General features: G+C 44.9%; 58 protein-coding genes, 1 tRNA gene and 1 riboswitch (2 of these 60 cut by a window edge). Of the genes, 49 read left to right on the top strand and 10 right to left on the bottom strand.

From position 1 onward, the window contains the following. Both AAC978_RS04330 and AAC978_RS04325 read right to left on the bottom strand, forming a co-directional pair. Positions 1-370, bottom strand: the 5' end (the start) of a protein-coding gene (locus AAC978_RS04330) for an aminotransferase class I/II-fold pyridoxal phosphate-dependent enzyme (protein WP_341546783.1). It extends 794 nt beyond the left edge of the window; the window shows 370 of its 1,164 coding nt (coding positions 1-370); its start codon is at positions 368-370; its stop codon lies off the left edge, out of view. Beyond that, positions 367-864 carry an Lrp/AsnC family transcriptional regulator gene (locus tag AAC978_RS04325; protein WP_341546782.1) on the bottom strand — a complete coding sequence of 166 codons (498 nt, stop codon included), beginning with the start codon at positions 862-864 and terminating at the stop codon, positions 367-369. The genes AAC978_RS04330 and AAC978_RS04325 overlap by 4 nt, the downstream gene beginning before the upstream one ends. A 333-nt stretch (positions 865-1,197) precedes the next feature. Between AAC978_RS04325 and AAC978_RS04320 the strand changes: the two genes are divergently transcribed. The 13 genes from AAC978_RS04320 (at position 1,198) to AAC978_RS04260 (ending at position 13,935) form a co-directional block, all read left to right on the top strand. Then, a complete protein-coding gene (locus AAC978_RS04320) occupies positions 1,198-1,659 on the top strand; it encodes a tRNA (cytidine(34)-2'-O)-methyltransferase (protein ID WP_341546781.1) in 462 nt (153 codons plus the stop codon). A gap of 46 nt (positions 1,660-1,705) precedes the next feature. Beyond that, positions 1,706-2,752 carry a glycosyltransferase family 4 protein gene (locus AAC978_RS04315; RefSeq protein WP_341546780.1) on the top strand — a complete coding sequence of 349 codons (1,047 nt, stop codon included), beginning with the start codon at positions 1,706-1,708 and terminating at the stop codon, positions 2,750-2,752. A gap of 44 nt (positions 2,753-2,796) precedes the next feature. Then, positions 2,797-3,498, top strand: a complete 702-nt coding sequence (locus AAC978_RS04310) for a metal-dependent hydrolase (protein ID WP_341546779.1) — start codon at positions 2,797-2,799, stop codon at positions 3,496-3,498. 224 nt (positions 3,499-3,722) lie between these two features. Continuing rightward, complete coding sequence (locus AAC978_RS04305) at positions 3,723-3,932, top strand: small, acid-soluble spore protein, alpha/beta type (RefSeq protein ID WP_341546778.1); 210 nt, start codon at positions 3,723-3,725, stop codon at positions 3,930-3,932. A 136-nt stretch (positions 3,933-4,068) separates the two neighbouring features. Further along, complete coding sequence (locus AAC978_RS04300) at positions 4,069-5,382, top strand: DRTGG domain-containing protein (protein ID WP_341546777.1); 1,314 nt, start codon at positions 4,069-4,071, stop codon at positions 5,380-5,382. A 228-nt stretch (positions 5,383-5,610) separates the two neighbouring features. After that, a complete protein-coding gene (locus tag AAC978_RS04295) occupies positions 5,611-9,141 on the top strand; it encodes a DNA polymerase III subunit alpha (RefSeq protein WP_341546776.1) in 3,531 nt (1,176 codons plus the stop codon). A 40-nt stretch (positions 9,142-9,181) separates the two neighbouring features. Next, positions 9,182-9,670 carry a pantetheine-phosphate adenylyltransferase gene (coaD, locus tag AAC978_RS04290; RefSeq protein ID WP_341546775.1) on the top strand — a complete coding sequence of 163 codons (489 nt, stop codon included), beginning with the start codon at positions 9,182-9,184 and terminating at the stop codon, positions 9,668-9,670. A gap of 210 nt (positions 9,671-9,880) precedes the next feature. Next, complete coding sequence (locus AAC978_RS04285) at positions 9,881-10,081, top strand: glutamate decarboxylase (protein ID WP_341546774.1); 201 nt, start codon at positions 9,881-9,883, stop codon at positions 10,079-10,081. 2 nt (positions 10,082-10,083) lie between these two features. Next, positions 10,084-11,013, top strand: coding sequence for an acetyl-CoA carboxylase, carboxyltransferase subunit beta (accD, locus tag AAC978_RS04280; protein ID WP_341546773.1), 930 nt, complete (start codon positions 10,084-10,086; stop codon positions 11,011-11,013). Next, on the top strand, positions 10,997-12,091 hold the full coding sequence (locus tag AAC978_RS04275; protein ID WP_341546772.1) for an acetyl-CoA carboxylase carboxyltransferase subunit alpha: 1,095 nt from the start codon (positions 10,997-10,999) through the stop codon (positions 12,089-12,091). Before accD ends, AAC978_RS04275 begins: the two co-directional genes overlap by 17 nt. Before the next feature lie 131 nt (positions 12,092-12,222). Then, positions 12,223-12,309 (top strand) — tRNA-Leu (locus tag AAC978_RS04270). Positions 12,310-12,448: 139 nt separating this feature from the next. Next, the gene (locus AAC978_RS04265; protein ID WP_341546771.1) at positions 12,449-13,429 is read left to right on the top strand and encodes a DMT family transporter; all 981 of its coding nucleotides are present in this window, start codon (positions 12,449-12,451) and stop codon (positions 13,427-13,429) included. A 26-nt stretch (positions 13,430-13,455) separates the two neighbouring features. Then, positions 13,456-13,935, top strand: coding sequence for an HD domain-containing protein (locus AAC978_RS04260; protein ID WP_341546770.1), 480 nt, complete (start codon positions 13,456-13,458; stop codon positions 13,933-13,935). On the opposite strand, the gene AAC978_RS04255 is transcribed toward AAC978_RS04260, so the two are convergent. The 3 genes from AAC978_RS04255 to AAC978_RS04245 are packed head-to-tail and all read right to left on the bottom strand — an operon-like array spanning position 13,926 to position 17,090. After that, on the bottom strand, positions 13,926-15,119 hold the full coding sequence (locus AAC978_RS04255) for an ABC transporter permease (protein ID WP_341546769.1): 1,194 nt from the start codon (positions 15,117-15,119) through the stop codon (positions 13,926-13,928). The two genes, AAC978_RS04260 and AAC978_RS04255, sit on opposite strands and share 10 nt — an antisense overlap. Then, positions 15,116-15,853, bottom strand: coding sequence for an ABC transporter ATP-binding protein (locus AAC978_RS04250; RefSeq protein ID WP_341546767.1), 738 nt, complete (start codon positions 15,851-15,853; stop codon positions 15,116-15,118). Before AAC978_RS04250 ends, AAC978_RS04255 begins: the two co-directional genes overlap by 4 nt. Further along, the gene (locus AAC978_RS04245) at positions 15,837-17,090 is read right to left on the bottom strand and encodes an efflux RND transporter periplasmic adaptor subunit (RefSeq protein WP_341546766.1); all 1,254 of its coding nucleotides are present in this window, start codon (positions 17,088-17,090) and stop codon (positions 15,837-15,839) included. Before AAC978_RS04245 ends, AAC978_RS04250 begins: the two co-directional genes overlap by 17 nt. A 210-nt stretch (positions 17,091-17,300) precedes the next feature. Next, positions 17,301-17,398: riboswitch (guanidine-I (ykkC/yxkD leader) on the top strand. 58 nt (positions 17,399-17,456) lie between these two features. Here AAC978_RS04245 and AAC978_RS04240 point away from each other — a divergent pair. The 9 genes from AAC978_RS04240 to AAC978_RS04200 all read left to right on the top strand — a co-directional run bounded on the left by AAC978_RS04240 (position 17,457) and on the right by AAC978_RS04200 (position 26,938). After that, positions 17,457-17,798 (top strand): DMT family transporter, encoded by a 342-nt coding sequence (locus tag AAC978_RS04240; protein ID WP_341546765.1) that lies wholly within the window; start codon positions 17,457-17,459, stop codon positions 17,796-17,798. Continuing rightward, positions 17,798-18,112 carry a DMT family transporter gene (locus AAC978_RS04235; RefSeq protein ID WP_341546764.1) on the top strand — a complete coding sequence of 105 codons (315 nt, stop codon included), beginning with the start codon at positions 17,798-17,800 and terminating at the stop codon, positions 18,110-18,112. Before AAC978_RS04240 ends, AAC978_RS04235 begins: the two co-directional genes overlap by 1 nt. A gap of 189 nt (positions 18,113-18,301) precedes the next feature. After that, complete coding sequence (gene polA, locus AAC978_RS04230; protein WP_341546763.1) at positions 18,302-20,938, top strand: DNA polymerase I; 2,637 nt, start codon at positions 18,302-18,304, stop codon at positions 20,936-20,938. 98 nt (positions 20,939-21,036) lie between these two features. Then, positions 21,037-21,858, top strand: coding sequence for a bifunctional DNA-formamidopyrimidine glycosylase/DNA-(apurinic or apyrimidinic site) lyase (mutM, locus tag AAC978_RS04225; RefSeq protein ID WP_341546762.1), 822 nt, complete (start codon positions 21,037-21,039; stop codon positions 21,856-21,858). A 106-nt stretch (positions 21,859-21,964) separates the two neighbouring features. Then, positions 21,965-23,842, top strand: a complete 1,878-nt coding sequence (locus AAC978_RS04220; protein WP_341546761.1) for an ABC-F family ATP-binding cassette domain-containing protein — start codon at positions 21,965-21,967, stop codon at positions 23,840-23,842. 67 nt (positions 23,843-23,909) lie between these two features. Then, positions 23,910-24,566, top strand: a complete 657-nt coding sequence (gene ytaF, locus AAC978_RS04215) for a sporulation membrane protein YtaF (protein WP_341546760.1) — start codon at positions 23,910-23,912, stop codon at positions 24,564-24,566. Positions 24,567-24,585: 19 nt separating this feature from the next. Next, a complete protein-coding gene (coaE, locus tag AAC978_RS04210) occupies positions 24,586-25,188 on the top strand; it encodes a dephospho-CoA kinase (RefSeq protein ID WP_341546759.1) in 603 nt (200 codons plus the stop codon). Positions 25,189-25,272: 84 nt separating this feature from the next. Continuing rightward, complete coding sequence (locus AAC978_RS04205; protein WP_341546758.1) at positions 25,273-25,866, top strand: lytic transglycosylase domain-containing protein; 594 nt, start codon at positions 25,273-25,275, stop codon at positions 25,864-25,866. A gap of 190 nt (positions 25,867-26,056) precedes the next feature. Then, the gene (locus AAC978_RS04200; RefSeq protein ID WP_341546757.1) at positions 26,057-26,938 is read left to right on the top strand and encodes an NAD(P)/FAD-dependent oxidoreductase; all 882 of its coding nucleotides are present in this window, start codon (positions 26,057-26,059) and stop codon (positions 26,936-26,938) included. A 126-nt stretch (positions 26,939-27,064) separates the two neighbouring features. Here the strand turns inward: AAC978_RS04200 and thrB are convergent, their stop codons facing one another. Further along, positions 27,065-27,958: a homoserine kinase gene (gene thrB, locus AAC978_RS04195; protein ID WP_341546756.1), complete on the bottom strand. Its 894-nt coding sequence runs from the start codon at positions 27,956-27,958 to the stop codon at positions 27,065-27,067. An 11-nt stretch (positions 27,959-27,969) separates the two neighbouring features. Next, the gene (locus tag AAC978_RS04190; protein ID WP_341546755.1) at positions 27,970-29,268 is read right to left on the bottom strand and encodes a homoserine dehydrogenase; all 1,299 of its coding nucleotides are present in this window, start codon (positions 29,266-29,268) and stop codon (positions 27,970-27,972) included. 441 nt (positions 29,269-29,709) lie between these two features. On the opposite strand from AAC978_RS04190, the gene ilvE reads away from it, so the two are divergent. The 26 genes from ilvE (at position 29,710) to eutM (ending at position 53,668) form a co-directional block, all read left to right on the top strand. After that, positions 29,710-30,588, top strand: coding sequence for a branched-chain-amino-acid transaminase (ilvE, locus tag AAC978_RS04185; RefSeq protein WP_341546754.1), 879 nt, complete (start codon positions 29,710-29,712; stop codon positions 30,586-30,588). A gap of 197 nt (positions 30,589-30,785) precedes the next feature. Beyond that, on the top strand, positions 30,786-32,480 hold the full coding sequence (gene ilvD / locus AAC978_RS04180) for a dihydroxy-acid dehydratase (protein ID WP_341546753.1): 1,695 nt from the start codon (positions 30,786-30,788) through the stop codon (positions 32,478-32,480). 3 nt (positions 32,481-32,483) lie between these two features. Further along, a complete protein-coding gene (gene ilvB / locus AAC978_RS04175; protein ID WP_341546752.1) occupies positions 32,484-34,172 on the top strand; it encodes a biosynthetic-type acetolactate synthase large subunit in 1,689 nt (562 codons plus the stop codon). Positions 34,173-34,176: 4 nt separating this feature from the next. After that, positions 34,177-34,656, top strand: coding sequence for an acetolactate synthase small subunit (gene ilvN / locus AAC978_RS04170; protein ID WP_341546751.1), 480 nt, complete (start codon positions 34,177-34,179; stop codon positions 34,654-34,656). Positions 34,657-34,834: 178 nt separating this feature from the next. Next, positions 34,835-35,836, top strand: coding sequence for a ketol-acid reductoisomerase (ilvC, locus tag AAC978_RS04165; RefSeq protein ID WP_341546750.1), 1,002 nt, complete (start codon positions 34,835-34,837; stop codon positions 35,834-35,836). 213 nt (positions 35,837-36,049) lie between these two features. After that, positions 36,050-37,315 (top strand): 3-isopropylmalate dehydratase large subunit, encoded by a 1,266-nt coding sequence (gene leuC / locus AAC978_RS04160; RefSeq protein WP_341546749.1) that lies wholly within the window; start codon positions 36,050-36,052, stop codon positions 37,313-37,315. Further along, complete coding sequence (locus AAC978_RS04155; RefSeq protein ID WP_341546748.1) at positions 37,315-37,803, top strand: 3-isopropylmalate dehydratase small subunit; 489 nt, start codon at positions 37,315-37,317, stop codon at positions 37,801-37,803. The genes leuC and AAC978_RS04155 overlap by 1 nt, the downstream gene beginning before the upstream one ends. Further along, positions 37,796-38,854, top strand: coding sequence for a 3-isopropylmalate dehydrogenase (gene leuB, locus AAC978_RS04150; protein ID WP_341546747.1), 1,059 nt, complete (start codon positions 37,796-37,798; stop codon positions 38,852-38,854). The genes AAC978_RS04155 and leuB overlap by 8 nt, the downstream gene beginning before the upstream one ends. 317 nt (positions 38,855-39,171) lie before the next feature. Continuing rightward, entirely contained in the window at positions 39,172-39,468 is a 297-nt protein-coding gene (locus tag AAC978_RS04145) for a BMC domain-containing protein (protein WP_341546939.1), read from the top strand. Between the two features lie 28 nt (positions 39,469-39,496). After that, the gene (locus AAC978_RS04140; RefSeq protein WP_341546746.1) at positions 39,497-39,787 is read left to right on the top strand and encodes a BMC domain-containing protein; all 291 of its coding nucleotides are present in this window, start codon (positions 39,497-39,499) and stop codon (positions 39,785-39,787) included. Positions 39,788-39,837: 50 nt separating this feature from the next. Next, positions 39,838-41,334 carry an acetaldehyde dehydrogenase (acetylating) gene (locus tag AAC978_RS04135; protein ID WP_341546745.1) on the top strand — a complete coding sequence of 499 codons (1,497 nt, stop codon included), beginning with the start codon at positions 39,838-39,840 and terminating at the stop codon, positions 41,332-41,334. A gap of 97 nt (positions 41,335-41,431) precedes the next feature. After that, on the top strand, positions 41,432-43,981 hold the full coding sequence (gene cutC, locus AAC978_RS04130) for a choline trimethylamine-lyase (protein ID WP_341546744.1): 2,550 nt from the start codon (positions 41,432-41,434) through the stop codon (positions 43,979-43,981). 29 nt (positions 43,982-44,010) lie between these two features. Continuing rightward, the gene (gene cutD, locus AAC978_RS04125) at positions 44,011-44,961 is read left to right on the top strand and encodes a choline TMA-lyase-activating enzyme (RefSeq protein WP_341546743.1); all 951 of its coding nucleotides are present in this window, start codon (positions 44,011-44,013) and stop codon (positions 44,959-44,961) included. 41 nt (positions 44,962-45,002) lie between these two features. After that, entirely contained in the window at positions 45,003-45,356 is a 354-nt protein-coding gene (locus AAC978_RS04120) for a BMC domain-containing protein (protein WP_341546742.1), read from the top strand. After that, complete coding sequence (locus tag AAC978_RS04115; protein ID WP_341546741.1) at positions 45,353-45,817, top strand: EutP/PduV family microcompartment system protein; 465 nt, start codon at positions 45,353-45,355, stop codon at positions 45,815-45,817. The genes AAC978_RS04120 and AAC978_RS04115 overlap by 4 nt, the downstream gene beginning before the upstream one ends. Positions 45,818-45,856: 39 nt before the next feature. Further along, positions 45,857-46,525, top strand: coding sequence for a cobalamin adenosyltransferase (locus tag AAC978_RS04110; protein ID WP_341546740.1), 669 nt, complete (start codon positions 45,857-45,859; stop codon positions 46,523-46,525). Beyond that, positions 46,513-47,355: an ethanolamine utilization protein EutJ gene (gene eutJ / locus AAC978_RS04105; protein WP_341546739.1), complete on the top strand. Its 843-nt coding sequence runs from the start codon at positions 46,513-46,515 to the stop codon at positions 47,353-47,355. Before AAC978_RS04110 ends, eutJ begins: the two co-directional genes overlap by 13 nt. 16 nt (positions 47,356-47,371) lie before the next feature. Then, a complete protein-coding gene (locus tag AAC978_RS04100; RefSeq protein ID WP_341546738.1) occupies positions 47,372-47,683 on the top strand; it encodes a BMC domain-containing protein in 312 nt (103 codons plus the stop codon). Further along, positions 47,680-47,940, top strand: a complete 261-nt coding sequence (locus AAC978_RS04095) for a EutN/CcmL family microcompartment protein (protein ID WP_341546737.1) — start codon at positions 47,680-47,682, stop codon at positions 47,938-47,940. The genes AAC978_RS04100 and AAC978_RS04095 overlap by 4 nt, the downstream gene beginning before the upstream one ends. Positions 47,941-47,961: 21 nt before the next feature. Then, entirely contained in the window at positions 47,962-49,290 is a 1,329-nt protein-coding gene (locus AAC978_RS04090; protein ID WP_341546736.1) for a 4Fe-4S dicluster domain-containing protein, read from the top strand. A gap of 1 nt (position 49,291) precedes the next feature. Then, entirely contained in the window at positions 49,292-49,840 is a 549-nt protein-coding gene (locus AAC978_RS04085) for a BMC domain-containing protein (protein ID WP_341546735.1), read from the top strand. Between the two features lie 51 nt (positions 49,841-49,891). Further along, positions 49,892-50,563, top strand: coding sequence for a cupin domain-containing protein (locus AAC978_RS04080; protein WP_341546734.1), 672 nt, complete (start codon positions 49,892-49,894; stop codon positions 50,561-50,563). Between the two features lie 11 nt (positions 50,564-50,574). Then, the gene (locus tag AAC978_RS04075) at positions 50,575-51,156 is read left to right on the top strand and encodes a BMC domain-containing protein (RefSeq protein ID WP_341546733.1); all 582 of its coding nucleotides are present in this window, start codon (positions 50,575-50,577) and stop codon (positions 51,154-51,156) included. A gap of 71 nt (positions 51,157-51,227) precedes the next feature. Next, entirely contained in the window at positions 51,228-52,715 is a 1,488-nt protein-coding gene (locus AAC978_RS04070; protein WP_341546732.1) for an acetaldehyde dehydrogenase (acetylating), read from the top strand. A gap of 1 nt (position 52,716) precedes the next feature. Beyond that, a complete protein-coding gene (locus AAC978_RS04065) occupies positions 52,717-53,358 on the top strand; it encodes a phosphate propanoyltransferase (protein WP_341546938.1) in 642 nt (213 codons plus the stop codon). A gap of 19 nt (positions 53,359-53,377) precedes the next feature. After that, positions 53,378-53,668: an ethanolamine utilization microcompartment protein EutM gene (gene eutM / locus AAC978_RS04060; RefSeq protein WP_341546731.1), complete on the top strand. Its 291-nt coding sequence runs from the start codon at positions 53,378-53,380 to the stop codon at positions 53,666-53,668. A gap of 297 nt (positions 53,669-53,965) precedes the next feature. Here the strand turns inward: eutM and AAC978_RS04055 are convergent, their stop codons facing one another. The 3 genes from AAC978_RS04055 to AAC978_RS04045 all read right to left on the bottom strand — a co-directional run bounded on the left by AAC978_RS04055 (position 53,966) and on the right by AAC978_RS04045 (position 56,336). After that, positions 53,966-54,247, bottom strand: coding sequence for a hypothetical protein (locus AAC978_RS04055; RefSeq protein ID WP_341546730.1), 282 nt, complete (start codon positions 54,245-54,247; stop codon positions 53,966-53,968). Positions 54,248-54,258: 11 nt separating this feature from the next. After that, a complete protein-coding gene (locus tag AAC978_RS04050; RefSeq protein WP_341546729.1) occupies positions 54,259-55,254 on the bottom strand; it encodes a DMT family transporter in 996 nt (331 codons plus the stop codon). Between the two features lie 167 nt (positions 55,255-55,421). Next, complete coding sequence (locus AAC978_RS04045; protein WP_341546728.1) at positions 55,422-56,336, bottom strand: LysR family transcriptional regulator; 915 nt, start codon at positions 56,334-56,336, stop codon at positions 55,422-55,424. Positions 56,337-56,732: 396 nt separating this feature from the next. Between AAC978_RS04045 and AAC978_RS04040 the strand changes: the two genes are divergently transcribed. After that, positions 56,733-57,671, top strand: the 5' portion of a protein-coding gene (locus AAC978_RS04040) for a BCCT family transporter (protein WP_341546727.1). It continues 678 nt past the right edge of the window; the window shows 939 of its 1,617 coding nt (coding positions 1-939); its start codon is at positions 56,733-56,735; the stop codon falls past the right edge of the window.

Below are 57,671 nucleotides of genomic sequence, written 5' to 3'. Positions count from 1 at the left end.
CATAGGCTGGGTCGGGAATTAAAGCGGCATCTCCAGGACCGAGAAGGGCACGCATGGCTAAATCCACAGCCTCGCTAGCGCCTACAGTCACGAGGATTTCGTTTTTAGGATTATACTCAAGTCCCAATTTTTTTCCCATATTCCAAGAGAGAGCTTGACGTAACTCGATAAGGCCTGAATTGCTTGTATACATAGTTTGTCCTTGCTCTAAGGAGAAAATGCCGCTTTCACGCACAGTCCAAGGAGTGACAAAATCTGGTTCGCCTACGCCGAGGGAGATAACATTCTTCATGGTAGAGGCAAGATCAAAGAATCTGCGGATCCCTGAGGGTGGTAGACTTGCAGCAATTGGTGAAAGATACTGGTTCACGGAGATATCACCAGCCTCTCAGGAATATCTTCTTCTCCAAGCAGTTCTACCCCATTCTGCTTATAGCGCCTCAGAATGAAATGTGTGGTTGTATCGGTAACATGCTCAAGTGGAGCAAGTTTTTCTGCTACAAATAAAGCAACTTCTTGCATGGTTTTGCCTTCAATCAATAAGGAGAGATCATAACCACCCGACATTAGGTAGACAGCCTTGATCTCAGGAAATTTTTGAAGACGGCGGGCCACTTTGTCAAATCCATAACCGCGTTGAGGAAGGACTTTAACATCAATTAAGGCAGTAACCATCGGTTCGCCGGTTCGTTCCCAATTTATAAGTGGGCAATATTGAGCAATAATCTTCTCTTCTTCCCACTGTTTAATACGCTCTTCGATAAATTCCTTAGACAAGCCTGTTTGAATAGATAGTTCATCAGAGGACATACGAAAATCTGTAGCGATCAGTTCGAGAAGCTTTTGTTCATCATTTGTAAGCATGAGCAAACTCCTTTCTACAATTTTTACCCATCATATCACAGTATTCTGTGATATAACAAGATGGAAATAATGCGAATTGGTCTATATGAGATGGTGATAAAAGTGTAAGCCCTTATTTAGAGAATAAAACTATAATATCACGAAAGGACAACGATGTTAATGTCCTACTAGACAGCTTTCAGTCGACTGAAGAATAATGGGATCAACAGAGCGGATTTAGTGACGATGCGTTGATTTCTTTGCACTTTTTGGTGAGACAATCTTGGGCATTTTTAAGATTTAGGGTATAATAGAATGATGATTTAATCGCATCGTGAAAGGAAATGTAGATTCATGCTTAATATTGTTCTTGTCGAGCCTGAAATTCCGCCCAATACTGGAAATGTAGCAAGACTTTGTGCTGCCACAGGAGCAACCTTGCATTTAGTTAAGCCTTTGGGCTTTGAGATATCCGATAAGCATTTAAAACGAGCCGGCTTAGATTATTGGCACTTGTTAGATATTCGCTTGTATGAAAACTATGCAGAATTTGAGGAAAAGAATCCGGATGGTCCTCGTTACTTAGCGACGACGAAGGCTGAACGCTTGCATACTGAGGTCCAATACGAGCAAGGCGGTTACTTCCTTTTTGGTAAAGAAACAAAAGGATTAGCTCCAGAGATTCTGGAGCGCTATCCTGAAGGAACAATTCGTTTGCCCATGCGTGAGGAGGCAAGGTCCTTAAATCTTTCCAATTCCGTGGCGGTTGTGGTTTATGAAGCATTACGTCAGTGGGGTAACCCAGGACTTGTTTAAATAAGATGGATGGGAATACCCCTACTGATATGCTGGAGGAAAAGAAATGACTTTTATTTTGACATTTGCTATCGCCTTAATCGTGGCAATTTTTGCTACTCCACTATCGATGAAGCTAGGACAACTCTGGGGTGCTATCGACTATCCGGGCGGTCGTCGTGTACATAAAACGCCGGTTCCCCGCATTGGAGGGATTGCCATCTATGCGGCTTTTTGGGTTGCGGTTATTTTTATGGGGAATTGGGATCGAGGAATTTGGGGCCTGTTTTTCGGCAGCACCATCATTATGCTGGTCGGAGTAGTTGATGATATATTTAATTTGCGACCCTTAGTAAAACTGGTCTGGCAGATTGTAGCAGCTGCTGTGCTGCTTTTCTTTGGTTTCTCTATGAACAAGATTTCCCTTCCCTTCATGGATAAACCCTTAGATTTTGCAGCCATAGGTTTAGGCTGGCTTGGCCTAGTTCTTGTGGTGATTTGGATCGTTGGGCTAGTCAATACTGTGAATATCTCCGACGGCCTAGATGGTTTGGCGGCGGGGATTTGTTTTGAAGCGGCCCTATTGCTCTGTTGGTCCGCGTTTCGCATCAATGAATTTACGGAAGCCCATCTAACTCTAGCCTTGGCCGGCGCAGCTTTAGGATTTTTGTTTTTCAATTTTCATCCGGCACGTGTATTTATGGGTGATTCGGGGAGTATGTTTTTAGGGTATATTATTGGTGGAATCTCCATCATGGGTCTATTAAAAACTGCGACTATTTTAGGCTTGGTTTTTCCGTTGCTTGTTTTGGGAATGCCCCTTACGGATATGACCTTCGCTATCATTCGCAGAAAGGTGAGGGGACTTTCGATAGCTAAAGCTGATCGAGGGCATCTCCATCATCGGTTGTTGGATGCGGGTCTGAGTCAACGTCAAGCGGTTCTACTGCTTTATGGCATGAGCGGATGCTTTGGCATTGCGGCAGTATTAGGTGCTTTGGGATCTTGGATTTTAGCTGCAGCCTTTTTAATTGCTGATTTTGCTTTACTTCTAATAATTTTAATGCGTCGCGCTACAGTGCTCACGGCTATGAGTCGAAGACATAGTAAATAAAGGGTTTGCAGTTTGCCAATACTATATCTTAAGGAGCTGATTGAATGGAAATTCGTTTTCATGGTCACGCTTGTTTTGAAATCATAGGTGAACAAGGAAGAATTCTTATCGATCCTTTTCTTAGAGACAACCCTACTACAGATCTCGGACCTGAAGATTTCACCCAGTTGGATGGTATTTTAGTTACCCATGGCCACGCCGATCACTTAGGTGATGCCATCGAGATTTCCCGAAAAACCGGGGCTCCCATCATTGGGGTGTTTGAACTGGCACGTTTGTGTGCAAGGTATGGAACCAACACCCATGCTATGCATATTGGCGGTAAACATACCTTCAATTTCGGTACGGTCCGTTTGACGCAAGCTCTTCACGGGTCTGTGTTCGAGCCGCGTGAGGAAGAGGAATCCTATACTTATGCAGGCGTAGCCTGCGGATTTTTGATTCAAATAGAGGGAAAGTGGCTTTATCATGCGGGGGATACGGGTTTATTCGGTGATATGGAGTTGATTGGACGTCGACACCCTCTGGAAGTGGCTATGCTGCCGATCGGGGATAACTATACCATGGGGCAAGAGGAAGCTGTATATGCTACAAACCTTTTGCGGCCAAAGGTTGTCATTCCTATGCACTACAATACCTTCCCCTTGATCCAACAGGACCCGGTGGAGTTTGTCGATCTCCTGCAACGCAAATTTCCGGCCAGCAAAGGAAAAATTCTTTTGCCGGGTGAGTCCCTTATGATTTGAGAACTTAAATTAATTACACAGTTACCTGCTCATTTGGGCAGGTATTTTTTTTATAGTTTAGGAGAAACTTTACTAAAGGAGTTGATTCACATGACACGTAGACCTTGTACTGCAAATTGTTCTTATTACCTTGAGGGTCGCTGTCGCTTAAAACAACAACCCATTGAAAGAAAGCATTTCTGTGCTTATTTTGATGGCCAAGGTATGAGTAGGGGGACGATTTGATGAAGGAGAAAAATATAAAGTTGAGAAGAATGGATCTACTGGAGGATTTGAAGATGGAGATTGCTGCTGAATTGGGTTTGCTTGACCAAGTGCGTGTGAAAGGGTGGCATTCCCTCTCGGCGAAGGATGCCGGAAAAATTGGCGGGATCATGACGCAGCGTATGAAAAATAAGGATTCGAGCTCTTTGCCAAATCAATCTGAAGAATAGAGCATAGTAAAGCATTATATAACAGATGCAATTTCGACAATTATTTTTTCAATATAAAATGGTAATATCACTTTCAGATCTTCAACTGTGGTATAATAAAGTCTGAAATCGCTTGAAAGAGTAGGGAGCGTTACGATTGAGTCAGACGAAACATCAACAAATTTTAAGCTTTATTGAAGGACTTGCTGTGGGTAGCAAGGTCTCTGTTCGCTTTATCGCGAAAGAGCTGGACGTGAGTGAAGGTACTGCCTATCGGGCAATTAAAGAAGCAGAAAATAAAGGCTTTGTCCGTTCCATCCCTAAAGTTGGAACCATACGTATTGAAGGAGCAAAGGAGCGGCGCATTGAAGATCTAACCTTGCGTGAAGTCTCTCAGATTGTCGAAGGAATTGTTCTCTGTGGTTTTGAAAGTCTAGATAATTCACCCAATAAGTTCTTGATTGCGGCCATGGAATTAGATGCTATGGAACGCTACTTGGAGGAAAATGCCTTATGTATCGTAGGCAATCGTCATGATGCACAGATGATGGCCTTACAAATGGGTTCTCCTCTACTCATTACAGGTGGCTTTGAGCCTCAAGATGATATTATCCAGTTGGCTAAGGAAAAGCACTTGGCGATAATTCAGTCCCCCTATGATACTTTTGCTGTGACCACTATGATCAATCGGGCTCTTTATGATCGTTTGATTGAGAAAGAACTGATTCTGGTTGAGGATATCATGGTCAAGGATGTCAACTACCTTACTACCGATGGTACCGTGGGAGACTGGCACGAGCTATCGCAAAAAACCAGTCACAGCCGTTTTCCTATCGTTGATGAAAACAAGATTGTGGTCGGGATGCTCACGGCTATTGATGTGGCAAGTGCGGATATGAATACTTCTATAGTAGACGTTATGAACCCCAACCCTTATGTGGTCGGTCGCGAAGACTCGGTCACTCATATTTCACGGATCATGCTTTGGGAAGGTTGGGAGATTGCTGCCGTCGTGGATCAAGGTGCTCTGATCGGTATCATTAGCCTTCAGGACGTGCTGGAAGCTTATCAACAGATTCAAAAGCAACCCCAGTTCGGTGAAACTGTAGATAATTTGATTCTAAGCGGGTTCCGTTATGTTGAAGATCCTGATTTTCTGACCATTGAGGGTGAAATTACCCGGTTCATGATCAATGAGTTCGGTTCAGCAAGTGCGGGTGTCTTAGTGACCTTGATGAATATGGCCGGATATATTGCATTGCGTAAGCAGTATCGCTTGGATGCGATTACGGAGAACTTCACCTTTTATCAGCTCCAACCGATCCCGGTTGGGACCGAAATTCGCATAACTGTTAAATTATTGCTTGTTGCTAAGAAGCATTGCAATATTGAAATCGATGTATATTCAAATAATCAGCTCTTGGCTAAAGCTCTCATGACAGCAAGAATGGGTGATAAGAAGGTTTCTTAAATTATCCAATTCATAAACTTATCCGATATAAAAATAAAGATGTGCTAATCAGCAGTGATTAGCACATTTTGCATTATCATCGATGAACTATTAACGGTCCGAGAGATTCGAGAAGCTTGTTATTGAAAACTAATGGACTACGCACTGGAAAAGCTTTAAAATAAAGATATCTGATTTTATAGCGCGAGAGGCGTTAGGTTGATGGCATTCGAGAGGAGGCATTGCAAAGTGGCATTTGTTCATCTTCATGTTCATACCGAATATAGCTTGCTCGATGGGGCAGCTCGGGTCGAGAAATTGGTGCAGAAGGCAGCCGAGCTTGGCATGCCGGCTGTGGCCATCACGGATCACGGTGTGATGTATGGGGTCATTGATTTCTATAAGGCCTGTAAAAAAGCAGGAATAAAGCCTATCATTGGCTGTGAAGTCTATGTGGCACCGCATCGGCGGACCGAGCGGGTGCCGGGTCGAGATGATAATAACCGCCATCTTGTGCTGTTGGCTGAAAATGAGGAAGGCTATAAGAATCTCATTAAATTAGTATCAATGGCTCATGTGGACGGCTTTTACTATAAGCCTCGGGTGGACAAGGATATCTTAAGAAAGCATAGTCAGGGACTTATTGCTTTGGGAGCCTGTTTAGCCGGGGAAGTATCGGAGTATATTCTAAATAATCAATTGGAGACTGCTATTAAGAGTGCTCTGGAATACGAGGATATTTTCGGAAAAGGGAACTTTTTCTTAGAGGTTCAAGACCATGGACTTGAGGAACAGCAACGTGTAAATGTGGGAATGTTCCAAGTACATAAAAGAACGGGTATCCCCATGGTAGCTACCAATGACGTCCACTATGTTAACCGTGAGGACGCCTTTATTCAGGATGTGCTGATTTGTATTCAGACAGGAAAAAATCTCACCGATTCCTCCCGTATGAGTTTTTCTAGTGAGGAATTTTTCTTGAAATCCGAAGCGGAAATGAATCTTCTCTTTGGTGAACATCCGGAAATTCTGGCGAACACTGCTGAAATCGCTAAGCGCTGTCAGGTGGATTTTAAGTTTGGGGACCATTTTCTTCCGGACTTTGAGGTGCCTGAAGGCTATACCTTAGATGCTTATTTGCGACAAAAATGCTATGAAGCTTTCCCGCGCTTCTACCCGAACCAGACTGCAGAAGAGACGGAACGCCTGGAGTATGAGTTGGGTGTCATAGCCCAAACAGGATTTTCTGGTTATTTTCTAATTGTCGCCGACTTTTGCCAGTATGCCCGTCAAAATGGTATTGCTGTAGGCCCAGGTCGGGGTTCGGCTGCTGCTAGCATGGTGGCCTACCTTATGCGAATCACCGCTGTAGAACCCATGCAGCATGATTTGCTTTTCGAACGATTTTTGAATCCGGAGCGGGTGAGCATGCCGGATATCGATATAGACTTTGACCCGGAAGGACGGGAACGAGTCATCCACTATGTGATGGAGAAGTATGGTGCGGACAAGGTCTGCCAAATCATCACCTTTGGAACCATGGGAGCCAAAGCAGCTATTCGCGATGTCGGAAGAGTGCTGGGCATTCCCTTGGCTAGAGTGGATAAGGTCGCGAAAGCTATCCCCTCTGATTTAGGGATGACTCTGGAGAAAGCCCTTACCGTATCCCCTGATTTGGGCAAGCTTGTCGAAGAGGATGAGGAGATCAAAAAGCTCTATGATATAGCCCGGGCCCTTGAAGGTATGCCTCGTCACTTTTCAACTCATGCCGCAGGGGTAGTGATTGCTAAGGAGGCCTTAGATACCTATATTCCTTTGCAGAGAACCTCTGACGGGGGCTTTACCATGACTCAGTTCCCCATGAAGACGGTAGAAGAGGTTGGTCTTCTCAAAATGGACTTTTTGGGACTGCGTAACTTGACGATTATTCAAGAGGCATTGCATCAAATTCAGGTGAACTGCGGAGAGACTATAGACCTAGAGGAACTACCCCTCGATGATCAATCAACCTATGAAATGCTTTCTACGGGGAGCAGCACCGGCGTGTTTCAGTTGGAAAGTGGGGGCATGCGCAATGTTCTCAAGGAACTAAAACCTTCCTGTTTTGAAGATATTATCGCTGTTGTTGCACTATTCCGCCCCGGACCGATGGAACAGATTCCGGAATTTATTCGACGTAAGCATGGGGGAAAGATATCTTACATTCATCCTATGCTTGAACCCATCCTAAAGAGCACCTATGGGGTTATTGTCTATCAAGAGCAGGTCATGCAGATTGCTCGAGACCTTGCCGGGTATTCTCTGGGGCGAGCGGATTTACTGCGGCGAGCCATGGGGAAGAAGAAAATGGAGATCATGGAAGAAGAGCGGCAAAGCTTTATCTATGGTTTAAAAAGCCCGAGCGGAGAAGAGATTATCCCCGGAGCCTTAAAGTGTGGGTTGTCTGAACAAGAAGCGGTCGAAATCTTTGACCTAATGGCAAAATTTGCCGAGTATGGCTTTAACAAGGGCCACGCTACAGCGTACGCCTTTATCTCTTACCAGACGGCTTATCTGAAAGCAAATTATCCCCTGGAGTTCAACGCGGCGTTAATCAGTACGGTTATGAACTCTGCAGACAAGGTGTCCTTTTATATCCATGAGGCACGGCAAAGCGGGATTCAGATTCTGCCGCCCGATGTTCAATGCAGTCAAGTCGGCTTCAGTATTGAGGGTCAGGGGATTCGCTTTGGCTTAGGAGCCATTCGTAACGTGGGTGTGAATGTGGTAGAAAAGATTATTGAAGCGCGTCAAGAGGGACCCTTTGCGTCACTTTATGATTTCTGCATTCGAGTGGATGCTAAGGTGTTGAATAAAAGAGTCTTGGAAAGCTTGCTAAGAGCTGGAGCCTTTAGTTCAATTTGCCAAAGGGCTCAAGGATTAGTGGCCCTGGATTCCGTCCTAGAAATGGCCCAACAGCGACAGAAGGACAAGGAAAGTGGACAGTTTTCACTATTTGATTTTGGTGATTCTGTGGATGAAGGGGTTGACCTTCCTGATGTAGAAGAGTATCCTCCCCAAGAGCTCTTGGCGATGGAAAAGGAGTATCTTGGCCTTTATCTCAGTGGTCACCCTCTGGAAAGTGTGCTTCCAAAGTTGAAGAATGCTACCTCTGAGGATATTATGAGTTGTCTCGAAGGGGATGAAGAAAAGAAGGTTATTCTGGGGGGAATCGTGACCGGCTACCGTACGACAGTGACTAAACGTGGTGAAATGATGGCCAGCTTTGTGCTGGAGGATTTGACCGGAACAATCGACGTCCTGGTATTCCCAAGGATTTTTGCCCAAAGTGCGCGGCTGACAGATGATCAGATTGTGGTGGTTGAGGGAAGATACAATATCCGGGATGAGGAAAGAAAGATTTTTGCAGAACGAATCACGGACCTTGAGAATGCTGCTGGACGTACTAAACCTCTTGGTAATAAAGATTTCTCGGCTAGAAAGTCCTTGCCTAATTCAAAGCAGTCCGCTCAAACTGAAAATTTGCATCCCACCTTACCTCTTCCTTCCCGTAAACTCTATTTGCGCTTTCCCTCTGCGGAAACCCCTCTTCTCGAGGAGATTTTCCCTGTGCTTCAACAATACTCCGGCCCTAACCCAGTGCTTTTCTTTTTTGAAGCGGACAAAAAATTGGTACAAGGAAATCGCGAATTTTGGGTAAAGGATATAGAGGAATTAGTTCAGGACTTGTCAAACATACTAGGAGAAGGAAATGTTGCATGGAAAGTCAATTCTATGTAATAGTGATAGGATAAAAGTGAGAGAAAAAGGAGCAGGACTAGTGCGTATTGCAATTTATCCCGGAACATTTGACCCGGTGACCAATGGACATCTCGATATTCTTAAACGAGTTACAGCATTTTTCGATGAGGTCATTGTTGCGGTGGCTGTGGACAGTAACAAAGCCACGCTTTTTTCGCTGGAAGAGCGTATTCAGCTTTTAGAAACTTCCACTCAAGATATGCCCCATGTGAAGGTTAAAGGTTTTCAAGGTCTTACGGTTGAATTTGCCAGAGAATGGGGAGCCAGTGCTATCATACGTGGTCTGAGAGCCATGCAGGATTTTGAATATGAATTCCAATTAGCTCTGATGAATAAAAAGCTGGCCAAGGATATTGAAACAATTTTCCTAATGACTCAAAGCGAGTATTCATTCATAAGTTCCAGCTCTATTAAATGGGTAGCAAGTTTAGAAGGAAGTATCAGTGAATTTGTTCCCGCACATGTTGAACAAGCTATCTATAAAAAGTATCATCGGGATGGAGAATAATGCCTAGCCAGCCTATGTTTCCGGTCCAAATTGTTTATACTTATACTGTATGAGTCACGATGGACAGGCTCTGTTGCAAGATAATTAACCCTGTGTTATTATGAAAAATATTAACTGGTCACTAAATTTGTATCTAATGACACCTAACGGTATTTAACATATCCATAGATTAACGGGTATGTTTCTCTTTTTGAACGAGGAGGATTCGCCATGTGGACCGTTATCTATATTGCGCCTAATAAGGCCATTGCTGAAAAGTATAAAAAGTCTCTTAGCGACGAAGGAATGCTAGTGCAACTTCGTCCTATTGGTTCTTCTCACTTAGGGGATCACGCTTCGGTTGAAATTCTCGTACCTGAGTCAGAAGCAGAAGAAGCCCATGAAATTATCACTAGCTATATGGGGAGCTAGACATGTTAAAAGATATATTCCGTAAAAAACACAAATACGCAACACTCAGTTCACTCCCACCTAAACCTCAGGCGGAAGGGGAGCGGGCTTACTCATCTGTGCCCGTTGAGCAAACATCTTCACGTAAGGAATTGCCTGATGGACTTTGGGCAAAATGCCCAAAATGTGGGGACGTGCTGTTTAATAAAGACCTTATAGAAAATCAGCGGGTTTGCACCCACTGTAGCTATCATTTTCGGATTCCGGCTCGGGAAAGGCTTAATCACCTGATTGATTCAGGGACCTTCGAAGAATGGGATAGTGAACTATTAACGACCAATCCTCTGGGGTTTCCTGAATATGAGGAAAAGTTGGAGGAAGCACATAAAAAATCCGATGTTTCCGAATCCGTCTTAACGGGAAAGGCTAGTATCGAAGGATTACCCGTAGTACTGGCTTTTAATGAGGGGAATTTTATGATGGGTAGCATGGGCTCGGTAACCGGGGAAAAAATTACTCGGGCCATTGAGCGGGCCATCGAATTACGCTGTCCTGTTATTATTTTTTCTACTTCCGGTGGTGCACGCATGCAAGAGGGCATCTTATCTTTGTATCAGATGGCAAAGACCAGTGCGGCTTTAGGCCGCTTGGCAAAAGAGCGCCTGCTTTATATTTCCGTATTAACTGACCCTACCTTTGGAGGAGTCACCGCCAGTTATGCTTCCTTAGGGGATATACATATTGCTGAACCGGGTGCTTTGATTGGTTTCACCGGACCTCGGGTTATTAAACAAACTATGCGTAAAGAACTTCCGGAAGGGGCTCAAACTGCCGAATTTAATCAGGACCATGGGCAGATTGATTGCGTAGTAGAACGTGCCGAGATGCGTGCGACGCTAGGTCGTTTATTACGCTATCATCAGGAAGGGGCAGGTTATGGCTCAACACTTTGATTTTGAAAAGCCAATTCTTGAGTTGGAGAAAAAAATCGCGGAGTTGCAGGAGTTTTCCAAAGAGAAAGATATCAATCTTTCGCCGGAAGTTTCCAAACTCATGCGCAGGCTTGTACGCTTAAGGAAAGAAATCTACGGCAACCTAGAACCTTGGCAAAAGGTCCAGATTGCTCGCTATACCGAACGTCCTAATATCTATGATTATATCCCTTTGCTTTTTGAGGACTTTATCGAATTCAAAGGGGATCGACTTTACGCTGATGATCGTGCTATCGTTGGCGGTATTGCACTATTTCAGGGGATTCCGGTGACAGTCGTTTCCCATATCAAAGGCAAAGATACCAAGGAGAATATTCAGAGAAACTTTGGTATGCCTCATCCCGAAGGCTATCGTAAAGCCCTTCGCCTTATGGATCAAGCGGAGAAGTTCCGTCGACCGATCCTAACCTTTATCGACACTCCCGGTGCTGCCTGTGATCTGGAGGCCGAGGAAAGAGGACAAGGGGAAGCCATAGCTCGTTGTTTACAAGCTATGGCTCACTATACGGTTCCTATTATCTGTACGGTCATCGGGGAAGGGGGGAGCGGTGGAGCTCTGGCCTTAGGCGTTGGGAATACCATCTTGATGCTGGAAAATTCTTTTTACTCGGTAATCGCTCCTGAGAGCTGCGCGTCGATTCTTTGGAAAGATCCAAGCAAAGCCCAAGAAGCGGCTTCTGCTTTGAAGTTTACAGCCCAAGACCTTCTAGAGCTAGGTATTGCTGATGGTATTATCAAGGAACCCTTGGGAGGTGCCCATCGAAGTCTTGAGCGAACTGCTGAGGAGATGAAGAAGGTCATCACCCAGGAATTTGACAAACTGCGCAAAGCTTCACCAGAGGAACTTCAGGCGACGCGCTATGAGAAGCTCATGAATTACGGTAAATTTGCCGAGCAGGCTTGGGAGGAGCAATTGACACAGGAAACTCAAGATGCTCAAGGTGATCGAGTTGTTTTGTCAGAATCTCAAGCTTATCATGAGGGTCAAGGTTCCCCTGATGTTCAAACCTCAGATTCTCTAGATGATGATAATATCTAAATGCTGTTCGTTAGGTTTCATTACAAATAGTTTCATTAAGAACAGTTTCATAGAATACCTTGACATTTTTTAAAAACTTATGCTATTATATCTAAGTCACCTGTTGCCGTGGTGACCTGCAAATGCAGTACGCGAGTGTGGCGGAACTGGCAGACGCGACGGTCTCAAAAACCGTTATCTTTACGGATGTGTCGGTTCGATTCCGACCACTCGCACCAACAAAGAATTGAAAAAGAGCCGCAAGGCTCTTTTTTGGTATATCAGATATTTACATCGCGCAGACATTCTAGGGCAGATAGCATCCAACCTGCGGGCGGTCAGTTTAGATAACGAGATGTATCGGAGGAAGTTACTTGCATGCCAGCTAATATCGCCAAAGTGAAGGGAACACCTTCTCTGACAAAAGAATTAGCTCCACTTAACTGGGGAAAACGCATTGCAGCGGTATTGATCATCCTAGCCGGAGTATGCTGGGGAATTATCGGTTTATTCTCCAGAAATTTAGCAACGGGTGGATTAAGCTCAGTGCAGATTACGGCATCACGGTGCATTGTGACTGCTGTTTGTCTATCGACTTTTTTGATAATAAAGGATAGAGATAAGCTAAAGATCAACCTTAAAGATCTTTGGTTATTTCTGGGCACAGGAATCTGCAGCATCGTGTTCTTTAATATTTGCTACTTCACAGCCATAAAGTTGGCCACTTTATCGATGGCTTCGATTTTATTGTACACAGCACCCTGCTTTGTGATGATTATGTCAGCCATTTTGTTTCGTGAACCCATCACTATGCGAAAGATAGGGGCCTTAGTTTTAGCATTTGGTGGGTGTGTTCTGATTACCGGTATATCAGGGAAGGGCGGATCCTCCAATCTTTCAGGGCTGGCAATAATCACCGGTCTTGGAGCTGGGATTGGTTATGCTCTGTATAGCATTTTTGGGAGCATTGCCTTAAGAAAATATCACCCCTTTACGGTTACGGCCTATACTTTTATTGTGGCGTCTCTTAGTTTATTGCCCTTTAGCAATAGCATCGACATCGTAACAATTGCTTTAGAGAATAGAAATGTTCTTATCAGTGGATTACTGTTAGGGGTAGTTTCCACCCTTATTCCCTTTTTGCTCTATACCAAAGGGCTGGAGCATATGGAAGCAGGAAAAGCCTCAGTGATGGCTTTCGTTGAGCCCATGGTGGCTACCTTAGTCGGAATACTGATATTTAAAGAACAACTGACCGCACAAAATATCTTAGGCATCTTCCTCATCTTCTCATCAGTCCTCGTCTTGAATTGGCGAACTCGCCAAAAGATGGATCGAGGGACAGAACCCGTATCATAATTCAAAAAAATATAGGGAGGAATTTTATGAAGTGGGATTTCATCAACCATATGCAGAAAGTCTATGATCTTCTACAGATGTTGGAGCAAGAAAAGAAGAATCGAGATTACCCCTTTGCTTGGGAGCGGGTTCATGCTACGAGTTGCGCTCAAGTAGGGAGGTTGTTAGCCCAAAAACGTGGAGTGGATCTGGAACTGGCTGCATTGGCTTGTTCCCTTCATGATATCGGTCGTTGGTATACAGGACTTCAAAAGGATCATGCTCTCCATGGGGAAGATCCCGTGAGGCGTTTTTTAGAGAGCTATCCCTTGAATGAGGCAGACAAAAAGAAAGTCATTCAGGCTGTCATTCACCATTCGGAAAAGGAGAAGGTGGGCGGGCCTTTAGAGGAAATCGTCAAAGACGCGGATATCTTAGACTGTTATTTTCATGGTGATGCAATTACGAAACCCTATCATGTGGCAAGATTAAAGAAAACTATGGAGGAGCTGGGACTTTACTCATAGCGCAAAGCCTCAACAGGACTCATCTTCGCTGCTTTTCGTGCCGGATAAAGACCGAAGAAAAGCCCAATCGAAGTGGAGAAGGCAAAGGCTATGACAATGGTGGTGGGGGATATGGATGGCGGAATATTCGCCAACCCTGCGGCAAGCACACCGCCGCCGATCCCAAGGAAGGTACCAATAGCACCACCGATAGAGCAGATCACTACTGCTTCAATGAGAAATTGGATCATAATATCCTGATACCTGGCCCCTAAAGCTTTGCGAATGCCGATCTCTCTTGTGCGCTCCGTAACGGAGACCAGCATGATATTCATTACCCCGATTCCACCTACCAAAAGGGATATAGCCGCTATGGAACCGATGACCAACTGCAAAATAGTCATAATCGTATCGATCTGTTCAACATCTTCCTGAAGGCTGTAAGTGAAGTATCTATCTTCGGTATGATGACGGCCGTTCAGAATCTGCTTAACCTGCTTCATGGCACTTTCGGTCTTCTCTTTACTGACGGCACTGGCTTCGACGTAAGGGACATAGTCAACATTGAGCATACTTTGGGAAGTAGAGAAGGGGATATATACAGCAGATGGCTGATTTGGCCCGCCCATTAAAAAATTATCATCTCGTTGGCTTACCCCGACTACGGTCATGGAGAGTCCAAAGATATCGATTTGCTTATTCAGGGGATCTTTCCGGCCAAAAAGATCTTCAGCCAGCTTACTGTCGATCACTACTACCCGCCGGCCCCCTTTTTCATCACTCTCGGATAGAAATCTTCCTCTTTCTAATTTGATATTTCGAATATGCTTGTACTCGGGCCAAACACCGTTAACATAGACCCGTTTACTATTCCTCTCATATTTAGCTGGGAGAGAACGATCATTTATTGGTGAAATATATTTAAGATCGGGGGCGACGCTTTTGATCACGTTAATATCCTGAGTGGTCATCAGATCAGACGCGGTAATGGGGGAGTTCTCGTCGCTACGCGGATAGACTTGGAACATATTGGTGCCGATGGCTTCCAGAGAAGACACAATGGCAGCTTGCCCAACCTGGCCGATGGCTACGACTGTGATTACAGCAGCCACCCCGATAATAATACCAAGCATAGTCAAGGTTGAGCGCATTTTATTGGCACGGATTCCCTCCAGGGCGATCTGGATGCATTCTTTTAGATTCATATCAGTCCCTCCTCGGCAACAAGGAGCCCGTCTAAAATATCCCTGGCTAGAATCTGCTCCTTGACTGGATGGTCTTCCGTGAGGTGGCCATCCCGGAACTTAAGAATTCTCTGGGTATGCTGGGCAATTTCTGGTTCATGGGTGACCAGGACAATGGTGACTCCTTGTTGATTCAGCTCCTGAAAAATTGCCATTACTTCTTCTCCCGAGTGCGTGTCGAGATTGCCGGTAGGTTCATCAGCCATAATGATGGCTGGGTTGTTCACTAAAGCCCGAGCGATAGCTACTCGTTGCCTCTGGCCACCGGATATTTCCGTGGGGCGATGAGCAGCCCAATTCGCCAGCCCCACTTTTTCGAGAGCTTCGAAAGCTCTATTTTTTCTTTCCTTTTCGGCAATCCCAGCATAAATCATGGGGAGCTCAACATTGCGCAGGCAGGATATCCTCGGTAAAAGATTGAAGGTCTGAAAGACAAAACCTATTTTTAGATTGCGAATCTTGGCCAAGTCGTTCTCACCCATATGGGAAACATCTAGGTCATCGAGGATGTATTGTCCCTCAGTGGGTGTGTCCAGGCAGCCTAGAATATTCATGAGGGTCGATTTTCCCGAACCGGAAGGCCCCATAATCGCCACAAAACTGCCGGCGGTTATATGGAAGGTAACGCCTTTTAAGGCTGTAACGGCAATTTTTCCTGTCTGATAAACCTTCAAAAAGTTATTTGCTTTGATCATCAGTCATCACCTGCACTCCGTCCTTGATTTGCTCATCAGGGTTCAGGATGACCTTTTCACCCACTTGGAGACCGGAGATAATCTCCGCGAATAATTCGTTGCTTAGGCCTACCTGGACTTCTCTTTCGGAAACTATGCCGTCCGACCCCACGGCATAGACCAGCTTTTGACCATCCCCCTCGATCAACGCTTCTAAAGGTAAGAGCAAAGCTTCCTCTTTCTGATTAAGGGTGACCTTAAGGTTAACATTATAACCAGGCTTTAAGGGTGTTTCTCCTTCAGGGACACTTATTTTAATTTTCACCTGGGTTTGCTCACCTTGAGCAGTGGACACGACCTCGGCAGTAGGTGCAATGGCTTCGATGCTCCCCATCAATGGTTCGCTAAGCAAGGCATTATTGGTTATTTCTACCTTATCCCCTATGGAAAGCTGGGCGGCATCGACCTCGTTGATGCCTGTTTCAATTTGAAGATTAGCGGGATTGCCGATTTGAGCCAGCAGGCTTCCGGGCTCAACCTCTTGGCCTGCTTTAGCAATCAAATTCAAGACTAGCCCGTCCTGGGGGCTGACGAGAGTAGCTTTCGCCAAATCTTCTTGGGCTTGACCATGTATTACTTCAGCTTGTTTCAACTGGGCTTTAAGCAGAGGTAAATTGGCCTCTTCCTCGACAACTAACTTTTCTTTGGCCTCCGTCAGCATATGCTCGACCTGCTCTAGCTCTTTCGGGCTAGCTGCACCGCTTTCCATCAGAATCTTAGTGTTTTCATAATCCTTTTCTGCCAAAACGACTGTTTCGCGAAGCAGCCTAATACTTGATTCGGTATTGATGATCTTTGCCCGGAGTTCTTCACAAGCCAGCAATTTTTGGGAAACCTCGACACTCAAGTTGCTTGTTTCCATCTTTAAAATAACCTGGCCTTTGGTCACTTTGTCCCCGGGCTCAACCAGGAGATTTTGAACTATGGTTTTACTTTCAGACTTTAATTCGCTTAAGTCCTTAACTGCCAATTTGCCGCTGGCAAACACATTCTGTTCGAATTTATTTTGGCTGACTTCCGCAGTACTAACGGGAATCAAACCGGCATGCTGACTCAAAACCTGCCAAGCAACGAGAAGCCCGCCAAGCAAGACTAAAACGACAATTATTTTTTTGCGGTGTTTTCGCAACAAGGAACTCGTTTTGCCCCTGGGGCTCTTAACTTGGGAATCTGGACTATAATTGGTATTTGGTTGCATAGCTTTCCTCCGCATTTTTAAAGATTATTAGAAATCTAATACCTATTGGTCTATTTATTAGTAAAATCTAATAAATTTCCAATAATTACATTATAGCAATAATGTTGGATATGAATTATAAACAAACTATAAAGAAACTATTAATTTTAACTCCTTGTGCCTTTGGGTGATCCGATATATGATTTAAAGTATAATCAGTAATAGTTATAGATAAATGTTTTCTAGGGTTCCGCAGCTATCGTGCAGGTCCGGTCCGAGACAAAACTCACAGTGATACTGTGCCACGGAGGGATAAAAGCCCGGGAGAAGGCTGTCATATACAGTTTCTTCCGGGCTTTTTTAAGGGTAAATAGGGGGTATATTAGGATGAATCGAAACTGGCTTAAAGTTTTTGTGGCAGCCTTTTTGGAGGTTATATGGGTGATAGGCTTAGCCCATGCCTTTGACTTTTGGACTTGGAGCGGAACGATTATCACACTTGTGATCAGCAACTATTTGATGATAACCGCTGCCCAAATCCTGCCGGCCGGGACTGTCTATACTGTTTTTGTCGGGTTAGGAACTGCAGGTACTATCGTTGCGGAAATTATTTTCTTTGCGGAACCCTTTAAGTGGGAGAAAATTCTCCTGATTGTAATACTTTTAATAGGTGTGATAGGGTTGAAATCAGTCACAGACAACAGAACCGAGGAAGGAGCTGAATCGTGATGGCTTGGGTCACCTTGATTTTCGCTGGTTTATTTGAGGCTTTTGGGGTCACTATGATGAATGAATTGCATGTTAGGCGCAATTGGCAGACCGTAGGGCTCTTGATTTTGGGATTTTGTTTTAGCCTTATGCTGTTGGGTTATTCTTTAAGATTTATCCCGATGGGAACCGGGTATGCGATTTGGACGGGAATTGGTGTTGTCGGTGGTACTCTGATTGGCATGATGTTCTATGACGAATCAAGGGATTGGAAGAGATTGGTCTTTATTGCTCTAATTCTAGCTTCGGCTCTTGGTCTTAAAATAATATCATAAAGTAGTACTCCAATCTTCATTTGTAGGGAAGGGGGACAAATAGGAGGTCATCTTTGCGCAGTTCCTGAAGGGAATGTAGTCGTATATTGGGCTAAAGCTGTCCTTTCTATTTGCTATGTTAGTTTAAGGGTTTGGCAGGGTAACCTTTGATATGGTATAGTTAAAGTCGGAAAGAAAGGGGTTTTTAACATGTCAAAAATCCTTATACTAGATGGCAATAGCTTGGCCAACAGGGCCTTTTATGCGTTACCGATGATGACCACGGCAGAAGGTAAACCCACTAATGTGCTCCATGGGTTTATGACGATGCTCTTAAGACTGCTCATGGAGCAAAAGCCTGATTATTGGGTGGTGGCTTTTGATAAGACCAAAGCTACCGTAAGAATAGAGCAATATGCTGATTATAAAGCCCATCGGAAAGAAACTCCGGAAGCGCTAAAACCACAATTTGATTTTCTAAAAGAACTCTTAACTGCTTTTTCCATGCCAATTTTGGAGTGTGTAGGCTATGAAGCTGATGATATCATCGCTACTGTTACGTCTATGGCTGAGAAGCGGGAATGGGAAGTACAGATTTACACAGGGGATCGGGATGCTCTGCAGTTGGTTTCTCCTCATACCACTGTTTATCTGACCCGTAAAGGAATTACTGAGGTGGATGCCTACACAGAAGCGGCTCTTTATGAAAAGTATCAGCTTAGCCCTGCTCAAATCGTCGATCTCAAGGGCTTGATGGGGGATGCCTCCGATAATATCCCCGGCGTACCTGGAGTAGGGGAGAAAACAGCTTTGAAGCTCTTATGGGAATACGGTAATGTGGAAAATGTCTTAGAGAACATCGATAAAATCTCAGGAAAGAAGCTTCAAGAGAATCTGCGCAATAATACAGATAAAGCCATCTTAAGCAAAAAGTTGGCTACCATGCTTTATGATGTCCCTCTGGAGATTGACTTAGATAAATTAGCTTATCGCCGTCCTGATGAAAAGGTTTTTACGGCAGTGTTGGACAAGTATGTTCTTAAAAGTGTGACCCGCATCTGGCATGAGCATCATGGAATAGGGGAAGAGAACAGCAATACAGCTCAAGAATCAGCTCTCGTGTCCTGGCCTTTGCATGAATTGACCAATGAAGAGTGGGTGCACCGACTTCAAAAGTGGCTAAAAGAAAAGACACCACTTGCCTTGGCCTTCGCCAATACTGTGGGAAATCCCCATTGGGCTAAAATCACTGACTGGGGAATCGCGGTAGCAGGGGAGTCCTTTACTTTGCCTTGGACCGAAGGGGATCGGGAGTTACGTGGAGCCTTCATCAACTTGCTCGAAGATCCTGATGTGCCGAAGCTTGTAGCAGACGGTAAGCTACTCTACACTCTGCTCTTAAATGAAGATATTACTATGCAGGGATTAGCTATGGATATCAGCTTGGCTGCTTATTTAATTAACCCTACTCGTACAAAATTTGAATCATTAGGGTTGGTGAAAGAGTACATTCCCGGCGTTATAGAATTCGGAAATCTAGGCGAAGAAGCGTCGGCTTTAGCACAAGTAGCCGGCTCTTACAAGGAAACCTTAGAGGAACTTGGTTTGGGGGCGCTCCTTCATGAAATGGAGGAACCTCTAAGCCCTATCCTTGCGCAGATGGAAAAGCAGGGGATTGTGGTGGATGCTCCAATGCTTGAGGAATTTGGGCAGAACTTGTCCGGGGAACTAGAACGCTTGGAAGAAGGAATCTACGAGGATGCCGGAGAGACCTTTAATATTAACTCTCCGCAACAGTTGGGTCATATTCTCTTTGAAAAGCTAGGGCTTCCCCCCATGAAAAAGACCAAAACCGGGTATTCCACTGATGCCGATACTTTAGAGGAATTAAAGACAGCTCATCCTATGGTGGAGAAAATTTTGGATTATCGGCAGCTGAGTAAGCTCATGTCGACCTATGTCAATGGCTTGCTGGCACAGATTCATGAGGGAAGAGTTCACACGACCTTCCAACAGACTGTTGCTGCTACAGGACGTTTATCCAGTACAGAGCCGAATCTGCAAAATATCCCTATCCGTCTGGAGCTTGGACGGTTATTGCGGAAAGTGTTTAAACCTACCCAATCGGGTTGGGTGCTTTTGTCGGCAGATTATTCCCAAATCGAACTGAGAATCCTTGCCCATTATTCCCAGGATGAAGTGATGCGTGAATCCTTCTTCTTAAATCAAGATGTTCATACGCGGACAGCTTCAGAGGTATTCGGGGTTCCTATGGATGAAGTGACCAAGGATATGCGCCGAAAGGCTAAGGCCGTTAATTTTGGTTTGGTTTATGGGTTGACGGAATTTGGCTTAGGTAGAGATTTAGGGGTACCTCGCAAAGAGGCAAAAGAGTATATCGAGAAGTACTTCCATCGTTATGAAGGAGTTAAACGTTACCTTGAAGAAATCGTCGTCAAAGCTAAAGAAGAGGCGCAGGTGCGCACCTTGCTTAACCGCTTACGGCGTATTCCTGAATTGCGGCACCCAAATCGAGTGCAGCGTCAATTCGGAGAGCGGATCGCCATGAATACTCCCATCCAAGGAACAGCTGCGGATATTATGAAGTTAGCTATGCTAGGGGTGGCTAAAGCCATTGAGCCTTATCGTGCACACCTTTTGTTGCAGGTTCACGACGAATTAGTTCTCGAAGTGGCACCGGAAGACTTAGATGCTGTAGCCAAAGTTGTTCGTGAAGAAATGGAAACTGCTTTTCCGTTGTCAGTGCCCTTGACCGTGGAGTGTAAGAGTGGTCCTAATTGGTATGACATGGAATCGTATTACTTCACTGAACATCAGCAGGAGTAGGATACCCGCAAGAGTAGAATGTCTAGGTAGTAGGGTATTCATGGTTAAAGAATTCTATGAATGCATATGCTTGATCTTTAAATATGAAGGTGTAAAAGATGCCGGAATTACCAGAAGTAGAGACGATTCGCAGAAGCTTGAGTCAGCATATTCTTAACCAGTGTATTACTAAGGTTGAGATTCGTTGGCCGGGCGCTGTGGAGGATTATGAGGAAAATCCCTTTGCCGAAACAGTCAAAGGGTTGAGGATTCAAAGTATCGAGCGACGAGGAAAATATCTATTGTTTACTTTGAATGAAGGATGGTCCTTCATTGCCCATATGCGCATGACCGGACGCTTGATTTACCATACGCAAAACCATGAACCAGAGAAACATACCCATGTCGTCCTGAAGCTTGACCAAGGAGAAGTTCATTTCACTGATACGCGAAAGTTTGGTCGGTTACAGCTGGTAAGAACAGAGGAACGGCTCAACTGGCCTTCTTTGGCTCGTTTGGGGCCGGAGCCACTAGAGAATGGCTTCACACCCGATGAGTTGGGAAAGGGAATCGCCTCTCGAAAGCTAGCAATCAAGGCAGCCTTATTGGATCAAGCACTAGTGGCGGGAATTGGCAATATCTATGCCGATGAGGCGTTGTTTAGGGCTGGCATTGCCCCTGAACGCTGTGCCAATACCCTGACAGCTGAAGAGGTGGTGGGTCTCCATGGAGCAATCCGAGAAGTCCTTCAAGAAGGAATTGTTGCCAAGGGTACCTCTTTTCGGGATTATCAGGATGCCAATGGTGAAAAGGGAGCCTTTCAAAAGGAGCTAAAGGTTTATGGCCGTGGCGGAGAAGCCTGCCGTTGTTGCGGGCAGCCCTTAGAAAAGATTCGACTGGGCGGCCGATCTACGGTATTTTGTTCAAGCTGTCAGAAGTAAGCTTTTTGCTCCGAAAAAGGCCCATGAGCGTAAGCAACTCGACCCAAATAAAGGTGAATAAAGGGACCTGCCTTCATGATTCACCCATAAAAGGAGTTATTTAGATATGAGTATTCTTTACTGTCGGAATTGTGGCGTGGACGTTTCCGGTGAAGCCCTTTTTCGGCAAGTAACTTTTGCTGTAGAGAAAGGGGAAAAAGTGGGCTTGGTGGGGCCAAATGGGGCGGGTAAGACGACCCTATTACGGGCTTGTTTAGGAGAGCTTCGCCTAGAAAGCGGGGATGTCTTTCTTACCGGAACCTTAGGATATCTTCCTCAGAATCCACTCATTGACGAGAACGGAACTGTCTGGTCCAGCATGCTGGAGGAACGAGCTGATTTAATTGATATGCGGGCACAGCTTCACATACTCGAAGAGCGTATGGCCCAGTCCACTGACGAGAAGATTTTCGAACAGTATAGTTCCCTGACCGAGCGCTTTGAAACTATGGGTGGATATGCCTTAGAGGCTCAGATTCGAAAAATACTCTCTGGGTTAGGGCTTACAAAGGAAGTTAACCGCTCTATTCAACATCTAAGCGGAGGGCAAAAAACTCGGCTTGCGCTCAGTAAGCTCTTGCTTCGTTCTCCAGATTTTTTAGTATTGGATGAACCTACTAATCATTTGGATATGGATGCTTTGGAGTGGCTGGAAGGGTTTCTGAAAGGATATGCGGGTGCAATCCTAGTGGTTTCCCACGATCGCTACTTCCTTGATAATATAGTCCAGAAAGTCCTTCACTTAGAAAACGGCAGCCTTCAGAGCTATTCCGGAAATTATTCAGAGTATGAGCTACAAAGAGCTCTTGATGAGATGACCTTGGCCAGGGAAGCAGACAAGTTGAGCAAAAAGATTGCGCGACTAGAGGAGTACATCCGTCGCAATAAGGCTGGTCAGAATTCCAAGCAGGCTCGGGGTCGAGAAACTCAGCTGAATAAGATTAAGCCAATCGAAGTGAGCAAAACAGCGAAGGCTATGCATATTTCTCTCTCCACAGGGCGCCGCAGCGGGGATCGGACCCTTATACTCGAAGAGGTTTCCATAGAATTTCCTGGACGGAAGCTTTTCCAGGGGGTCGATGTTGAGCTGCGCCGAGGTGATCGAGTAGCCCTGCTTGGGGAGAATGGAGTCGGCAAAACCAGTTTGCTGAAGGCCATCAAGGGTGGGTTGAACTATAAGGGTGAGATTCGCCTGGGCGCTAATGTAAAGCTGGGGTACTATTCTCAGGAGCATGAGGAACTGAGAGGGAAGGGGAGCATCCTTGATGAAATTCGCGAGGACTCCGATCTGCTGGACCCCGAGATTCGCAGCCTACTGGCACGTTTCGGTTTTGTGGCGGAGGAAGTCTTTAAGCCTGTTTCCGTATTGAGCGGAGGGGAAAAGAGTCGGCTAGCTTTGGCCAAGCTTTTTCTTACTCAAGGTAATGTGTTGCTCTTGGACGAACCGACTAACCATTTAGATACTCGAATGAGAGATGTCTTAGAAGAAGCTCTCCAGGACTTTGATGGCACACTCTTAGTGGTATCCCATGATCGCTATTTTTTAGATCGAGTGGTCAATAAAATAGCCCGCTTGACCCCTGAGGGAATTCGGCTTTATGAAGGGGATTACAGCACATATAAAGCTCAGGTACAGGAAGAGACAGCTGTAGCTGCTCAGGCCCGCAATGTGTCTGATCAGAATAACTCTAACAGCGTGATTCCGAGTCTTAAGGATAACGCTAAAGGAGCTACGGAGCGTGATCTCAAGCGACGCCAGAAAAAGGCACTGGAGCTGGAGACGCAGGTTGCTGAGTTAGAGAAGGAGATAAATTCCTTGGAAAGTCAGATGGAGGAAGTTGCTTCAAATTACGAAAAAGCCATGGAGATCCATCATGCTTATGAGGAGAAAAAAGCTTTACTGGACAGCACGATGCTGGAGTGGCTGGAATTAACAGAAGACTAGGGTCACAATAGGGAGAGTTTACCCATATATTATCCTGCAAGGAAATGGAACATACAGGAGGATAGATATGGGAGCAGCTCTACTCTTCGCTTTAGCCCTAAGTTTTGATGGATTTGGCGTCGGGTTATCTTATGGAATCAGAAAAATACGTATACCTCTACTCTCTATGCTGGTTATGACTCTTTGTACAGTGGTAGCCATGGGTGCTGCGGTATTTTTAGGGGATGTGTTCATGGACATCATCACCTTCATCCCACCCAATTTGCTGGCAGCAGCTATCTTGCTTTCCCTAGGTGGCTACCAACTGACAAAAGCGGTGCTCAGCTTGATAAAAGGCGATACCCCTAAAGCTGTACCGACTCAAACCGTGGCTTTACGTGAACCCGTTCTGAAATTGGAATTTAAAATCCTAGGCGTCGTAGTGCAAGTACTCAGAACGCCAGAGCAGGCAGACCTCGATGGTTCTGGGGTTATCAGTGCCAAGGAAAGTGTGTTACTGGGAACTGCCTTGTCTTTAGATGCCTTTGCCTCCGGATTGGTCTTAGGCCTTGCTATGGGAGTTCTGAATTCTCTATCGATGATTGGTTGGGTAGCTTTTATGCAAATCGTTATGATCAAATTCGGGCAGGCTTTAGCCGGAAAGCTTCCGGAGGAACATCTAGCAAAGTTGGGGCTTCTGCCTGGGACGATGTTGATTCTCATAGCTCTCAGAAAGATGATATAAGCAAGTCGAGGTGGCGTTCATGTTCGTCATTGGTTTGACGGGAGGGATCGGTAGCGGAAAATCCACGGTCTCCCGTTGGCTCTCCGAACACGGTATACCGATTATTGATGCGGACCGAACGGTCCATGAATTATATGATGCACCTGAAACCATTGCAGCCATCACGGCTGCATTTGGTCATGGTATTGTGACCGATGGAGGACTGATCAATCGCCGAGCCTTGGGTAGTATTGTTTTCACTGATGATCTTGCCCTCAAACAGCTTGAGCGGATTCTCCATCCTTTGGTCAGACGAGACATGCTTAAACAACAAGAAACTATCGCCTTAGCAGGGCACAAAGTATGTATTTGGGATGTTCCCTTGCTTTTTGAGGCTGGTTTTTATGAGCATATGGATGAAATCTGGGTTGTTTGGGTACCTGCTATGATGCAAAAGCAACGTGTGATGAAACGAGATGCTTTGACTCTTGAAGAGGTTGAGCTACGTATGCAAGCCCAATTTTCTTTAGATGAGAAAAGGAAAAAGGCAGATGTTGTCATCGATAACTCTGGAAATTGGCTACAAACTGAAGTACAATTAAGGAAAGAAATGGAAAGAATATTCAGAGAACATGATCTATAGAATTAAGTATTATCTAAAGCTAGATAAGAAGCTCTATTACTCTCCAAGAACGTGATAAATACTGATGAAATCCAAGGAGCCTCTATGAAGAAAAAAGGGTTCAAAGTGCAACGCAAGCGAAAACGATCGGGATTTTTCTTTACTCTGATTATCTTGGTAGCTGTTTTTGTCTTAATTCAGACTCCAACTATAAAGAAGGTGCTTTATCCCTATCCCTATCGATCCCAAATTGAGGAGTATGCTGTACAATATGAGGTTGATCCTTTGCTGGTCATTTCCGTGATTCGGGCCGAAAGCAAATTTCTCCCCTATTCCGAGTCTCATAAAGGGGCGTTGGGCCTGATGCAGCTTATGCCGGACACCGCTAAGTGGATTGCCGAGACACTTGGCGATCAAAGCTTCAGCGAAAGTCAATTAAAAGAGCCGGCAAAGAATATCCAGTATGGAACCTGGTACATAGCTAATTTGCAGAAGGAGTTCCGGGATATCGAGCTCGTCTTGGCGGCTTACAATGGTGGGCGAGGGCATGTTAATGAGTGGCTAAAAACAGAACAGCTTAAGCTGGATGAATTAAAGACGGAGGATATCCCTTTTGGAGAAACTAGAGAGTATGTGCAGCGAGTCTTAGAAAACTACGCCAATTATAAGGAGCTCTACGGGTTAGAAAGAACACGCTGAATATTGAGCGTGTTTCTATTTGGAGCGTTTTTCTATCTTGAGTGCTATATTTCGTTGTACTTTGTTGATACTAAGGTTATAAAAAGTAAAATTGTCTAGATCTGTCCTGCCTCTGATTTCTATCTAGAGAAAGGGATTCTAAGATCTTTTGCAGAATAAGAAGGATAGTGAACTAAGGAGGTTGGGTTGTATGAGTGAAGAGTTTAAACTAAAATCCCATTATCAGCTCGCGATTGTCGGGTGTGGACCGGCTGGGATGTCAGCCGCTTTAAATGCCAAAATTAGAAATAAAGACTTTATCCTTTTGGGAAGTGATTTCTGTAGTCCCAAATTAGCCAAGGCTCCACAGATTGATAACTACTTGGGCTTTCCCGAAATTAAAGGGGAAGAATTGCGGCAACACTATCTGAACCACTTGAAATCTATGGGGATTGAAGTCGTGACCTGGAAGGTCCTCAATATTTATCCTGGGCCGCCTTTTACCTTAGTGGGTAATAATGAATCCTTTGAAGCTGATGCAGTGGTTTTGGCCACCGGGGTATCACCGACCAAGCTTCTTCCCGGAGAGACGGAGCTACTGGGCCGTGGGGTGGGCTATTGTGCGACCTGCGATGGTCCCTTGTACAAAGGAAAGAAAGTCGCTATTATTTCCTATAGTCATGAGGGTGAAGCGGAAGCCAACTTTATGGCTGAGCTTTGCTCGGAGGTATATTACATACCTTTCTATAAAGAAGTGGGTCAGCTCGATTCAAGAATCATCCAAAAGAAGGCTAGAATCAAAGAAATATTCGGCACACAGAATGTCGAGAAGCTGGTCTTGGATAGTGAAGAAATCCAGGTAGATGGCGTATTCGTTTTACGGGAAAGCTTGCCGGCAGAGCAGATTGTTCCAGGGCTGGAAATGGACAAAGGAGCGATTAAGGTTAACCGAGACTTAGGAACCAGTGTGCCGGGACTCTTTGCTGCAGGAGATTGCTCCGGACAACCCTATCAGCTGAACAAAGCGGTAGGGGAAGGGGGAACGGCTGCCCTGAGTGCCATCAAGTATTTGGATGAGATGAAAAAAAGCTAGATCGAAATTAAAGGCAAAATTGGAAATGAGGCCTGTCCCAAATACGAATGCGCATTCGTATTTGGGACAGGCCTCATTTTTACAGTACACAGTCTTGGTAATAATCAATCATTACATACTCATTCTTTATAATACTGTTGCCCCTACTGAATCAATGGCGAGGGTATATGCTTTAGACGTTAACCCATGGGAGCTTAAGGAATCCACCATAGCTTGAGATATTTCACTGGCCTTAGCCGAGGAGACAAGAGCTAGGATGGTTGGCCCCGAGCCGCTTAGTGCTGAGCCAAATGCTCCAAGGTCAAGAGCGACTTCTAAAGTTTCAGAGAGTCCGGGAACCAGGGCCGCTCGTTGGTTTTGATGAAGACGATCCTGCATACCCTCCCTGAGAAACTCATAATTTTCATGAATGAGGGCTTCTACCAGCAAAGCTGTCCTAGATAGATTAAAGACCGCATCGGTGCGAGGTATTGATGCAGGCAACACATTGCGGCTTTTTTCTGTAGAGAGGTGGAAGTCGGGTACAATGGCTAAAGCAATGAATCGAGGATTATCCTGCAAGATTCTGGCGATTACAGAGGTCTCAGTGGATACGGCTAGAGTAATTCCCCCTAGTAGGGCAGGTGCCACATTATCAGGGTGCCCCTCGATACGATTGGCTATCTGAAGAATTTCCTGCTTGCTTAAGACGCCCCCGGCATATTCATTGGCTGCTACAAGTCCTCCCACGATGGCCGCCGAGCTACTGCCTAAGCCACGAGTGGGGGGGACATTGTTCTCCAAAGTCAGGGATACGGTGGGAGTTTTAATGCCGATCTCATTCCACAAGGCGCACATACTTTGCCAGACGAGATTAGAATCATCGGTAGCAATGCCTGATGAGTAGTCTCCTGTTAAGGTAATCTCAAAAGAATCACTAGCATCAATCTGGACGAAATTATATAAAGAAAGGGCCATGCCGAGGCAATCAAAGCCTGGCCCCAAGTTGGCTGAAGTTGCGGGTATTCTAACAGAAACCATGCTGATCCTCCTTAATCGTCGTTGAGTTCTCCTGATTCAAAACGAATGACATTTTGAATACTAAGTACTTTGCCATAAGCCCTGACAGAATCCAAGGCCTCGCGAAGCTGGGATTCTTGGCTAGGATGGGTGACAAGAACGATTTCAGCCTCATGGCGTTTCTTCTGTTTTTGAATAATTGAGGCAAAACTGACACTAGCTTCAGCAAAGAGTAAAGCCAAAGTAGCTAAGACCCTAGGTTCATCCTTGACTCGCAAGCGAATATAGAAAGCGCTTTTGAAATTTTGCTCGCTTTTAATCGGTAATTCGTTATAGCAGGTGCAATTGATGCTGGCAGTAGAATTTGTGTTCAAGTTGCGTACCACCTGAATGATATCAGATACAACGGCGCTTCCGGTAGGAAGGGAACCGGCACCGCGACCATAGAACATAGTTTCGCCCACTGCATCACCCACCACATAAACGGCATTAAAGACCCCATTGACTGAAGCTAAAGGGTGTGAGTTTGGCAAGATTGCCGGATGGACACGAACTTCTATACCATCTGCCTGAGATTTGGCCACAGCCAATAGCTTAATTGTTGAATTTAATTCTCGAGCATAGGCAATGTCTTCGGAAGTGATTTTTGAGATCCCTTCTACATAAACATCATTCACTGTGACTCTTGAATTGAAAGCGATGGAAGCAAGTATGGCCAGTTTGCGTGCCGCATCTAAGCCATCTACGTCCGCTGATGGATCGGCTTCAGCATAGCCCAGTTTTTGAGCTTCTTCCAGTACCTCTTGATAGTCTCGACCCTGCTCCGACATTGCTGTCAAAATGTAATTGGTGGTGCCATTAATAATACCCAAAACCTCTGAGATTTTGTTGCCGGCCAATGACTGCTTGAGAGCAGCGATAATGGGAATGCCGCCGGCTACACTGGCTTCAAATAGGAGGTCCTTACCTGCTTCCTTGGCGGCATCTAGGAGCTCATGGCCGTGGATGGCCAGGAGATCTTTATTCGCAGTTACGACGTTTTTTCCGTTTTTAAAGGCTTCTAATATATAGGTTCGAGCCGGTTCTATCCCACCCATAACCTCGACCACCACATCGATTTGGGGGTCGGTAAGAATGTCTTTGACTTGATCAGTAAGTGTGAAATCCCCTTGCACATTGCGAGGTGCATTCAGGTTCCGCACCAGCACTTTCGAGACCTTAATTTGAGTTTGGGAACGGTTCTGTATATCGCTAGCATTCTGCTCAAGTATTTGAATTACCCCACTGCCGACGGTTCCGAGACCCAAAAGTCCGATTGAAACGACCTGCATTGAATTTCCTCCAATCCGTTTCATGAAAACAAATGTATTCGCATTGTGGACATTATAATATGGTTTTTTTTCTTTGACAAGAGTTTTTCAAAAGTGGTTGACACTACAGACTGTGTATTATAAACTTATTTATAAATCAAAGAATGTATTATAACAGAAGGAAGTGTACCTAGGGTTCCGGGAAATTCTCCGACAGGTCCGAGCGGTACAAGATCCAGAGTATGGATTTACACCGTGGGCAGAAAAAACCCGAGCGGAAAGTTCCTCCAAAGTGCAAGGAACACCGCTCGGTTTCCTTTTAGCTAGTTTCCTGCATAGAATTAGTTGTTAGATCATTGAGTAGTAAACCAAGTGAGAATCTTGACGCAAGCCAAGTTCTATAATTTTCTAGTACCAGGTGGAGAAAAATCAATTTAACTTATGGGTAAAGGGGAGATTTTTGTGGAAATGCTTATTTATCTAAACGGTGAGTATGTTACAAAAGAAGAGGCTAAGATATCAGTTTTTGATCATGGTTTGCTTTATGGAGATGGTATTTTTGAAGGCATTCGTGCTTATCATGGCAGAGTATTCAAATGTCAAGAACACTTAGATCGCCTTTATGAGTCGGCCAAAACGATTATGTTGAATATTGGCATCTCTAAGTCTGAGATGGAAGAAGTTCTTTGCAGTACCTTGAGAAAAAACAACTTAGATAATGCCTATATCCGTTTAGTAGTTACCCGTGGGGTGGGAGACCTAGGTTTAGATCCTAACAACTGCAAAGCGGCTAGTATTATCTGTATTGCAGACCAAATAAAAATTTATCCTCAACACATGTACGAGAATGGTCTCGAAGTCAAAACGGTTGCTGTACGGCGGACAAATCCGGATTCCCTGAGCCCACGTGTAAAATCCTTAAACTACTTGAACAATATTATGGCCAAGATTGAATCCACTCAAGCAGGGGTGGTTGAGGCAATCATGTTAACCCAAGAAGGTTATGTGGTGGAAGGAACTGCAGATAATATTTTCATCCTTCGTCGTGGCGCCCTGCTAACTCCGCCTTTATCTGCTGGATGTCTCGAGGGAGTAACCCGCAATGCCGTTATTGCTTTAGCTAAAAAGGCAGGTCTTGAAGTTCGGGAAGAGCTGTTTAACCGGCATGATGTTTACAATGCTGATGAGTGTTTCCTGACCGGAACCGCTGCTGAATTAATCCCCGTAGTTCAAGCTGATGGTCGGGTCATCGGCGATGGAAAACCGGGAAAAGTGTTTAAAGATCTCTTGCAGGATTTCCGTGCTTTGACTCTGGTAGACGGAGTTCCCATTAATAAGTAGGAATGACGCATTGGGTAAATCAGGAAGTAATGTTACAATATACTTTAGGATCTCCTGCAGTCCAAAATGTTCCAAGTAAATCTGTAGGAAAAGCAATATATAATTTTAAGAGCTAGTTTATTTAGGCATTTTTAAGCGAACTTGTATTAAAACAATAAAACAGATTTTTATCTTTGTTAAAGGAGTGGAGAGGAAGAATGAACAGCAATACAGTAAAAGCAGGTATTGACCGCGCACCCCATCGTTCCCTTCTAAAAGCTTTAGGACTTACCGATCGTGAGATTGAAAAACCATTTATCGGCGTCGTAAATTCTTTTACAGAGCTCGTTCCAGGGCATATGTATCTTCGTCAAGTTGCCGAAGCAGTGAAAGCTGGCATTCGTGAAAATGGTGGAACACCTTTTGAGTTCTCCACAATAGCTGTCTGTGACGGGCTTGCTATGGGTCATGAAGGCATGCATTACTCCTTGGCGAGTCGTGAAATAGTAGCGGATGCAATTGAAGTTGTCGCCAAGGGTCACCAACTGGATGCTTTGGTTTTAATTCCAAGTTGCGATAAAGTGGTTCCCGGAATGTTGATGGCGGCTATGCGCTTAAATATCCCTGCCATTGTGGTCAGCGGCGGTCCCATGCTACCGGGACGCTTTGAAGGAGCTCCGGTTACCCTGAGCACCGTATTTGAAGGGGTTGGCCAGGTACACGCTGGTAAAAAAGATGAGGCTTGGCTCCATGAGTTAGAAGCCAAGGCTTGCCCCACCTGTGGTTCATGTGCCGGGATGTTTACTGCGAACTCTATGAATTGTTTAACTGAGGCCCTCGGCTTGGCTTTACCCGGCAATGGGACGATTCCCGCAGTCTATTCGGAGCGTTTAGTCCTTGCCAATGAAACCGGTTATCAAGTGATGGAGCTTTATCGTCAAAATATCAGACCTCGGGATATCGTTACCCAAGCTACCTTAAAAAACGGGGTAGCTCTCGATATGGCTCTCGGTTGCTCCACCAATACTATTTTGCATTTACCGGCTATCGCCAATGAAGGGGATATCGACTGGGAGCTGAGCAAAGTAAATGAAGTCAGTGAAAAGACTCCCCAAATCTGCAAATTAGCTCCGGCTTCGGAGACACCCTTGGCAGCACTTCATGAGGCAGGTGGCGTCAGTGCCGTACTCAAACAATTGCTCGATGCCGGTTTAATCGACGGATCAACTCTGACCGTCTCCGGGGTAACTATGGCTGAACGACTTAAAGGCGCTAGGGTCGTGGATACTGATATTATTCGCCCCCAATCCGAACCCTTCTCCCAAAGAGGGGGATTGCGCATCCTCTATGGCAACTTAGCTCCTGAGGGAGCGGTGATTAAGCAGGGGGCACTTAAGAGCCAGGATTTTGTTTTCGAGGGTAAGGCCAAGGTATTCAATGGTGAAGTTCCTGCGGCTGAAGCTATTCGCAATCTTGAAATCAAGGCCGGTGATGTGGTTGTTATTCGCTATGAAGGGCCTAAAGGCGGACCGGGCATGAGAGAAATGCTTGGGCCTACCGCTACTTTGGCAGGCATGGGTCTCGACGCAGATGTAGCGTTAATCACGGATGGTCGTTTCTCGGGTGCCAGCCGTGGACTCTCTATCGGTCATGTATCACCGGAAGCAGCCATCGGGGGCGATATTGCTCTCTTAAAGGATGGCGATACTATTCGTATCGATATTGGTAAAGGTCAACTGCAATGGGTTGTTTCGGAGGAAGAAAGAAGTCAGCGCAGAAAGGAATTTGAAGATAAAGCAGTTCAGACCGACAATCTTAAGCCCGAACTACGCAATGGCTACCTAGGACGGTATGCTCACTTTGTGCAATCTGCTTCTAAGGGAGCGGCCTTACGACGATTGAAGGGGGAATAATGTATGGGGAAAGAGAAGGAGTGTACCACATATGCAACTGGGGCGGCACTCTTGCTGGAGTCTTTAGCCCAAGAAGGGGTTGAAGTTCTTTTTGGGTACCCCGGCGGTGCGGTTTTACCCATCTATGATGCCTTAATTAACAGCTCCATTAAGCATCTCCTCCCGCGTCATGAGCAAACTGCAGTTCATGCGGCTGATGCCTTCGCCCGGGTCAGCGGAAAAGTGGGGGTCTGTCTAGCTACATCCGGTCCGGGAGCGACCAATTTGGTTACGGGTATTGCCAATGCCTATATGGATTCAATACCCATCGTCGTCCTAACGGGGCAAGTGCCTACCAGCCTCTTGGGAACGGATTCTTTCCAAGAAGTAGATATCACCGGGATTACTCTTCCGATCACAAAACACTCCTATATTGTCAAAGATGCACGGCAGATACCGCGGATCGTCAAGGAAGCCTTTCATATTGCCAGCACTGGACGCCCCGGTCCCGTCTTAATTGACTTACCGAAAAACGTCCTAGCTGCAACGAATGTAGTTCCTGAATCGGCAGAGCTGCATTTAACGAGTTATAAGTACTTTAAGAAAGGAAATGCGGGACAGATCGAGGAAGCGGCTCGTGTCATTGCCCAATCCCAACGCCCTGTTCTTTATGCGGGGGGAGGAGTCGTCACAGCGGGAGCCAGTGAAATCCTCCGAGAAGTGGCAGAAGTTGCCAATCTCCCGGTGGTCACCACCTTAATGGGACTCGGTAGTATGCCGACAAGCCATCCTAACGTCCTTGGCATGGTAGGAATGCACGGAACGGTAACCGCTAATTACGCGGTGGATGATTGTGATCTTCTTATCGCTGTAGGTGTACGGTTCGATGATCGCGTCACCAGCGGCTTAGGTCATCGGTTTGCTACAAAAGCCAAAATCATTCATATCGACATCGATCCGGCTGAGATAAGCAAAGTCGTACGGACCAATGTCCCGATCGTCGGGAATGCCAAATTAGTGCTAGAAGAACTTCTGCCACGCATAACTCCACCTAGTCTCTCAGCCTGGTGGGATCAGATCCACATTTGGCAAGAAGAAAGACCTAAAGTCACCGATCCCACGGCCTTAAATCCTCAGGTCATAATCGAGACCCTTGGGGAATTGGCCGGAAAAGAGGATATCGTGGCTACAGATGTAGGTCAGCATCAGATGTGGGCAGCTCAAAACTATCCTGTCCCAGCAGCTCGCCACTTTATTACCAGCGGCGGTCTGGGAACCATGGGCTTTGGCTTGCCGGCAGCGATCGGATCACAAGTAGCTGCTCCCCATGCCACAGTTTTTCTGGTGACTGGGGATGGTTCTTTCCAAATGAGCATCCAAGAGCTTGCCACCACCGTTCAATACAAGCTCCCCGTAAAAATTATTCTGATGAATAATGGAGTTTTGGGAATGGTTCGGCAGTTACAAAAGGTCTTCTGTGAAGAACGTTATAATCAAATCCAGCTATCCGCCAATCCGGATTTTATTAAGATTGCCGAAGCCTATGGTATTCACGGCATCCGCGTCACTGAGGTTTCGCAAGTACGTGATGCTCTATTAGAAGCCATCCATCATCCCGGCCCAGTTCTGATGGACTTCGTAATTTCCGAAGATGAAGTGGTGTCCCCCATGGTTCCCCCAGGGAAGGCACTCACAGAAATGCTGGGGAGGTAAAGATATGCTGCATACTTTAGCTGTTCTTGTGGAAAATAACCCGGGAGTACTAACCCGGGTAGCCGGCTTATTTGCCCGTCGGGCTTACAATATCAACAGCCTTTCCGTCTGTCAAACGGAGAATCCCGGTATTTCTCGGATGACCATTGTCGTTGATGGGGATGATACAGTCATAGAACAGGTCTCCAAGCAGCTTCATAAGCTGGTGGTGGTTCATAAGGTAGTGGATCTGACCAAGGAGACTGTCGTGGATCGGGAACTGGCCTTAGTTCGCATTAAGGTAAAAGCGGATACTCGTTTGGAAATTTTGCAAATTGTGGACGTCTTCCGGGGTAGAGTTGTGGACATGGGACGTAGCAATCTTACCGTAGAACTCACCGGTGATGAAGAAAAGATTGACGCTTTCGTGCGAACCATTCGTCCTTTTGGCTTAATGGAATTGGTTCGAACAGGTAAAATCGCCATTACCCGCTTAGACAGTTAGGGTATATCCCCCAAGTGTATTCCGAACGCATAGGAGTATTGTTGTTATGAAAACACTTTATTAGTCTTATCCTGTTGTAGAACAGTGAATGATATGTTATCATTAGAACTATAACATAAGTAGCTAACCATAAAAAACTAAGATAATCCACTAGGATTCAAGAAGGAGCGTTTTATCAATGGCAAAAATGTATTATGATTCCGATGCAAGTTTAGAATTACTTCAAGGCAAAAAAATTGCAGTTATGGGTTTCGGGAGCCAAGGTCATGCTCAAGCCCAGAACTTAAAAGATTCCGGTCTCGACGTCGTCGTTGGTCTACGTGCTGATTCCCGTCGTTGGAAACAAGCTGAGGCTGCCGGACTGAAAGTAGCAACAGTGGCTGAAGCTGCAGCTCAGGCGGATGTCATCCAAATCCTTCTGCCTGATGAGCGCCAAGCGGCAGTTTATGAAAAGGATATCAAACCGAGTCTAACAGCAGGCAAATGCTTGATTTTCTCCCATGGCTTTAACATCCACTACGGACAAATCGTACCTCCTGCAGATGTAGATGTATTTATGGTTGCCCCCAAGAGCCCTGGTCACTTGGTACGCAGAACCTATGAAGAAGGTGCTGGGGTTCCTGGCTTAATCGCTGTTCATCAAGATGCTAGCGGTCGTGCCTATGACCTCGCTTTGGCTTATGCTAAAGGTATCGGCTGTACTCGTGCAGGAGTTCTGGAGACCACCTTCAAGGAAGAAACTGAAACCGACCTCTTCGGAGAACAAGCCGTACTTTGTGGTGGGGTATCCGAATTGATTAAAGCTGGTTTCGATACCTTAGTTGAAGCAGGTTACCAACCTGAGAGTGCTTATTTCGAGTGCTTACATGAAATGAAGCTCATCGTTGACCTGATCTATGAAGGCGGTATGAGTTGGATGCGCTACTCGATCTCCGATACCGCAGAATATGGTGATATGGTTGTCGGAAAACGGATCATCACAGATGAAACTCGTAAAGAAATGAAAAAAGTGCTTGGGGAAATTCAAGACGGTACCTTTGCCAAGAACTGGCTCTTAGAAAACCAAACCAATCGTCCCTTCTTTAATGCCACCGAACGTAAAGATGCCGATCATCAAATTGAAAAAGTCGGAGCAGAGCTTCGTGGTATGATGCCCTTTATTCAAAAACGCGGCATCTAATTTGTCCCCCATAGGATATAGACAATTATCCCCCGCACCAGTTACCTTGTCATTCGTCTCACTGGAATGATGGTTCAACCCACCAAGAGATCGGTGAAAAAGTCTTCCCCTCCACCTATGGGAAAATCCCCTAACTAATATGTCACATGTGTGCGCTTTGTTCGAGATAAACAAAGCGCACCGTTCTATTGAGAGGAAAGGAATTGAGACAGTATGGCAATGACGATTACAGAGAAGATTCTTGCCGAGCATGCTGGGCTGGATAGGGTTGTACCCGGTCAGCTGATCACAGCGAAGCTTGATCTGACCTTAGCGAACGATATTACTGGACCCGTTTCCATCCGGGAATTCGAAAAATTCGGAGTGAAAAATGTTTGGGACAAAAATAAAGTCGCCCTAGTTCCGGACCACTTTACCCCTAATAAGGATATTGCTTCTGCCGAGTTAAGCAAAACCATGCGTGAATTTGCTAAAAAACAAGAGATCGTTCATTACTGGGAACAAGGACGAGTCGGAGTAGAACACTGTCTCTTACCTGAACAAGGAGTGACCTTGCCTGGTGACGTCATCATTGGTGCTGATTCTCATACCTGCACTTATGGCGCCTTAGGAGCCTTTGCTACGGGTGTCGGAAGTACGGATCTAGCCGCGGGTATGGCAACGGGAGAAGCTTGGTTCAGAATTCCCGAGTCCATTAAATTTGTTTTCAAGGGCACGAATTTCCAACCTTGGGTGAGTGGTAAAGATCTGATTCTTTATGCCATTGGTAAGATCGGAGTAGATGGCGCTCGCTATCGTGCGATGGAGTTCACCGGGGAGGGTATCGCTGCCTTATCTATGGATAGTCGCTTTACCATGTGCAATATGGCAGTAGAAGCCGGTGCTAAAAACGGCATCATTGCACCTGACCAAAAGACTTTAGACTACGTCCAAGCAAGAGCAAAACGTCCCTTTAAAGTCTATAATAGTGATCCCGATGCCCAGTATGTGGAGGTCTACGAATGGGATGTTGCGGATATCCCTCTGCAAGTGGCGTTCCCCCATTTGCCAGAGAATGCAAAACCCGTTAGTGATGGCAAAGGTATCAAAATTGATCAAGTGGTCATCGGTTCCTGTACGAATGGACGTTTAGAGGATCTTCAGGTAGCCGCACGAATCCTGAAGGGTAAAAAGGTCCATTCTGATGTGCGCTTGATCGTGATTCCCGGAACTCCGGATATCTATAAGCAAGCAATGAAAGAAGGATTACTGGAGATCTTTATCGATGCGGGAGCCGTGGTCAGCACTCCCACCTGTGGACCTTGTCTAGGTGGATTTATGGGAATTCTGGCCAAAGGGGAAAGAGCCCTTTCGACAACGAACCGTAATTTTGTAGGGCGGATGGGACATCCGGAAAGTGAGATCTATTTGGCAGGACCAGCAGTGGCAGCAGCTACGGCAATCGCCGGAGAAATCTCCCATCCAGAGGAGGTGTTATAATGGCAAGAGCTTGGAAATTCGGTGATGATATTGACACAGATGCTATTATACCCGCACGCTATATGAATCAATTTAGTCCTGAGCATTTAGCAGCTCATTGTATGGAAGATGCAGATGTAAATTTTGCCAAAGAAGTAAAGACTGGTGATTTCATCATCGGCGGCAAAAACTTTGGCTGTGGATCCTCGCGTGAACATGCACCGGTTGCCATTAAAGCCGCAGGGGTGAAGGCGGTTATTGCCGAATCCTATGCGCGGATTTTTTATCGTAATTCACTAAATATCGGTTTGCCAATTTTAGAGAGCCCTGAGGCTGTCCAAGGGATTGAAGCAGGGGATGAGGTCAGCGTGGATTTGGAGTCGGGTAAGATCAAAAACCTGACGAAGAACACCGCATTCGAAGCAAGACCTTTCCCACCTTTTATGCAAGACTTGATTAAAGCCGGGGGACTCATTCCATACGTGAAGGGGAGACGAGAAAATGCCTAAAATTGCAGTGTTGCCAGGGGATGGGATCGGTCAAGAGATTATTCCTCAAGCGGTGAAGGTGATCAAAGCCGTCTTAGGAGCTAAAGAAGCAGAATTTGAATTTAAAGATTATCCTGTCGGTGGAGCAGCTATCGAAGCGGTGGGAAAGGCATTGCCTGATGAGACCTTAAAAGGTTGCCAAGAAGCTGATGCAGTCCTTTTAGGAGCAGTAGGTGGTCCTAAGTGGGATCATCTGCCATCCCCAGAACGACCAGAAACAGCAGCTCTGCTGGGTTTGCGTAAAGGTCTGAGCTTTTATGCCAATATACGTCCGGTGCGTATGATTCCCAGCCTGATTTCCACCTCTACTCTCAAGGAAGAGGTCCTTGATGGGGTAGATATGGTGGTTATTCGAGAATTGACCGGAGGAGTTTACTTTGGCGAAAAGGGTCGTTCAGATAACCCCCGCGCCGCCTATGATACCATGTCCTATTCGGAAGAGGAAATTCGGCGCATCCTGATCAAGGGCTTTGAAACGGCGCAGATCCGCAGCAAAAAACTTTGCTCAGTAGATAAAGCTAATGTATTAGAAACTTCACGTCTCTGGCGAGAGATTGCTATTGAGCTCTCGAAAGACTATCCGGATGTGGAACTCACCCATCTTTTAGTGGATAATGCGGCCATGCAATTGGTGCGCAACCCTAAACAATTTGATGTTATCGTTACGGAGAACATGTTCGGGGATATCCTAACGGATTTAGCATCCATGCTGGGTGGTTCTATCGGTATGCTGTCTTCGGCAAGCCTTAACGGTACGAAAGGGATGTATGAACCTGCCCATGGTTCTGCCCCGGATATTGCAGGTAAGAACTTGGCTAATCCATTAGCCACCATCCTATCGGCTGCCCTGATGCTACGCTACACCTTCGCAATGGATGAGGAAGCTACTCGTATTGAGACTGCAGTGGAGAAAGTGCTTGAACAAGGATATCGGACTGGGGATCTAGCACGACCTGGCGATAAAGTTGTCGGAACTGTGGAAATGACAGATGCAGTACTGGCGGCATTATAAGAACATTAGAATCGAAATTAAACAAGAACAGGGAGAGTTACTCGCTACAAATAGTAGTGAATAATTCTCCCTCTTTTATTATATAAGATTCATAAATGATCTAATCCCATGCTAATATTTGGCTGGAGCATCAGTGGAGCATCTTATGAGTGCGAATGGAGCACCTAATATCAATTCTATATCCCGTATAAGCAATCGGTATGTTACATGTTTAACAAATGCAATTATAATGATGGCAATAGGATTAATGCTTTGTTAGACATATTTAGACAAGTCATGTGTGATTTTTCATTATGAGAGAAAGAGGAATGACCTTCATGGAGTACTTTGGGGAAGAGGCATTAGGCCTTGTTGAAACTAGAGGAATGGTACCGGCGATTGAAGCAGCAGATGTCATGTGTAAAACTGCTGATGTTATTCTGGTCTCCTACGAAAATGTGGGTTCTGGACTCGTAACCGTTATGGTAAAAGGTGATGTTGCCGCGGTAAGGAATGCAGTCGAAAAAGGAGCAGCGGCAGCTGCCGCGATTGGCGACTTGACAGCAGCGCATGTAATGCCACGTCCAGTTAGTCGAGTCGGCAAAATTGTTTCAAGACATGATATTGATGAATAGGTATTGATAATCATGGAAGGGGAGTCCTGTGGAGAGAGATAATGCGTTAGGATTCATAGAAACGTATGGGCTTGTGTCAGTCTTAGAAGCTGCTGATGCCATGTGCAAAGCTGCGGAAGTGGAATTAGTGGGTTATGAGAATGTGGCTTCTGGGTTGATTTCCGTGATAGTACGTGGGGATATCGGTGCTGTAAAGACGGCAGTAGAGGCCGGTATCGAAGCGGCGAGCAAGGTGGGTAAGATTTACAGCAGCAATGTTATTGCTAGACCACATCCTGATATAGAAAAGATTGTTGCAAAGCACGTGATCGACTGGTAAATAAGGCACTTTATATCTCAGTGAAGGATATGTGGAAAGGGTGGTGAGTTATGAATCGAATAGATAATGATTTACTTTCCATTCAAGAAGCGCGGATTCTTGTGGAGAACGCCCGCGAGGCGCAAAAGATCCTAGCGACTTTTCCTCAAGAAAAACTAGATAAGATTGTTGGACGTATGGCTGATGAAGCCTTGAAATATGCTAGAGAATTTGCAGTGATGTCTCATGAAGAAACAGGATATGGCAAATGGCAGGACAAGTACATCAAGAATGTTTTTGCTAGTGATTTTCTCTATAAAAGAATCAAGGATATGAAAGTTGTCGGGATTATATCTGAAGACAAAGCAATGCAGACCATGGATATCGGGGTGCCGATCGGGGTGGTAGTTGCCTTGATTCCTTCGACTAATCCTGTATCTACTACTATCTACAAAGCTTTGATTGCTATAAAATCTGGCAACGCCATTGTTTTTTCACCACACCCTAAAGCGAAAATAACCATAAGCAAAGTGCTTGACATACTGATCCGGACGGCTGAGGCCTGCGGGTTGCCAAGTGGAGCCATTGGCTATTTGCGTACACTTGCCATAGATGGCACGGTCGGCTTAATGAATCACAAGGACACAGCTCTTGTTTTAATAACAGGTGTTCCCAAGATGGCTGAAGCGGCCTTTGCCTCAGGAAAACCAATTATTTATGGGGGACCGGGAAATGGCCCCGCCTTTATTGAACGGTCGGCCAACATAAAACAAGCGGTTGCTGATATTATCGTCAGTCGAACCTTTGATAACGGCATTATCTCAGCTTCAGAACAATCCATTGTGGTTGAGGATTGCATTGCTGATCAAGTAAGAGAAGAGCTCAGAAAAAGCGGAGCATATTTCCTGTCTGTACAGGAATCTGAACAGCTTAGTAAGTTATTCATAGACTCTGCCGGCTGTATCAATTCAGAGATTGTTGGCAAATCGGCAGTTGATTTAGCCCAAAAAATTGGGATCTGTGTTCCCGCGGAAACGAAGGTTTTGGTTTCAGAACAAAAATTCGTGTCCCATACCAATCCGTATGCTCGGGAAAAACTTTGTCCGGTACTGGCTTTTTATGTTGAAAGGGATTGGCAGAATGCCTGTGAAAAATGCATCGAATTGTTACTGAATGAAGGGCGGGGTCATACACTTGTCATTCATTCCGAGAATGAGAACGTAATCAGGGAATTCGCCTTAAGAAAACCAGTTTCCAGAGTTCTCGTGAATACTCCTGCTACCCTAGGTGGCATCGGAGCTACCACCAATCTCTTCCCAGCTTTGACCTTAGGCTGCGGAGCAGCCGGAGGCGGGTTTACTTCTGATAATGTATCACCCATGAATTTGATTAATATTCGTAAGGTAGGCTATGGGGTGCGAAAGTTGGAAGACATAACAAGGGGTGCACTGGTTAGGGAAGGTACTGCACCAAGTGAAGGTTATAGCTCCGTTGTCCAACACTCTAGAGATAATACACAGGATCTTAAAGATCTGCTGGGAAAACTGCTGGAACAGCTTACATTATAAGTGAACATGCGTTGTGACGATAGGAAAGAGTGACGCATCATGTAGGGATAGAGTAGATAGATTATCTGCTTAAGAAGGAAAAGGGAGGACAAATAAGTTGGATGCAAAAGAATTCTCTAAGAGATTTGCTGATGTAACAAAAAATATGTCTCCAGAAGAAGCGGCAGCTATTATGAGGCTGTTTCAAGGAATCTCTAATGGACTAGCTACAACTAAATCCAGTCCTGAAAATTATGGTGAGACCAAATCTCCTGTATTTGAAGGGGAGATTACTGGATTGACGCCCCGCTTAGAGCGGCTGCGTGCTGTTTATCTAAAAGCCAAACCAAGTATCAGTACTTATCGTGCCAGAGCGTTTACACAAGTGACGAAAGAAAACGCTGGCCTGCCAAAGATTCTGTTGCGCGCTAAATGTTTTAGAAAAGCATGTGAAACAGCCCCTTTGCTGATTCAAAAGGATGAGTTAATTGTCGGGCATCCTTGTGGGAATCCTCGTGCTGGTGCCGTATCCCCGGATATTGCTTGGAGATGGATTCGGGATGAGCTGGATACCATGTCAACTAGGGCCCAGGACCCCTTTCAAATCAGTGAAGAAGATAAGAGAATTCTCAAGGAAGAAATCTTCCCTTTCTGGGAAGGGAAGAGCTTGGATGAGATTTGCCAACAACAATATGAAGATGCCGGGGTCTGGTCATTTTCCGGCGAATCCTTTGTGAGTGACCTTTCCTATCACCAAATCAATGGCGGTGGAGATACTGCACCTGGTTATGATGTAATTTTGATAAAAAAGGGTATTAATGGGGCTAGGCAGGAAGCAGTAGAAAAGTTAAGTGAACTGTCGATGCTAAATCCTGAGGATATCGATAAGATATATTTCTATAAAGCTGAAATCGAAACCTGTGACGGAATTTTAGCCTATGCAAAACGACTTTCGGATTACGCCCGTGAATTAGCCGATCGGGAAGAGGACTCAACCCGGAAGAAAGAACTTTACAAGATCTCCGATATTTTGACCCGCGTACCGGCTAATCCACCGAACAACTTTTATGAAGCGCTTCAGTCGATCTGGACGCTGGAATCCCTTTTTGTTGTCGAAGAAAACCAGACCGGTATTTCTCTTGGCCGTTTGGACCAATATATTTATCCAATGTTCAAGGCTGATATGGAATCTGGACGCATGAATAAGTTGGAAGCCTTTGAATTGCTGAGCTGTTTCATCATCAAGTGTTCTGAAGTCATGTGGCTGTCCAGTGAGTCGGGTGCAAAATACTTTGCCGGTTATCAACCGTTCATTAACTTGACCGTTGGCGGGCAGAAACGCACTGGCGGAGATGCCACCAACGATTTGACCTATCTGATTATGGATGCGGTACGTTTTACCAAGATGTATCAACCGTCACTGGCCTGTCGGATTCATAACCAATCACCACAGAAATATTTAATAAAAATAGTTGAAGTTGTTAAAGCCGGATTAGGCTTCCCTGCCTGTCACTTTGATGATAGTCATATCAAGATGATGCTCGCTAAAGGGTTTAGCATCGAAGATTCACGGGACTATTGTCTTATGGGGTGTGTTGAACCTCAAAAATCTGGACGCATCTATCAATGGACCTCTACCGGTTATACCCAATGGCCGATTGCTATCGAATTCGTTCTGAATCGTGGCGTTATGAAATGGCGTGGCACAAGGGAAGGGATCGATACCGGAGAACTTGATAACTTCAAAACCTTTGAAGACTTTGATGCCGCCTGTAAAAAACAAATTGAGCATATCATCCAGTTATCGGCGATTGGAACTATCGTCAGCCAACGGGTTCACAGGGAGCTTGTTCCCAAACCGCTGATGTCCTTACTTGTCGAAGGTTGCATGGAAAAAGGCACCGATGTTACAAACGGCGGAGCAATGATTAATTTTGGACCTGGATTAATCTTCTCCGGCCTCGGGACCTATGCAGACTCCATGGCTGCTATCAAAAAATTGGTATTTGAAGAAAAGAAATATACCCTCAAACAAATTCGGGATGCCTTAGATGCAAATTATGAAGGGTATGAAGCCCTAAGGACAGATTGCCTGAATGCACCGAAATACGGTAATGACAATGACTATGCGGACGCAATTGCCTCGGATATTGTCGTTTGGACGGAACGGGTGCATAACACTTACAAAATGCTCTACTCACATTTCACGCATGGGACTCTTTCCATTTCCAATAACACACCAATTGGCGAAATAACTGGCGCCACACCGAATGGACGACATGCCTGGACACCGCTTTCCGACGGGATCAGTCCGACTCAAGGTGCTGACAAATTTGGTCCTACGGCTATCATCAAATCCGTGAGCAAGCTGAGTGTCGAGTCCATGAATATTGGTATGGTGCACAACTTCAAGCTGTTGCGTGGAATTCTGGAAACACCCGAAGGTGAAAATGGCTTGATTACCTTGCTGAGGACGGCGTCCATTCTAGGTAATGCTCAGATGCAATTCAGTTATGTAGACAACGAAGTTTTAAAGAGAGCCCAAATTGAACCGGAAAAGTATCGAGACTTGATTATTCGCGTTGCCGGGTATAGTGCTTACTTCGTTGAGCTATGTAAAGAAGTACAGGACGAAATTATTAGCAGAACAGTATTAGATCATTTTTAATCGAGTATTATTCGAGAGATGGAGACATTATGAGTAAAGAAGTTAGCAGAATCTTAGAACGTAAGGCGAGAATCTTCAATGTTCAGAAGTACTCCATCTATGATGGCCCTGGGATAAGAACGTTAATTTTCTTCAAAGGGTGTCCCCTGAGATGCAAATGGTGTTCTAATCCCGAGGGCCTTGAACGAAAGTATCAGGTCATGTATAAAGAAGATTTGTGTATTCACTGCGGACAATGTATTGCAGTTTGTCCTGTCAACATTCACAATTTTTCAGAGGAATCTAGACATCATGTCAACCGAGATATCGATTGTATAGGCTGTCGTAAATGCGAAGAAATCTGTCCGAAGCAGGCATTGTCCATTGCAGGAGAGGACAAATCGATTTCCGAGGTTCTGGAAATCATCCAACAAGATGCGCTCTTCTACCTGAGTTCAGGTGGAGGAGTCACCCTTGGGGGAGGGGAAGTCACAGCACAGCCTGAGTTTGCCACTAATCTACTCATGGAATGCAAACGCATGGGAATTAACACAGCTATCGAGACCTGTGGCTACGTTAAGCTTGATTCGTTACTCATGATCGCCCAGTTTACGGATTTATTTCTTTATGACCTTAAGCACATCGACTCTGATCGACACTACGAACTTACTGGGGTACGCAATGAACGTATTTTGGATAACCTGACAGAACTAATCCGTCGCGGCTACCATGTGAAGGTCAGGATGCCCCTCATCAAAGGGTTGAATGATGGTTTTGACACATTACGTCGCACCTTAGAATTTTTAAAGCCCTTCCAAAGCTGTAAAAACTTTCAAGGCATTGATCTACTACCCTATCATAGATTGGGCATTAACAAATACAAGCAATTGGATAAGAAATACACAATCAACGGAGATCTGACCTATACCACAGAAGAGTTAGATCGTATTGCGGAGATCATCAGAGAGTATGAAATGAATGTCAAGGTCATCAGACACTAAGGTAGCTTAAGTACAAGGTTAAGAACGGATGGAGGGATTTTATGAGTGCAGCAGATGAATTTGATCGAAAGCGTATTATTCAGGAGTATGTGCCTGGTAAGCAAGTGACCTTGGCTCATATCATCGCTTCCCCCGTACAAGACTTATATGAACGTTTGGGAATCGAGGAGCGAGGGGCCATAGGTATTTTGACCCTTACTCCGAATGAGACTGCAATAATTGCCGCAGATATTGCAACAAAAGCATCTGACGTCGAGATCGGTTTTTTAGACCGCTTCACAGGGTCCCTGGTCATATCAGGGGATGTGGCAAGCGTGGAAGCTGCCACCACAGCTATTAATGAAACCTTGGAAAAATTGCTAGGATTTACTCCAGCCAAGATTACGCGCACATGAAAAAACGCATTATGGTTGTCGGACCTACACAAGTGGGAAAATCGACATTAGTCAACCGTCTCAATGATAGTGATCGACCCTTGAAAAAAACTCAGGATGTTATATATGGAAAAAATACCATCGACACTCCTGGTTCCTATATAGAAAATGCTTCCATGTATAAGTACCTAATTGCTACAGCACAAACGGCATCCCATGTCCTTCTTCTGCTTGATTCATCCAGACCAGTTGAAGTATACCCGCCCAATTTTGCCAAGACCTTTACTTGTCCGGTTATTGGGGTAATCACTAAGGCCGATTTGGCCCCTGAAAACGCTGATTTATGTAGGCAACAGATGCAGCGCATCGGAGTTTCTGAACCCTACTTCTCGATTTCTTTAAAAGACAATACGGGTGTAGACGCTTTGAAAGAAGCTTTAAAAAAGGATGTATTGGAAGATTTAGGAGACATCAATTTATGAACGTGAAGTCAAAGATTTCGGGAAGGGTGAGGTGAGACTGTGAGATACATCACCGATAGGGAACTGCGCGATTTGTATAAAATAGAGCCATTTACAACCTATACTCTGGAACCGCAGGTAAAATTCACGCCGGAAGCTCGCCAGTTTCTAGTAGACAGAGGAATCAAGATACAGAATCAGAATAATGACGGTCATTGGACAAACAATAGCGGAAAAAAACCGGGGCAGGGCCGCGAAAGTTGGGGTGTGCTAAAGTTGCGAGGCAGAATGGAAACTATAGAATCCCTCTTTCTGTTGGTAGCAGCAGATCTCCTAGCTACAGGCGATAACCTCCTGGCTGAAGATGTCCTTACTTTAAGAAAATATTTTTGCAAGGTACTAAAGTCTGAACGAGAGCAGAAACCGCTCGAGCCCATACAATTTTGGGGATGGTCAGAAGGGGAAATCAGAGATTGCACTCACAGTTTGGAAAAACCCTTCGAGATTAATGAATTCCATGTCTGTTTGGAAGAGGGCAAGACAATTGCTTTACTAAATCACTTGCGTGCTGCTCTCCGCGAAGTCGAACCAGCTATCTTGGAAGCATATGGGCAAGACGAGAAGCAAGTTTGCTTGCGACAGGACTTAATTGATCAAGTTAACCTTATGATCGATATAATTTGCATCATGATAGGGAAGTCTCTGGGAGGTCAAAAATGCAAACCATAAATTCAGCTTTTCAATATTGTGATCAACTTGTTCGTGATTTCGAAAAGGTCATTGAAAAACCAATTGTAGGGAAATCCTCTGTTTATTACACAGGGATTGACCTTGGAACAGCGTATATAGTGCTGGCAGTCCTTGACGAGAATTATCAACCGGTAGCCGGTGCCTATCGTTTTGCTAATGTGGTAAAGGATGGTATGATCGTCGACTATATCGGTGCCATACGCATCGTCAAAGAGTTGAAGCAAGAGCTGGAGGAAAAGCTTGGCACTGAACTTATTTATGCCGCTGCGGCACTTCCCCCAGGAACCTTTACCCTAGATTCTGGTGCAATTAAACATGTGGTACAGGGTGCGGGATTTGAAATTACGAATTTGCTGGATGAACCGACGGCCGCCAATGCAGTGCTGAAGATTAAAGATGGCGCAATTGTCGATATCGGCGGAGGTACCACGGGGATTGCCATTTTGAAGGACGGCGAAGTGATTTATGTCGCCGATGAACCTACCGGTGGTACCCATTTCTCACTGGTCATTGCCGGAGCTTATAAGATGAACTTTGATGAGGCAGAGCTGTATAAACGGGATGTCAAAAACCATAGGGAATTGGCCCACGTTGTCAAGCCTGTTATTGAAAAAGTATCATCCATCATCAATCATCACGTATCTGATTATTCAGTGGAAGGAATCTATCTGGTCGGTGGAACCTGCTGCTTGGAAGGAATTGAAGATATCATCGCCAAGCAAACTCACCTCCCGACGTATAAACCTCAAAACCCTATGTTTGTGACACCGCTAGGTATCGCTCTGAGCTGCACACAGGAAATTCTATAGACAGGAGTGACTACACATGGAATATCGAATCATAAAATCCCCTTCCCAAGGGACGGTAGATCTCCTTCTTAGGCGTAAAGGTTCTGCACCAAGCGTCGCCATCGAGAACTACGATGCGATCGGTTTGGTGCAGGGGCGGATGATCGATATGGTTTTTGCCGCTGATGTCGCAGAAAAAGCAGCCGGGGTAGTCGTCGAAGATATTAAAGGACATTGTCCCCAAAATCTAATTATGATTGCTATTTTTGGCGATACCGCATCGGTGGAAGCAGCAATTAAGGATATACGCTATAAATTAAAAGAGGCTAAAGTAGGTGAGATCGCATGATAGCTGCAAAGGTAATTGATAATATATGGGCGACGCGGAAGGCCGAGTCCCTGAGAGGATTGAAATTGATGTTAGTGGAAGTCCTCGGCGGAATTGATGCAGGTCGTATCATGATCGCTGTCGATACCATTAGCGCCGGCATCGGCGAACGCGTCCTTGTCTGTACCGGCAGTTCAGCTCGCAAGATGCTGGATTGTGAAAACACTCCTATTGATGCCATTATTGTGGGAATAATTGACGAAGATTGTACGTTTTAAGAAATCCGGAGGTGAGAAAAGTTGGATTTAGTTAATCTGATTAAGGATGCAGGGGTTATCGGAGCAGGAGGAGCTGGATTCCCAACGCACGCTAAACTAACCTCGAAAGCAGAGTACATTCTATTAAATGGTGCCGAATGTGAACCTCTCCTGCGTGTGGATCAGCAATTGATGGACCTCTACGCTGATGAAATCATCAAAGGACTGGAGGCTGCCGGAAGAACTATTGAAGCTTCCAAAGCCGTTATTGGTATCAAGGGTAAACATAAAGAGGTCATTGCTCGTATGCGCTCTCGAATAGCAGCTTTGGGACTTGCAAGTTACATGGAAGTTATGGAGCTGCGGGATAGCTATCCTGCCGGTGATGAACAAGTATTGGTTTATGAGTTGACCCAAAGAATTGTTCCCGAGGCATCCATCCCCCTGAAGGTGGGATGTGTAGTCATCAATGCAGAAACTGCACTCAATATATTTAATGCCATGTCCGGAAAGCCTGTCACGCATACTTACATTACTGTTGCCGGCGATATTCCCTACCCTATCACCGTTAAAGTGCCTGTGGGCGTTCCGATTATCGATGTTATCAGGTTATGTGGGGTCGAAAATATCGATGGCTATGCCATTATCGACGGTGGCCCCATGATGGGCCCGCTTCTGAACGGTGTCGAGGGCTATGTTACTAAAAAAAGCAAAGGTTATGTACTGCTTAAGAAAGAACATTTCTTGATTCGTAAAAAGTCGGTTAATCTAGATCAAGCACGGGTAATCGGCAGAACAGCCTGTGAACAATGCCGCATGTGTACAGACCTCTGTCCGAGATATCTTTTGGGACATAATATGCAACCACATAAAGTTATGCGTGCTCTGAGCTACAATATTGAAGATATTAAGGAATTACAAATCGCCCAATTATGTTGCGAATGCAATGCCTGCGAATTATTCTCTTGCCCAGCTAATCTCCATCCGAAATCGGTGAACATTATATATAAGAAGAAACTCGCTGAACAAGGAATTAAATATCAGCCGCTTCAAATCGATTTCCAAACTAGGTCGGCTAGGGAATATCGATTGATTCCCAGCAAACGTCTTGTCGCAAAGATCGGCCTTACAGCCTTTGATGTGCCAGCCCCGATGATTCAGATCGAATTCCGACCCAGTTACATCGAGATTGGATTGCGTCAACATATCGGAGCACCAGCAATTCCGGTTGTCGCGGTCGGCGACGAGGTGAAGGAAGGCCAGATGATTGGCAGGATTCCGGATAATAGCCTTGGGGCGGCAGTTCATGCCAGCTTAGCAGGTACGGTTATGGAAGTTAAAGATAATTCTATTGTGATAAAGGTGGGTTAGTATGTATAGAGCAATTGGTATGATTGAGCTTACGAGTGTTGCTAGAGGAATTTATGCAACAGACCAGATGCTCAAAACAGCTTTCGTCGATGTGGTCAGCGCCACCCCTACCTGCCCAGGTAAATATATCGCTATTGTTCAAGGGGATGTTGCTGCAGTAGAAAGCTCGGTTAGCGTGGGTGCGGCAATAGCGGGAGAATATTTGGTAGATAGCTTCATTCTCCCCAATGTCCATCAAGGGGTTTTCCCAGCGATCACGGCGACAACTATGCCGGATGGAACTGGGGCACTGGGAATCATGGAGTCCTTCTCCATGGCATCCATGATTACGGCAGCGGATGCAGCACTCAAAGCTGCTGATGTCCAGGGCTTAGAACTTCGTTTGGGCAGTGGACTTGGAGGCAAAGCGTATTTTACTTTCACTGGGGATGTCGCAGCTGTTGAAGCAGGTATTGAAGCGGGTAAAGCTATCGCTATGGAAAAGGGATTACTCGTCGATATCGAAGTCATTCCTTCTCCGTCGGAACGGCTGTGGACTTCGTTGTTCTAAGAAAAGAGCATATACTTCTAAAACGATATACCATCGAAAGGAGGTGTGATCTTGAAAAAACTAATTTGTGAAAACGATATGAAAGCAATAGCAGAAAAAGGACAAAAACTTCTCTGTGTAGACTTTGGTACGATTATTACTCCGTCCGCGAAAGATCTAGCCAATGAATTAGGTATCGAAATAAGCATAGGTCCAGCGCCTATGGCGAAAAACACCTGCAAAAACAGTGGTCTAGTCAAACCAGGAAAAGGGATAGACAGAGATGTAATCTATCAAATGGTGAAAGCGGCATTGACCAACCGTATTCTGACAGGTAGCTCTGTGCCAGTGCTTGAAAGGCCATTCCTTACCGAGCGTGAACCGAAAAGTGGACTAAGAATTGTGCGTGGTAAGACGGTAAAGCTGGAGAATTTCGATACAGGTAACCCCAGGGCTAAGGTAGCTTATCGAGAACTAGTCAGTAAAGACGAATCCCAAATGAGTGCTGGCTTCTTGACTATTGATAATTCTAGCTTCGACTGGGAATTGTGCTATGAAGAAATTGATATTATTTTGGAAGGAAGCCTATCGATCACCATCAATGGTGTAACTTATGAAGCCTGCCAAGGGGATATTCTTTTCGTGCCGAAAGGTTCAAAAGTAACCTGGAGTTCATCGGGATATGTCAAACTCTTCTACACGACTTACCCGGCAAACTGGTCTGATCTTATGGATCAACAATAGGAGGATAGGCTATGCAGGCACTTGGCCTTATTGAGACACGTGGACTCCTTCCAGCAATTGAATGCGCGGATGTCATGCTCAAAACGGCACAGGTTGAACTTGTGGGAAGAACCTTTGTTGGTGGTGGTCTTGTGACAATTGCCGTAACTGGTGAAGTGGGTGCAGTTAAAGCTGCCGTTGAAGCAGGTACGATCGCAGTTGAGAAGATCAGTCATTCCTCATTGGTTTCACAACATGTTATTCCTAGACCGCATTCAGATATTGAGAGCATTGTCATCGTGAGCGAAAACCCCGCAGTAGTGGAAATGCCCCCAAGATCAGATGATACCTTGATCACAATTACAGAAGAAAGCATTGACTCTATGCCAATCACCCTAAAGCACGCTAACAAAGATGAAGTCGATGCAATTATTCAGAGTTTCGGCCTTGAAAAAGGGGTAGAAGCTTTAAAGACTCTCTCTGTGGTTAAGCTTCGCAATTTAGCTAGGGAATACAAAGAACTAGACATTGTTGGAAGAGCCATATCCAAAGCAAATAAAGAATTGCTTGTTCAGCAACTTAAGGGATATTACGAGAAGGGGGTGTCAGAATAAACACGACCAAAGTTGATTGCCTATGATACCGATTATAACTGGTATACGAAGGTGGAGGGAGGAGTAGCAAATTGGAAAGTTTTGATTATGATTTACAATCTGTTCAAGAGACGAGAAATATTGCCCGGAAAGGCAAACTGGCCCAAGCGGAACTTGCGAAATTTACTAGCGAACAGATTGATAGAATTATCCGTAATATGGTGAAGGTGGCCGAAGAAAATGCTATTTCTCTGGCCCAAGATGCGGTGGAAGAAACAGGATTTGGCAAAATAGAAGATAAGATTTTTAAAAACCGTTTTGCTTCCACGGAACTATATGATTTCATCAAGCCTATGCAAACCATCGGAGTCATCAAAGATGATAAGGTCAACAAAGTCATGGAAATCGCTGAGCCCGTTGGATTGCTCATGGGGATCGTCCCCTCAACCAATCCAACCTCAACGACCATATATAAATCCATTATTGCCATAAAATCCAGAAACGGTATCGTATTTTCACCACATCCCTCAGCTCTGAAATGCACGTTGCGAGCAGCCACGTTGATGAATGACGCCGCTGTAGCAGCTGGAGCCCCGGCAAATATCATTAGTTGTATTTCGAAGCCATCCATGGATGCTACTAACGAATTGATGAAATGCGATGAAGTCGCGATGATTATCGCCACCGGTGGGTCAGCCATGGTTAAGGCAGCTTATAGCGCCGGAAAACCAGCATTAGGGGTAGGACCAGGTAACGTTCCAGCCTATATTGAGAGAACTGCCAATATCCAGAAAGCTGTTAAAAACATCATCGCCAGTAAGACCTTTGACAACGGAACAATCTGCGCTTCAGAGCAATCGGTTGTCGTTGAAGAATGCATCCGCGATCAGGTTATGGAAGAGTTTAAACGTCAAGGCGGTTACTTCATGACTCCCGAGGAAACAAACAAAGTCGCCAAAAACTTATTTGTTAGAGGACATGCCATGAGTGCGAAAATGGTGGGGAGATCCGCCGAAGTCATCGCCAATGGTGCCGGAATATCAATTCCACCAGGAACAAAAGTATTGCTTGGCGAGCAACAGGGTGTGGGTGAAGGATATCCTTTATCCTATGAAAAGCTGACGACAGTACTGGCGTTTTATACAGTGAAAGATTGGCAAGAAGCTTGCGATTTGTGCATGAAATTATTGAATAATGGCGGGGTAGGCCATAGCCTCTCCATTCATACCGAGAATCCGGAAATGGCCATGAAATTCTCTGAAAAACCTGTGTTCAGAATACTGGTAAACACATCTTCTAGCCAAGGCGGTGTGGGAGCAAGCACCGGTCTTTCTCCAGCCTTTACCCTAGGGTGTGGTACCTGGGGTGGGAGTGCGACTTCTGATAATGTCACGCCCATGCACTTGATTAACATTAAGCGTATCGCTTATGGAATCAAAGACTTCACTGAAAGCAACAATACACCTTATCCGGCCAGTGGGTTACAGTATGGGAACCCTTCCAGTGCCATCAGTGAGGACCAGATTCAGTCACTGGTGAATGAAGTTATTTCGTTACTACAACAAAGAGGTGACTGCTGAAGTGGGTAAGTATGACGCTTTAGTAGACCTGCTCATGGAAGTGATTAAAGAAGGGGGAGAGCTTAAGCAGAACGACAACTCGATACCGGTGGGAATTTCAAACCGGCACATTCATCTTTCCCAAACGGATTTAGACACCTTGTTTGGGGTGGGATACCAATTAACGAAAATTAAGGACCTATCCCAACCTGGGCAATATGCCTGCAAGGAAACAGTGACGGTCTGCGGACCAAAAGGTGCGATCGAAAAGGTTCGCATCCTCGGCCCAGTGCGAAAAGAGTCACAAATTGAGATCCTTCAGACTGATAGCTTTAAACTAGGTGTAAACACCCCGGTGAGACTGTCTGGTGAGCTGGGAGGAACTCCAGGAATCACGATCATTGGCCCCAAAGGTAGCGTTCTTCTATCCAAAGGTCTCATCATAGCTCAACGACATATTCATATGTCCTTAGAGGACGCTCGATGCCTTGGTGTAACCGATGGAGAGCAGGTAACCATACAGATTAGTGGACTTCGCGGAGGAACCTATACTAATGTGGCCATTAGAGCCAACAACACCTCGAGTCTTGAATGCCATATCGATACGGATGAAGCCAATGCGATGAATCTCGTATCCACATCAAAAATAACAATAATAAAGTGAATTTTAGGAGGAAATTAAAATGAGTAAAACAGAAGCTTTAGGATTAATCGAAACCAAAGGTCTTGTAGGAGCTATTGAAGCAGCAGATGCTATGGTCAAAGCAGCTAACGTGTATTTGATTGGCCGCGAATTTGTCGGTGGTGGGTTGGTAACTGTTATGGTAAGAGGAGACGTCGGAGCTGTAAAAGCAGCTACTGATGCTGGGGCTGCAGCTGCTCAACGAGTCGGAGAACTGATCTCGGTCCATGTCATTCCTCGTCCACATAGTGATGTAGAAATGATCCTCCCAGTTAAAACAGAAGTACAGTAATCATTCGGCAGGTGGTAGGGTAGGAGGCTAATACTTATAAAAAGTCCTCTACCCTCAGTGCCATGGCAATATAGATCAATAGAACAATGGAAATAGGGTTATGGCCATAGGCTATAGCCCTGTTTGCCATGTTCGCTATGTGAAGTGATTTGATAGGTTTATCGTGTTTGTCTATGGAGTGAATTAAAGATGGTCAAATCTCCCAAGAGATTTGACCATCTTTTCATAGGGGTGCACAAGGAATATGTGGGAAAATGTCGAATTGAATGATGTCGAATAATAGATAGAGAAGTGGTATCACGTCGAATAGTTAATGTTTAGGTGATTCATTCGATTGGAACCATATTGAGTGATTTGATAATACTGAATAAGGTTACCCTTCTCGTCAATTTTAGCATCCATTGGCTGAATAATGCCAACAGCCTTTAAAGATAGGAGGTTAGCTTCCACGCCTTTTTCATTAACGTTTCGATCAAGGGGATACTCCTTTTTGAGCATTTCATAAATAGCTTGATTTGATACCCCTTCATTATGGAATATAATCTGAGCTACTCGGAATTTTACAGGCATCTGGAACATTCCGAACCTCCTTATCGACTTCTTAAATTAACTAAATCTCGAGGATTACCAATTGTGAGAATTGTGCCAATGGAAATCAGGACAACTCCGATGATGAGGTTGGTTGTTATTTGCAGATTATTTAATAACCACCCGAAAAATACAGCCCAGGAGGCGTAAGTCACATTTAGCCCCATTGCTCTGCTAACTCCAGTCATATTCATCGCTCGATACCAGGTTAAAACGCAAGTTCCGCCAATAAGAGCAATAAGAGCAATATACCATCCGGAGGGTGAGAGGAGACTATCAAGAAGAATTTTATAGGCAATTCCTCCTGTCAAAGGGAGTACCACTATAAGGTAAAGAAATAAATTAGTCGCTTCCCGGATGCCGATCGCAATATCTGAATCGATTAAGTCCATACCATAGGTCGAAATTACGCCTTCTACTGCCCAACCGACGGCAGCAATTGCCGCAAAACCAATGCCCAAATAAAAGTAGGGACGACCAATACCTTCTGGTGGGGTCATGCCCACAACAAATGAGCCAATAATTGCTAAAGCTATACCAGCCCAGACACGAGTAGATATCTTTTCTTTAAGAAAAATTGCTCCCAATATAGCACCTATGGCAGGATAGGTTGCTGTGATTGCGGCGGTATAGGAGGCACCGGAAAAATTGATAGCTAGCATATTACAGGACATAGCTAAAGGGCCACCAGCCATAGCTGCTAAGATAATGATCTTTCCTGGTCTAGTCCTTAAACTGCGCCGATAATCGCGCCATTTACCTTGAATTACATTATAAATGAATATCCATAGAGCAGCAAAACCATCGTGTAGGCAAGCGCCAACTAAGGGGGCTGCGAATAAACTCACATTATTAGTGAAAGGTGCTAAGGCAAAAACCATCCCCATTAACACTCCGTCTAGTCCCCAAGCTGCACCGGCAAGCAATCCACTACCAATACCCCTTTTAGCAAAGGTTAAATCCCTCTTTTGTAAAAGAGCCTGTGTATTCTGGTCCATCTCATACTCCTTTGATTGCTACGATAAAAGATAGTCTTATAGTACTATTTTGCACATTCGGGAGTGGAATGTAAAATATCAATAAAATATGCCCCCTATAATTATTAGTTGATTATAAAGATGCACATAAAAAAACGAGATAACTAGTGTCATCTCGGGAAAAGCATTTATATTTCTATATATGATCGTTTGCAACATGTTTCTTTTATAATCTTGATGAATTCCTTTTCAACCATAGTTAGGTGATGACGATTTAACCAGACTAGGAAGATCGAAAGATCCAACCTCGCGTCTTCTAAAGAAATCATCTTGATTTTGCTTGTTTTCATAAACTCATCCGCCATAAATTTGGGCACAAAAGTAATGATATCACCTTGATTCAGGATTTTCTCCATCATTTCCAAGTTATCAACTCGATAGGAAACGTTAATATTTCCGTATCTTTGCAAAAGGCTAGATATCCCACAATCTGTAATGTATTCTGTATTGTATAAGAGGATAGGCATGCTCAGCGCCTTTGCTAAAGTCATGGTGGAGGACTCCACAGCTATATTGCGGTTGATCCCGGCAATCATGACGAGCTCATCAGAAAACAATTCCTTATAGTTAATATCCTTTGATTTCCGGAAGGCCTCAGTATCCAGCATAATGCCGAAATCGGCTTTGCCGGTTTCTACATCTCGTAAGATATTATTGGACTCTCCAACCTTTAGTAAGGCATTAACCTTAGGATGATTATTCTTGAAGCTTGTCAATATCTCAGGCATGATGGCAAAATTGACACTGAAATCCACGGCTATAGAAATATTTCCATTAAGCTGGATCGAGCTTCCGTGGGCAATCTCATTGATCTCATCAATACAGTTTAGAATTTCTTTGGCTTTAAGAGTGATAAGCTCCCCAATTTCGGTAAGGTGGGTACCAGAGTTTGTCCTTTTTAATAGCACTACATTAAGCTCATCTTCAAGTTTTTTTATCGCAGAACTAAGAGCCGGTTGCGAAATATGAGTACGCTCGGCTGCAAGTGAAATCGACATGGATTCATTGATCGCTACTAAATAGACTAGTTGTTCAAGACGCATATCCACCAACCATCCTTGATCTTTATTCCTGAAGCAGTTATTAAAGAAATAAGTCCTCAAATATATTATACTTTTTTGTGAATTGAATAACAACTGACAGTTTATCCTAATCCTTGATACTTTTTAGCTATACGGGGCATAATCAGTAAGTATTTTACAGAAAATTAGATATTGATTATAATGCGCTTGTAAGTACAAGAGCAAAACCTAAAACGAAATCAAATTATCAGGAGCAAGGAGGGAAGGTTAGTATTTCCTGATCTAGTAAGAAGAGTATACGTGGTAATATTTGTGAATATGGGTATTAACCATGTCTTAAAAAACTTTCTACTTAATCATGCAAATTATCAAGCTAGATTTAAGAAGCAAAAATTGAATGCTTAGGGGGAAATTTTAGTGGCCAATGGTAAAGAAAAACCTATTTACGCTAAAGTAAACAAACCTGTCTTTTGGATTTCTATCATAGCCTGTATCGTTTTCTATGTTCCAATGATGATTTTCCAAGAAGCGGCTCAAGTTCCTGTTCAAAAGGCAATGCACTTCATAACGTACAGTACCGACTGGTTTTTTGAATTAATTATTTTAGCATGTCTTGTGTTTGTAATATGGTTAGCAGCCGGACGCTATGGTAATGTAAAGCTCGGTGGTCCTGATGATAAACCTGAATTTTCAACGTTTACATGGGTCGCCATGATGTTCTGTGGCGGGTCAGGCGCCGGTCTTGTCTACTGGGCATTGATCGAGCCCATCTGGTATCTTAAGGCTCCTCCGTTTGGACTTGAAGCCTTTTCACCAGCAGCTGCACAATTTTCCTTGGCTTATGGAATTTTTCACTGGGGTTTTAGCGCATGGGCGACCTTCGCAGTTCCAGCCGTTGCCTTCGCCTACTTGTATTATGTTAGAAAAAAACCTTATCTCTATCCTAGTTACGCCTGCCGTGGTGTAATTGGAAAAGCTGCGGATGGATGGGTTGGGAAACTCATTGACGCGATTGTCATTGTTGGGATGGTCGGTGGAATGGCCACCTCACTCGGCTTTGTTATTCCAATGTTATCGAAGATTTCTGCCGATTATTTCGGAATTGCAGATAACATCCAGTTTAAGTTGATTGTATGTGTACTTTTCTCCTGTATTTATACTTGGAGCTGCTACAACGGCTTAAAAGGCGGTATCGCCAAACTTTCTGATATGAACATGTATTTAACTTTTATTATTTTAGGTTTTGTCGTAATTGTTGGACCAACAACCTTCATGTTCTCTTTATTTGCTGATAATATGGGTGCGCTCTTTGATAATTTCCTGCGCATGAGCTTATATACCGATCCCATTAGCAAA

It is taken from the genome of Desulfitobacterium sp. THU1, from assembly GCF_038181555.1.
In the GTDB taxonomy this organism is placed as follows: domain Bacteria; phylum Bacillota; class Desulfitobacteriia; order Desulfitobacteriales; family Desulfitobacteriaceae; genus Desulfitobacterium.
This window is presented reverse-complemented; position numbering and strand designations above follow the sequence as displayed.

What these genes read in the sequence shown, in the direction of transcription:
- AAC978_RS04325 (WP_341546782.1), bottom strand. Translation starts at nt 864, where the DNA reads ATGCTTACAAATGATGAACAAAAGCTTCTCGAACTGATCGCTACAGAT.
- AAC978_RS04320 (WP_341546781.1), top strand. Translation starts at nt 1,198, where the DNA reads ATGCTTAATATTGTTCTTGTCGAGCCTGAAATTCCGCCCAATACTGGA.
- AAC978_RS04315 (WP_341546780.1), top strand. Translation starts at nt 1,706, where the DNA reads ATGACTTTTATTTTGACATTTGCTATCGCCTTAATCGTGGCAATTTTT.
- AAC978_RS04310 (WP_341546779.1), top strand. Translation starts at nt 2,797, where the DNA reads ATGGAAATTCGTTTTCATGGTCACGCTTGTTTTGAAATCATAGGTGAA.
- AAC978_RS04305 (WP_341546778.1), top strand. Translation starts at nt 3,723, where the DNA reads ATGAAGGAGAAAAATATAAAGTTGAGAAGAATGGATCTACTGGAGGAT.
- AAC978_RS04285 (WP_341546774.1), top strand. Translation starts at nt 9,881, where the DNA reads ATGTGGACCGTTATCTATATTGCGCCTAATAAGGCCATTGCTGAAAAG.
- accD (WP_341546773.1), top strand. Translation starts at nt 10,084, where the DNA reads ATGTTAAAAGATATATTCCGTAAAAAACACAAATACGCAACACTCAGT.
- AAC978_RS04275 (WP_341546772.1), top strand. Translation starts at nt 10,997, where the DNA reads ATGGCTCAACACTTTGATTTTGAAAAGCCAATTCTTGAGTTGGAGAAA.
- AAC978_RS04265 (WP_341546771.1), top strand. Translation starts at nt 12,449, where the DNA reads ATGCCAGCTAATATCGCCAAAGTGAAGGGAACACCTTCTCTGACAAAA.
- AAC978_RS04260 (WP_341546770.1), top strand. Translation starts at nt 13,456, where the DNA reads ATGAAGTGGGATTTCATCAACCATATGCAGAAAGTCTATGATCTTCTA.
- AAC978_RS04255 (WP_341546769.1), bottom strand. Translation starts at nt 15,119, where the DNA reads ATGAATCTAAAAGAATGCATCCAGATCGCCCTGGAGGGAATCCGTGCC.
- AAC978_RS04250 (WP_341546767.1), bottom strand. Translation starts at nt 15,853, where the DNA reads ATGATCAAAGCAAATAACTTTTTGAAGGTTTATCAGACAGGAAAAATT.
- AAC978_RS04245 (WP_341546766.1), bottom strand. Translation starts at nt 17,090, where the DNA reads ATGCAACCAAATACCAATTATAGTCCAGATTCCCAAGTTAAGAGCCCC.
- AAC978_RS04240 (WP_341546765.1), top strand. Translation starts at nt 17,457, where the DNA reads ATGAATCGAAACTGGCTTAAAGTTTTTGTGGCAGCCTTTTTGGAGGTT.
- AAC978_RS04235 (WP_341546764.1), top strand. Translation starts at nt 17,798, where the DNA reads ATGGCTTGGGTCACCTTGATTTTCGCTGGTTTATTTGAGGCTTTTGGG.
- polA (WP_341546763.1), top strand. Translation starts at nt 18,302, where the DNA reads ATGTCAAAAATCCTTATACTAGATGGCAATAGCTTGGCCAACAGGGCC.
- mutM (WP_341546762.1), top strand. Translation starts at nt 21,037, where the DNA reads ATGCCGGAATTACCAGAAGTAGAGACGATTCGCAGAAGCTTGAGTCAG.
- AAC978_RS04220 (WP_341546761.1), top strand. Translation starts at nt 21,965, where the DNA reads ATGAGTATTCTTTACTGTCGGAATTGTGGCGTGGACGTTTCCGGTGAA.
- ytaF (WP_341546760.1), top strand. Translation starts at nt 23,910, where the DNA reads ATGGGAGCAGCTCTACTCTTCGCTTTAGCCCTAAGTTTTGATGGATTT.
- coaE (WP_341546759.1), top strand. Translation starts at nt 24,586, where the DNA reads ATGTTCGTCATTGGTTTGACGGGAGGGATCGGTAGCGGAAAATCCACG.
- AAC978_RS04205 (WP_341546758.1), top strand. Translation starts at nt 25,273, where the DNA reads ATGAAGAAAAAAGGGTTCAAAGTGCAACGCAAGCGAAAACGATCGGGA.
- AAC978_RS04200 (WP_341546757.1), top strand. Translation starts at nt 26,057, where the DNA reads ATGAGTGAAGAGTTTAAACTAAAATCCCATTATCAGCTCGCGATTGTC.
- thrB (WP_341546756.1), bottom strand. Translation starts at nt 27,958, where the DNA reads ATGGTTTCTGTTAGAATACCCGCAACTTCAGCCAACTTGGGGCCAGGC.
- AAC978_RS04190 (WP_341546755.1), bottom strand. Translation starts at nt 29,268, where the DNA reads ATGCAGGTCGTTTCAATCGGACTTTTGGGTCTCGGAACCGTCGGCAGT.
- ilvD (WP_341546753.1), top strand. Translation starts at nt 30,786, where the DNA reads ATGAACAGCAATACAGTAAAAGCAGGTATTGACCGCGCACCCCATCGT.
- ilvB (WP_341546752.1), top strand. Translation starts at nt 32,484, where the DNA reads ATGGGGAAAGAGAAGGAGTGTACCACATATGCAACTGGGGCGGCACTC.
- ilvN (WP_341546751.1), top strand. Translation starts at nt 34,177, where the DNA reads ATGCTGCATACTTTAGCTGTTCTTGTGGAAAATAACCCGGGAGTACTA.
- ilvC (WP_341546750.1), top strand. Translation starts at nt 34,835, where the DNA reads ATGGCAAAAATGTATTATGATTCCGATGCAAGTTTAGAATTACTTCAA.
- leuC (WP_341546749.1), top strand. Translation starts at nt 36,050, where the DNA reads ATGGCAATGACGATTACAGAGAAGATTCTTGCCGAGCATGCTGGGCTG.
- AAC978_RS04155 (WP_341546748.1), top strand. Translation starts at nt 37,315, where the DNA reads ATGGCAAGAGCTTGGAAATTCGGTGATGATATTGACACAGATGCTATT.
- leuB (WP_341546747.1), top strand. Translation starts at nt 37,796, where the DNA reads ATGCCTAAAATTGCAGTGTTGCCAGGGGATGGGATCGGTCAAGAGATT.
- AAC978_RS04145 (WP_341546939.1), top strand. Translation starts at nt 39,172, where the DNA reads ATGGAGTACTTTGGGGAAGAGGCATTAGGCCTTGTTGAAACTAGAGGA.
- AAC978_RS04135 (WP_341546745.1), top strand. Translation starts at nt 39,838, where the DNA reads ATGAATCGAATAGATAATGATTTACTTTCCATTCAAGAAGCGCGGATT.
- cutD (WP_341546743.1), top strand. Translation starts at nt 44,011, where the DNA reads ATGAGTAAAGAAGTTAGCAGAATCTTAGAACGTAAGGCGAGAATCTTC.
- AAC978_RS04120 (WP_341546742.1), top strand. Translation starts at nt 45,003, where the DNA reads ATGAGTGCAGCAGATGAATTTGATCGAAAGCGTATTATTCAGGAGTAT.
- AAC978_RS04115 (WP_341546741.1), top strand. Translation starts at nt 45,353, where the DNA reads ATGAAAAAACGCATTATGGTTGTCGGACCTACACAAGTGGGAAAATCG.
- eutJ (WP_341546739.1), top strand. Translation starts at nt 46,513, where the DNA reads ATGCAAACCATAAATTCAGCTTTTCAATATTGTGATCAACTTGTTCGT.
- AAC978_RS04100 (WP_341546738.1), top strand. Translation starts at nt 47,372, where the DNA reads ATGGAATATCGAATCATAAAATCCCCTTCCCAAGGGACGGTAGATCTC.
- AAC978_RS04095 (WP_341546737.1), top strand. Translation starts at nt 47,680, where the DNA reads ATGATAGCTGCAAAGGTAATTGATAATATATGGGCGACGCGGAAGGCC.
- AAC978_RS04085 (WP_341546735.1), top strand. Translation starts at nt 49,292, where the DNA reads ATGTATAGAGCAATTGGTATGATTGAGCTTACGAGTGTTGCTAGAGGA.
- AAC978_RS04075 (WP_341546733.1), top strand. Translation starts at nt 50,575, where the DNA reads ATGCAGGCACTTGGCCTTATTGAGACACGTGGACTCCTTCCAGCAATT.
- eutM (WP_341546731.1), top strand. Translation starts at nt 53,378, where the DNA reads ATGAGTAAAACAGAAGCTTTAGGATTAATCGAAACCAAAGGTCTTGTA.
- AAC978_RS04055 (WP_341546730.1), bottom strand. Translation starts at nt 54,247, where the DNA reads ATGTTCCAGATGCCTGTAAAATTCCGAGTAGCTCAGATTATATTCCAT.
- AAC978_RS04050 (WP_341546729.1), bottom strand. Translation starts at nt 55,254, where the DNA reads ATGGACCAGAATACACAGGCTCTTTTACAAAAGAGGGATTTAACCTTT.
- AAC978_RS04045 (WP_341546728.1), bottom strand. Translation starts at nt 56,336, where the DNA reads ATGCGTCTTGAACAACTAGTCTATTTAGTAGCGATCAATGAATCCATG.